Source organism: Microbacterium sp. ACRRU, assembly GCF_022346945.1.
GTDB classification, from domain to species: Bacteria; Actinomycetota; Actinomycetes; order Actinomycetales; family Microbacteriaceae; genus Microbacterium; species Microbacterium mcarthurae.
Map to the genome: position 1 here is coordinate 1 of NZ_JAKRNI010000023.1, position 47,016 is coordinate 47,016.

Consider the following 47,016-nt stretch of genomic DNA (forward strand, 5'->3'; position numbering starts at 1 on the left):
CGCCGCCGACACTCCGCTCTCAACTACCTCAGCCCCGCCGACTACGAAGCCCTTCACACCACCGCCGAAATCGCGGCATGATCAACAAACAGAACCCGTCCGGAAAAGCGGGTCAAGCTCCTCAGCGCCTCCGCAGATCGTACCGCCTACGGGGTGCTCGCAGGTTTCAGGACGAAGTCGATATAGGGGCGGTTTCCTGACTCTTTCGACTGGATGTTCGTCACGAGCTGAGGCGTACTGTCCTGCGTCACTCCCAACGACAAGGAACGCTGCCCGGAATCGATCTGGGAACGCACGTACTGCGTCAGATCGGCAGCACGATACCCCGCCGTACGATCCACGTTCATCGACGCCACCGTCGAACCGAACGCCGGTCTGTTATTGAACGTGATCCCGCTCTCCGACCACGACCCGGACACCGACTTCACATCCAACCGCACAGTCGAATCCGACGACTCCGTCACACCGGCACTCATCGACAGCACCGCCGACTCGACCTGCCCCTTCACCCCCGACAAGTCAAACGAGAAATACCCCAACCTTGCATACGCCGGATCCGCAGACCCCTTCACCAACACATTCGTCAAAGACCCAAAATTCGACCCCGCAGACCCCCCGCCCTGCACATACGAGTCCGCCGAAGCAAACACACGCAAACGCGTCGGATCCGACACCGACACCGACACGGTGTCACTAACGACGGTGCCGTTGAACGTCGCTGTGACCGTGACATTCGCTGTGCCGACTTTCAAAGCCGAAACCACGCCATTGGTGTCCACCGAAGCAATCGAAGCGTCGCTCGAACGGAACGAATAAGAAACTTGATCATTAGATATCTTCGCATCCGTCGTCGAGTATGCCGTCACGGACAATGTGGCACTCTCACCCAAATTCAGACCGGGCACAGCCGCGACGTCGATGTTTCGCAACACCCCCGGCGGCACAGCGGGAGCCTCGCGCGTAACGTCGTAGTTGTAGAACTCGACATCCCTAATCGTTGTGGTCGGATCACCCGGATCTCCATGAACGACCAGTCGCACATACTTCCCGGACGGAGCCGCAGACAACACCACCGTCTGCCACCCCGAGCCCCCCGCATAGGCACCGTCGTACTGCGTCGTCCATGACCCACCGTCAACGGAAGTCTGCACCTCAAACTTTGTGTTCTTGCGGCTGTTGGCCACCCAATTAATCTTCGCCGACTTCACCGGCTTCGCCGCGGACAACGTCCACGTGATCGATTGATCACCCGACGTACTCCAAATCGTCTCTGGATTCCCATCGAACGTCGCCGACGGTGACCCCGACACCGTCCGTGTCGCCACCGCGCTAGCAACACCCAACGCGGCAGGTTTCAGGACGAAGTCGATATAGGGGCGGTTTCCTGACTCTTTCGACTGGATGTTCGTCACGAGCTGAGGCGTACTGTCCTGCGTCACTCCCAACGACAAGGAACGCTGCCCGGAATCGATCTGGGAACGCACGTACTGCGTCAGATCGGCAGCACGATACCCCGCCGTACGATCCACGTTCATCGACGCCACCGTCGAACCGAACGCCGGTCTGTTATTGAACGTGATCCCGCTCTCCGACCACGACCCGGACACCGACTTCACATCCAACCGCACAGTCGAATCCGACGACTCCGTCACACCGGCACTCATCGACAGCACCGCCGACTCGACCTGCCCCTTCACCCCCGACAAGTCAAACGAGAAATACCCCAACCTTGCATACGCCGGATCCGCAGACCCCTTCACCAACACATTCGTCAAAGACCCAAAATTCGACCCCGCAGACCCCCCGCCCTGCACATACGAGTCCGCCGAAGCAAACACACGCAAACGCGTCGGATCCGACACCGACACGGTACGTGAACGCACGAAAGTAGCGACCCGGTCAGCCGTCACCACGGCACCGATCGTGGCCGTTCCAACACCCACCGCGACCAAACCGCCAGCCGAGTCGACCGAGGCCACCGCTTCATCGCTGGATACAACACGCGCATCGAAGGCGTCATTGGGCAAAGCGCTACCGTCGCTCCGCCTCGCCGCAACTGAAACAGTGGCAGTCTCATCCCGCGTCATCGAGGCGGGTACTCCTGACACGGTGGCACTATCCACGATATTCGCTGCTGGAGGGGAAGCGCTCGATGCTCGCTTGTAGGCAAGAATCCGGATTTCGTTGATCGCGGTCCAAGGGTCGGCATCTCCGGCACCGCGTCCGATCAACCGGACGAACCGTGCCGACGGTCCTTCGTTCAGATCCACCCACTGTGTCCCGGATGGCCCCCTGTAGGCGCCTTCATATCGCGTTGTCCAGGCGACCCCATCCGCAGAGCTCTGAATGGTGAAGTATGTGAGCTGCCGCGAGTTCGCTCTCCAGTCAATGTCAGCGCCCTTGATGTCGCGATTGCCCTCCAGCTGCCAGGTGATGGAGTTTTCGGTCCAAGTTGACCAATATGTGTTCGAATTGCCATCGACCGTACTCATCGGCGTGCCCGCGGTCGTTCGCGTGGCCCACGCCCCGACAACCTCGACTGGGCCGGGATCGAATACGACCGCGTAGCGAGTTACAGTCCCGTCTCCCCCTGTCACCGAAATCTGTGCGCGGCCGGGAACAGAGGTCGGTTGCTCCACCCTGACGGTCATCCCTGCACCAGCTGTCGCCGCCACCTGGGGAAGAGGGGCGCCCGGGTCTGCCAGTGTTCGGTACTCGGACACATCGGCACGGAACCCAGGGAGATCAGCTCCGTTGACGGTGATCTTCGTGAGCGCAGGCGGCGTTGCCGGAACACTCCATTGCTCAAGGGGAACGGCCGCGGCTGCATCACTTTGTTCGTCCGCGGTCGACTCAAGCGGGGTGAATTGGACGGCAATGGTGGCCCCCGTCCGCGGCGTTAGGGAAATACCGAGCTTTCTTACATCCCGATTGACGCTCTGAGTCGGTGCCGGAGAAGTCGGCAAAGGAGCTGCCGGCAGATCACTGAACACCCCATCGGAAGGCGATACGATGCGAGCAAGCACTCGCTTCCCGTTCTCCGAAAGAATTGCCGATCGACCGTCGTCAGCTATGTCCATGGTTGCCCGCGTGTGCATCGACCAAAGCATCTCGCGCGGCGTGGGACTCGTCACCTCGTCTTGGACGAGTACCTGCCGCCGGCTATCGAACAGCCGAACGCCCCGACTCCATGACGTCACCCGACCCGCATACAGCGCGGACAGATCGGCGACGGCGAAAGCCTGATCGGGCGAGGACGCCACTCTCGGTGGAGAGGCAGCGGCTTGAGTATTTGCAGCGTAGGGACTGAATGGGTCAACGACCAACGTGTTCTGACCCTCGGCGCGCGTACGGTAATAGGACCAGCGACCAGTGTCCGTTTGATCGAAATATCCGGGGAGCGTGTAGTCATCGCGCCCAAGCTGCTCCGACCAAGTCTCGCCGATCATGTCGAGCATGAATGACCCGGCATCAATGCTGTTATGCCCCGTCACGACGTTGCCCGTCTTCAGAGCGACATACGTTGCCTTCGAATCAGCCCAAGAGGAGCGAAGAGTCGTCACTCCCGCTGTCTCGAATGTGGCATCCAATGGCGTGCCGCCTGCTGTTGGCGTCGTCCGAGGCGACGCAGAGTCCAGCCACAGTAGCCGCATCGCGGGAAGGCCAGTCGTTGGAGCCGAGACACCTGTGTTACGAATCACTGGGTCGTCGGCCATGTCCGCGAGCGCCAGGTAGTTTGAGGCGGACGCGGATGCCTGATCGGAATCTCCAAAATTGAAGACACGCCCGGTGGGACCGGTCAGATGCAGAGGGAAATTGCCTGACGCTCTCAGTCCTGGCGTGATGAGCCCCTGATCGGAGCCGGTAGCGAGCTGGAGACTCTTCAGTGCAGGTATCAAATTCTGCGTTGCATACCCCCAATACAGCAGACCTTCGGGATAGCCGCCGGACTGACCAAACCCCGAGACACCGATGCGCAGGCTCTCGACAGCTTTCGACAACACGTCGTTAGAAACAGTGGAATTGACGTCGGCCACGGCCAGCGCACCGAGAATCATTCCGGAGTTGCTCACGATGTTCCAGTTGTTGGTCCCAACCGCCCAGTTTCCGCCATAACGATATGGCCCGGACGAGGTCGCCGGCGCGGCATACACCGATAGTGATGGCTTCAGACCCTTGTCCACGATCGCTCGCTCGATCGTGGAGCGGCGGGCGGAAGTCCAGTATGAGTAACCCCAATCCAGAGCTATAGCAGAGGCATGAGTGATCTCAGCCGTGTCAAGAAAGTGATCGGGATTCCAATCGGGGAAGGCCGCGACGTCATTTACGTCCGTCCATAGTCGTTCGATGTAGCGCGTGTCGTCCGTCAACCGCCACGTCAAAGCCAGCGTGTAACTCCGCTCGACAAGAGCTTGGGGCACGCTGGTGAGCCGAATCCCGTCATCCTTCTTGTACGACAGGCGGGGCCCATTGAGTAACTCATCCGCGCGCCGCTTGAGGGCAGCGAACGCGGACGCCGCTTCGCCTGATTTAATCTCCTGCCGGAGAGACTGGAACTTTGACGCTGCCTCGACGAGCCGAGGATGACTCGCCGAGATTTCCCAGGCCGCGGCGGAGGCCGTCGAGGGACTTGTGACCCCGACGGCGACCGAAACGAGTGTCGCGAGCGCAACGGACAATACGCGCAGCACACCGCGACGAGCCTTCGTTCTCAGGCCTGCTGCGCTGGGGGTTGCGTAAGCACTCAATGGCCAGCCCTTCCTTGCCGGGTCCGACGTGACGGCGCAGCGATCACCTCCAGGAGTAGATTGCATCCATGCGAGCATTCGTCCGGGGGGAGGACAGATGGCACACGGCTGGTCATTCTCTTCCGAAGAATGGTTTTCCGAGCTGCCCTTAGATTCTCAGCCATTGAACGCTGCAACGCCACCCCTCAATTTTCCTCGACTCCGGAAAAGGGCTCGGAGCGAAAATCGCTATCAGACGAGGACCGACGTCGCTGCCATCTCGACCTAGGTGCGCCATCTCAGAGCGTCACGACCGGACTGGCTCCGCCGACTGGACGACGTGATTCATGGTTCCCGCGCTCGGGGAGAGGGCATGGGGTGTGAGCATGGTTCGAACGTGAGTGGGTGACGATAAGACCAGGCATCCTCGTGGAGACGCCCGATTCGCTGAATGCAGTGGGCAACCCGGGCAACGAGACGGCCGGCTTGGCGCCTGCAGAGAGCGCCACGGGGCGGCCTCTCTTACCTCAAACGATCGTGGCTAAGGCGATCCGCGGAAGCGCATGCCGACCGGGCCCCACGCGATCAATACGGTTCTCCTGGGATACTCTCGATCCTCACGAGTTCAGCGCAGGAAGCTGGATCTCAACGCCACCCGGATCGCTCGTGTCAGATGAAGGCGAGGGGTCGGGTTCTGGAGTCTGCGGCGGAGAAGTCGATTCGGGCTGTGCCGGCGGATCGGTGGTCGGCGTGGACTGCTCCGGTGTCGCGCGCGGCGAGGTATATCTGGGGGTAACAGGTGACCCGTCGATCGTCTTTTCGCGGTCAAGGAGAACGCGATCGTCCTCGACCGATAGCTCTGCGAGAGCCGCGGCCAGATCGCGTATCTCAGGGATACCGTCCCTGCCGGCTGCCCTCGCGTCCCGCAAACGGGTCATCGCCGCAGACACCGCATCCCTGAATGGGGCGCTGGCCACGGACTCCTCAACTCGAGTCGTGGCCACAGCGCCAAGGCTCTCCGCGACCCTGCCCAGTGCCGCCGTTAAGACGGAGTACGCCGTCGAAATGTCTGACCGAGCATCGCGCACATCCACGATCAAGTCAGTTACTGCGTTCTGCTTCCTCCGTACCCCGTCGATAGCACGGGCCACCTCTTCGACGGAGTTCTCTTCGATTGCGGCGCGACTGTAGTCCGGAATGGTGGTTCGGATCGGCTCGGACGCTACTTGTAGAACGAGATCGCGCGCGGCCTGCGCATCGGCTATCGCTCCAGAATCGACCGTTCCGGGAAGACTAACGAGCACGTCTGCAGCCGCCTGAGCAGACTCGAGAGCCTGGCCACGCATCGACTCGTATAGAGCGGAGGCGGACTCCGCCTGACTCGTCGTCATCTGGAGTTGAGCCTCACGCTCTTGCAAGGTGACCATCGCGTTGTGAGCAGGGTTTGTTGCCGCACGCTCAACGAAGGCGACCCAGCCAACGGCGACCAAGGCCACGACTGCGAGACCAGCCAAGCCCACGCTCAGGAGATCGGCGACGCGCGCTTTCCCGCGAGGGAACGGTGGGCGCTGCCTCGCGTATGTCTGGGCGGGATCAATCCAACTTTCGTCCCCAGATCGTGAGTCGGAGAGCCCGACGAGCGCGATGAGATCAGCTGAATCGTGTGATCGTTCCGTGACAGCCAACGTTTCGTTTCGGTCGGAAGCGGCGCGAGACTCGGTCATCGTGGGCGCCGGCGTGGCGTCGTCGACCAGGATGCGCAGGTCCTCAGCGCGGCGGTGACGACGCGAATTGAACGAATGCGCACCCGCTTCCGTCGAGCGTGCGAGGCCTCGAGCCGAGTCGCGGCCCCTGGGAACATCTGGAGCCCCCTCCAAGCTGGCGAAGAGACGCTCTAGCTCGTTCAAGGCTTCTCCTTGCACCGTATACGGGACGGTTCTGCGAATGTCGTACGCTGATGAAGGTCGCTATGCGAGGCGCGGGTGGGTTGGGAAAAGGATAATCTTCTTCTCGCTATCTCGCGGACGGCTGTGACTGTGGATCGGCGAATGGATGAGGCGTGGAACTGAGCAACTATCTTCGGATCCTGCATCGCGACTGGATTCTCATCGTTGCTCTGACGCTCCTCGGCGGTGCGGGCGCGTACGGGTTCTCGCTCACACAGACGCCAACTTACGAGGCCAACACGCAGTTGTACGTCTCGGTCCGTTCAGACAACTCGGGCGTCAGCGAACTCGCGCAGGGCACCACTTTTGCGCGACAGGCTGTCGTGAGCTTCGTCGATGTGGTGGACAGCGCGGTCGTTCTCGATCGTGTGATCAACGATCTTGACCTGGACACGACCGCGCAGGAGCTCGCCCGCTCGGTGAGTGCTTCGTCTCCCACGAACTCGGTCATCATCTCGATCAGCGTTTCGGACGCAAGCGCAGAGACTGCTGCCTCGATCGCGAACTCCATCGGTACAAATTTTGCCGATGTCGTCGTCAATAGCCTTGAGAAGCCGGAGGGCGATACGGCGAGCCTCGTGCGGATCGAGACCATCGAGCCCGCCCTCGTACCCCTCTCACCGTCTTCTCCCCACACCGTCCTCAATGTGATTCTGGGAGTCGTTGTTGGACTGGGCCTCGGCGTCGCCTTCGCGCTACTGCGATCTATTCTGGACACCCGTATCCATGGGCTACACGACATAGAGGCTGCGACCGACGCGCCAGTGCTCGGCGGCATTGCGCTCGATCCTGACGCCCGGAAGCGCCCGCTCATCGTCCATGCCGATCCGCGAAATCCGCGGGCTGAGTCGTTCCGGAGCCTCCGCACCAACCTCCAGTTCATCGATGTGGACGGATCCTCTCGATCATTCGTCGTCACCAGCGCCGGACCAGGTGAAGGCAAGTCCACCACTACGGCAAACCTCGCTATCGCCTTGGCGGAGACGGGTGCGCGCGTCGCGCTGGTCGATGGAGATCTGCGGCTGCCACGCGTTGCCGACTACATGGGACTGGAGGGTGGCGTTGGGCTGACTGACGTGCTCATCGGTCGCGCAGAACTCGTCGACGTACTGCAGCAGTGGGGTACCGGAAAGCTTTTCGTCCTACCCTCCGGACGGATCCCGCCAAATCCGTCCGAACTCCTCGGCAGCCATGCCATGCAGAGAACATTGGAGGCCCTCGCTGAAGCGTTCGATTACGTCCTCGTGGACGCACCACCACTTCTCCTGGTAACGGATGCGGCAGTAGTGTCCCGGTTCACCAGCGGTGTACTGGTCGTTGCGGCCTCCGGGAGCACGAAGAAGCCACACCTGGCGGCCGCCGTGGAGAAGCTGGATGCGATCGGAAGTCGGCTATTCGGCGTGATCGTGACGATGCTTCCCACGAAGGGACCGGACAGCTACAGCTACGGAGCCTACTCGTATAGCGCCGCAGCGAATGAGGTGCCCGACACCTCCAAGGACGAGCGCCGTTCCCGCCGACAGCGGGATGCGAAATGACTTTCCACATCCTTTCGGTCTGCACCGGTAACGTCTGCCGATCGCCTATCGCGGAACGCCTAATCGCCGAGGCGATGCGATCTGAAGATGTTGCAGTGGAGAGTGCAGGCATCGGCGCGCTCGTAGGCAGCGGCGTTCCAGAGCCCGCGCTGAGGCTGGCCGAGGATCACGGGGTGACGGTCACTCAGCACACAGCGCGGCAAGTCGACATGGACATGCTCCGTCGCGCGGACCTCGTTCTCGGGATGGCCCGCGAACACCGTCGTCATCTGGCCGAGATGATGCCCGCGGTCACAAGACGAGCATTCACGCTGAGGGAATTCGCTCGCTTGACGGACGCGTCGGAAGTCCATTTGCCGAACGCGGTAGCCGAGGCTGGTGCGACGACCGCAACCGCGGCGATGAAGGCCGCTGTGGCTCTAGCGGCATCACTGAGAGGGACGATAGCGCCCCCAGCCGACGTGTCAGAGTTCGACGTCGTAGACCCCTATCGACAGTCTGACGACGTTTATCGCCGGTCGATGAGCGAAATCGTTCCCGCAGCCGACCGCGTAGCGCATTATCTGATCTCTGCGGCGCGTTCCGCGTCGCACTCAGCCCAATAGCTCTCAACGCCACTCGGCTGCGTGACGAACCGGCCCGCATAGCCCCGCTCCGTGAGCCCTCCTGCTAATGCCGGGCCCGCGGGTCGTCGTTTCACCTCGGGTACTGTCGCCTTCGCCCAGGAGCGTCGAGGCATCGTCACAATGTGCACGTCGTCCGTCGCCTCCTGCCGATAGTCAACCGAGGAGGAATGGCACCGTGACGCGGACACGCGACGACAAATCGATCGAGCCTCTGATTTCAATCGATGCGCTCGGCGTCGGGGTTGTTGGCATCTTGACGGAGTCCGCCTCGTGCGCTTCGAGAGTTGCTTCCGTGTGGCGGGATTGCAGCGACGCAGATGACTCATCGGCGTTTGGTCGCTCGGTTACTGTCACCGTTTGCCCTTCAGATCACCTCGAGCGCTCTCTTTCAGACCTGTCCACCCAGGTCACCCTCGCCGCCCTCGACGCCCTCCGCGGCACCCGCCTCCTCCTCCACGCCGCCGGGGTCGCCGCCCCCGACGGACGCGTTCTGGCGCTCGTGGGCCCTTCCGGTCGCGGCAAGACGACGGCGGCCCGTCACCTCGGTCGCCACTACGGATACGTCAGCGACGAGACCGTCGCCGTCGACGCCGACCTCACCGTGTACCCCTACCGCAAGCCCCTCTCCGTCATCGTCGAGGGCAAGCCCTTCAAGGAGCAGATCGCACCGAGCGACCTCGGTCTTCTCCCCCTCCCTGCTGCTCCGTTGCGGCTGGCTGGCATCACGCTTCTCGACCGTGATCCCCATACCGACGAACCGGGCGCCTTCCCCGTTGACCTCATCGACGCGATCTGCGAGATGACCCCGCAGATCAGCTACCTGCCGGAGCTGCCCTCGCCGCTGCAGTATGTCGCTCGCATCATTGCCCAGGTGGGCGCAGTCACGCGCCTGATCTACCGGGATGCCGCTGACTTGCCGGGCCTCGTCGAGGAGATGTTCGCTGCGCCTCCGCCGGGTGCACAGCTCTGGGCCGCCGCTCCAGCGGCCGTCGAGACGGGGCCGTGGCGATCCACCGAGATCGACGACGCCATCCTCGTAGACGGTCGCGCGTGCATCCTGCAAGAAGGGATGGTCACGGCGCTGGATCACCGCGGTTCCCTCGTCTGGACGATGTGTCGTGAGGGAGCCGATACCCACGAGATCACGGAGGCGGCGATCAGCGCGTTGGGAGACCCGGGCCGCGGCGACGCCGGAGCTCTCATCGACCAGACGCTCGGGGAGCTCGCCGACCACGGCCTGCTCACGAGAGTATGACAGCGACGACCGACACGGCACGGCGCCCCACACGGGGGCAACGACTCCGCCGGTCTCCCCTGACCCACCTGGCGCTGGCGCTGGTCACGCTCGCACTCGTCCAGACATTCGTCATCAAGCCGTTTCAGGTTCCGTCCGAGTCGATGTCGCCCACGCTCGAGAACGGCGACCGAATCCTCGCCAGCCGCATCGCGTACGCGGTGTCAGACCCTGGCACGGACGACATCGTCGTCTTCGCGCGACCCGACTCGTGGGGCGTGCCACCCGCACGTAGCCCGCTTCGCATCGCGATCGGTTGGGTCGGCGACATTGTCGGGATCGGGCCGAGCAACCAGGACGCCCTCGTGAAGCGCATCATCGGAGAGCCCGGCTCGACGGTCCAGTGCTGCTCCGCGGACGGTCGAATCGAGGTGGACGGGAAGCCGGTCGCGGAGGGCTATATCGTTTCCGACCTGCCGTTCACCCCCGGGGTGAACGACTGCGGCACCACGCCGGCGTCGGCGCGATGTTTCCCCCTCATCACCGTGCCCGAGGATTCATACCTCGTCATGGGGGACAATCGCGCGAACTCGTCTGATTCTGTGATCGCCTGCCGTGGCGATTCGGGTCTATTCGGCGATTGCGCGCGATTCGTTCCGCGATCCGCGATCATCGCGAAAGTGATGTCGATCGTCTGGCCTTTCAATCGGTTGCGAATGTTCGCCGACGCCGAGTGACATTCCGGCATTCGCAGGTCAGCCCGCCGCTCGATCGCCCGACCGCGCCGGAGCGGACCGGTGAAACACCTGGGCCTCCCACTGCGCGCGAAGACGGCGATCTCGCCAGTGCACCCCCGCCACACAGAATGCCCCGAGAATGACACCGGCCCAGCCGCCCAGCGTGTTCGCCACGACGTCGGTAAAGGACGCTACCCGCTGGGGATGCGCGACGGCTTGAGTCACCTCGATGGCCGCCGAAAGAAGGGGGATGCCGGCGAAGGCGACCCACCTCCATCGGCCGACAAGCAGCAGAGCAGCGAAGAATCCTAAGGGCGCGAACATCGCCGCGTTGGCGGACATCTCGATAGCGGAATAGCCGACCCACTTCGGGATGCCGTTGCGATGCAGCGCGGCCAGGAGGCGAACGATTGCGCCGCGATAGTCACGATCGATCGGTACGGGCCCGAGCGTCGCCATGAAGACGACGACAACGAACGTCGTCAGACCGGCGATGGCGAGACCAACCCTCACGGCGCTTCCTTCCCCATCAGTCGGTCACTGCCCCGCCCGCAGCGCGACGTCCCGTCAGCCTGCGGCCGCGAACAACCCGTCGCACGAAGCGTCAATGGTGACGGGGGTGTCCGACGCGGTGGGCGTGTGACGCAGCTCCAGCGGACCCAGCGGACCCTCGGGCAATTGCACCGTCGATGACACCGTCCGCGTCTCCCCCTGCGGAACGACCACGAGACGGCTCAGGGCGGTGTTGTTGTCTTGCGTCCCCGACCGATCGAAACCCGGCTCCTCGCTGCGAGCGGGATCCGTGGAAAGGACCTGACCACCGGGAGGAGCGAAGAAGAGCACGTCGAGCATCATCGACGTGCGGGGCAGTCCGTAGTTGCCGTTACGGAAGCCGAGCGTGTATTTGCTCTGAATGCTGTTCGGAATGGAGTTCGTCAGGGTCGTGGTCGTCGTGATCGTGCGGGCACCGACATCACACGTCGCCGCCACCGACTGACTCAGGTGATACTCGAGCTTCCCGACCGAGTAGTCGTTCAGATACGTCCCCACCTGCGTGTGCGCGGTGTTGTCCATCTGCAGGGCACCGTCGAGTTCGAGCTCACGCGACAACTGCTGCGCCTGTTCGTCGGTGAACGACAGCAGCAGCCGCTGCTCCTCCGCCGATTTTGCGAGAGCATCGAGCATCTCCGCCGGATCCCATTTGCCCGCAGTCAGATGGCTGAACACCGCGCGCGAGACCTCCGAGAAGAAGACATCCGAATCCCGACCGTTCGGGAACCGTTCGTACGCATCGCTGAGCAGGAGCTTCACCGCGTTGTCGCTGGAGATCTGCTCCCCCCCGACGTCCACGGGCCCGGCCACCGCGAGCATGTGCGACAGGACGACGGGATCGATCGAGATGACGCCGTCGAACCGCTCACCGTTGGTGCGCTGCCACAGGTCCTGGAAGAGCTGCACCGTCGTGGGGAAGTCCGGGGTCATCGTGTAGTCCTGCGAGTAGCGCGCGAACGACGACGGGTACAGCGCGAGGGTCTCGGCGGGGATGTCGCTGAACTGCTCCCCCGCCGTGCCCTCTTCGTAGAACGTCCGTGAACTCGCCTGGTCGAGCAGCTCGAACTTGCCCTGGTCGACCTTCATGATGATGCTCGCGGCCGGGTTGCCCCCGGTCGCGCGGATCTCGGCGTTGTTCTGGAAGACGATCAAGTATGTCTTCCCGCCGTCCGCGCCGGCCATGCTCAGCAGGGTGGGCAGGTAGCGGTTGACGACGTCGAGGGTGGGTGCCGTGCGGTCGATGACGTCGCGGATCTCGGCCACCGGCCCCGACACGGCATCCATCAGTTGATCCGACTGGATGCCATCGGTCTCGGCCTTCGCCGCGGTGAACGCCTGCGACACCACCGGGATCGACGCCTGCGCCTGCTTGAGCGGCTCCAGGTTGAAACCGCCGCCCTCCAGGGCCAGCTTCTTGATGTCGAGGTCGGCGATCATCTGCATCCCCGGCGGCAGCGCATCGCGCACCAGGATGTCGACCGCGCGAGTGACGCGCGAGACGGCGTCGATATTGGCACCCACGACAGGAACGTCGGATGCCATCTGCCACAGCGGCCCCTGCACCGTCTCTGCCGCGCGGGCCGTGCGGACGCTGACGTCCTCGGCCGCGGCCTGCAGACCCGCCTCGTCACGCGCCTCGACGAGGGAACCGAGGCGCCCGAGTGTGGACTTCGCCGCGAGCAGGTCATCGCGGACCTCGACGGCCTGCACGGTCAGCGTCGCGCCGAGGATCCCGGCGACAGCTGCGGTGCCGCCCAGGACCCCGAGAACGCCGCCCACGACCCACGGCCACGCGCGCGCTCGGCGCGGAGCCTCGCCGTCCGTCTCCGCCGTGGCCACGTCCGTGGCATTCCCCGCGGGTCGACCGTCGTCGTCACGGCGTCGGTTGCGGCGGCGGAGGTTGTCACCCATGTCGGCATCCTAAGTCACCCCCTCTGAGCGACCCCTGGCAGGGGCCGCCACGCGGGGCCCCTCAGACGAACAGGGGTGCCACCGCAAAGCCGAGCGCTACGAACGCCGAGCTCAGCCCACCGATCACGGGGAGAGCCGTGGTGCCGACACGGCGACCCACGAGGAACCCGGCGACACCGGCGACAATGCCCGCTGCCGCCACCGCAAGCCCGATCACCGCCGACCTCTCAATAAGACCCGGGGCATCCGCCCGCAGAAGAAGCACCGCACCCAGCGCGGGCACACCCACGGCGGCGATCGCGAGCAGAAGCGAGACGACACCGAGGATGCGAGAGAGCGGCTTCACCCCAGCGACTCTACCGGCGGGGCAGCCGGCGCTCCGGCCGGCCCCGCACCAACGACGAAGGGCCGGGCCCGAAGGCCCGGCCCTTGCCGGTCAGTCCGAAAGGGACTTACTTGAGGATCTTGGTGACGGTACCGGCACCAACGGTGCGGCCACCCTCACGGATCGCGTAGCCGAGGCCCTCTTCCATGGCGATCGGCTGGATGAGCTCGACCGACATCTCGGTGGTGTCACCGGGCATGACCATCTCGGTGCCCTCGGGCAGCGTGATGACGCCGGTCACGTCCGTGGTACGGAAGTAGAACTGCGGGCGGTAGTTCGTGAAGAACGGGTTGTGACGGCCGCCCTCCTCCTTGGACAGGATGTACGCCGTGCCCTCGAAGTTGGTGTGCGGGGTGACCGAACCGGGCTTCACGACGACCTGGCCGCGCTCGACGTCGTCACGCTTGGTGCCGCGCAGGAGCAGACCACAGTTCTCGCCGGCCCAGGCCTCGTCGAGCTGCTTGTGGAACATCTCGATACCCGTGACCGTGGTCTTCTGCGTCGGACGGATGCCGACGATCTCGACCTCGGAGTTGATCGCGAGGGTACCGCGCTCGGCGCGGCCCGTGACGACCGTGCCACGACCGGTGATGGTGAAGACGTCCTCGATCGGCATGAGGAACGGCTTGTCCTTGTCACGCACGGGGTCGGGGATGGACGAATCGACGGCCTCCATGAGCTCGACGATCGAGTTCACCCACTGCTCGTCGCCCTCGAGAGCCTTGAGGCCCGAGACGCGAACGACGGGGGCGTTGTCGCCATCGAAGTCCTGCGAGGAGAGGAGCTCGCGCACCTCGAGCTCGACGAGCTCCAGGATCTCCTCGTCGTCGACCATGTCGGCCTTGTTCAGCGCGACGAGCAGGTAGGGGACGCCGACCTGCTTGGCGAGCAGAACGTGCTCACGCGTCTGGGCCATCGGGCCGTCGGTCGCCGCGACCACGAGGATCGCGCCGTCCATCTGAGCGGCACCGGTGATCATGTTCTTGATGTAGTCAGCGTGACCCGGGGCGTCGACGTGAGCGTAGTGACGCTTGGGGGTCTCGTACTCGACGTGCGAGATGTTGATGGTGATACCGCGCTGGCGCTCTTCCGGCGCCGAGTCGATCGACGCGAAGTCACGCTGGACGTTGGTGGCCGACGGGTACTTGTCGGCGAGCACCTTCGAGATGGCAGCGGTGAGCGTGGTCTTGCCGTGGTCGACGTGACCGATCGTTCCGATGTTCACGTGCGGCTTGGTCCGCTCGAACTTGGCCTTAGCCACTGGGTCCTCCTCAGGACGGTCGTGCAGAGTCTCGGGCGCTGGATTGCGACCGGTTCTCTACGGGGATGGTTCTCAGGTTACTAGAGAGTCGGTATTGAGTTTGAGCGGATGCCGGGAGCCCGGCCGGGGCGTGGGCTCCCGGCATCCACGAGAGCGGTGTTACTCGCCCTTGTTCTTCTGGATGATCTCGTCGGCCACGGCCTTCGGCACGTCGGCGTAGCTGTCGAACTCCATGGAGTAGACGGCGCGACCCGAGGTCTTCGAGCGGAGGTCACCGATGTAGCCGAACATCTCGGACAGCGGGACGTTGGCACGCACGACCTTGACGCCGGCGGCGTCTTCCATCGACTGGATCTGGCCACGGCGCGAGTTCAGGTCACCGATGACGTCACCCATGTACTCCTCGGGAGTACGGACCTCAACGGCCATGATCGGCTCGAGGATCGTCGGGTTCGCCTTGCGGACGGCCTCCTTGAAGCCCATCGAACCGGCGATCTTGAACGCCATTTCGGACGAGTCGACATCGTGCGAAGCACCGTCGAGCAGGATCGCCTTCACGCCCACCATGGGGTAGCCGGCGAGCACGCCGACGTTCATGGCGTCCTGGAAGCCCTGGTCGGTCGGCGAGATGTACTCGCGCGGGATACGACCACCGGTGACCTTGTTCTCGAACTCGTACGTCTTGTCGGCCGTGACCTCGAGGGGCTCGAGCGCGAACTGGATCTTCGCGAACTGGCCCGAACCACCGGTCTGCTTCTTGTGCGTGTAGTCGTGCCGATCGACCGACTTGCGGATCGTCTCGCGGTAGGCCACCTGGGGCTTTCCGACGTTGGCCTCGACCTTGAACTCGCGCTTCATGCGGTCGACCAGGATGTCGAGGTGGAGCTCGCCCATGCCCTTGATGACGGTCTGACCGGTCTCGGCGTTCTGCTCGACGCGGAACGTCGGGTCTTCTTCGGCGAGCTTCTGGATGGCGACACCCAGCTTCTCCTGGTCGGCCTTGGTCTTGGGCTCGATCGCGACCTCGATGACCGGCTCGGGGAACGTCATCGACTCGAGGACGACCTGCGCGTTGGGGTCGCACAGGGTGTCACCGGTCGTGGTGTCCTTGAGGCCGATGACCGCGTAGATGTGGCCAGCGGTGACCGAGTCGACGGGCATCTCCTTGTTGGCGTGCATCTGGAAGATCTTCCCGATGCGCTCCTTCTTGCCCTTGGTGGCGTTGACGACCTGCGCGCCGGAGTCGAGGTGACCCGAGTAGACGCGGATGTAGGTCAGACGACCGAAGAAGGGGTGCGTCACGATCTTGAACGCGAGGGCCGCGAACGGCTCGTCGCGGTCGGCGTGGCGCTCGATGACGACCTCTTCGTCCTTGGGGTCGTGCGCCTCGATGGCGGGCACGTCCAGGGGCGACGGGAGGTAGTCGACCACGGCGTCGAGCATGGGCTGCACACCGCGGTTCTTGAACGCCGAACCGCACAGCACGGGGTAGACCTCGCTGGCGATCGTCATCTTGCGGATGGCGCCCTTGATCTCTTCGTGCGTCAGCTCTTCGCCGCCGAAGTACTTCTCGAGCAGCGCGTCGTCGGACTCGGCGACGGTCTCGAGGAGCTTCTCGCGGTACTCGTTCGCCTTCTCGACGAGGTCGGCCGGGATCTCCTGGATCTCGTACTTGGCGCCCATGGTGACATCACCCTTGGCGTCGCCGGGCCACACCAGGGCACGCATGTAGACGAGGTCGACGACACCGACGAAGTCGTTCTCGGCACCGATGGGGAGCTGGATGACCAGCGGCTTGGCCTTCAGGCGGTTGACGATGGTGTCGACCGTGAAGTAGAAGTCGGCGCCCAGCTTGTCCATCTTGTTGACGAAGCAGATGCGGGGGACGTCGTACTTGTCGGCCTGGCGCCACACCGTCTCGGACTGGGGCTCGACGCCCTCCTTGCCGTCGAAGACGGCGACGGCACCGTCGAGCACGCGGAGCGAGCGCTCGACCTCGACCGTGAAGTCGACGTGACCGGGGGTGTCGATGATGTTGATCTGGTTCTTTTCCCAGAAGCAGGTGACAGCGGCGGAGGTGATCGTGATGCCACGCTCCTGCTCCTGCTCCATCCAGTCGGTGGTCGCCGCACCATCGTGCGTCTCACCGATCTTGTGGTTGACGCCCGTGTAGAACAGGATGCGCTCGGTCGTCGTCGTCTTTCCGGCATCGATGTGCGCCATGATGCCGATGTTGCGGACCTTGTGGAGGTCGGTGAGCACGTCTTGTGCCACGGGTGTCTTCCTTACCTGTTGGGAGGTTGATGCCGGGCCCATCGGGGGGCCCGCGACCGGGGTGCGGTCACGGGCCCTCCGCGGGTGTTACCAGCGGTAGTGCGCGAAGGCGCGGTTCGACTCGGCCATCTTGTGGGTGTCCTCGCGGCGCTTGACCGCGGCACCGAGGCCGTTCGAGGCGTCGAGGATCTCGTTCTGCAGGCGCTCGGTCATCGTCTTCTCACGACGGCCCTTGGCGTAGCTCACGAGCCAGCGCAGCGCGAGGGTGTTCGCGCGGTGCGGCTTGACCTCGACCGGAACCTGGTAGGTCGAGCCACCGACGCGGCGGCTCTTGACCTCGAGGGTGGGGCGCACGTTGTCGAGCGCCTTCTTGAGGGTGGCGACGGCGTCCTGACCGTTCTTCGACTCGACGCCGCGGAGGGCGTCGTAGACGATCGACTCGGCCAGCGACTTCTTGCCGTCGACGAGGATCTTGTTGACCAGCTGCGTGACGACGGGAGCGCCGTACACCGGGTCGTTGACGACGGGACGCTTCGGGGCGGGACCCTTACGAGGCATGGTTCTCAGCCCTTCTTCGCGCCGTAGCGGCTGCGAGCCTGCTTACGGTTCTTGACAGCCTGGGTGTCGAGCGCACCGCGGACGATCTTGTAGCGGACACCGGGGAGGTCCTTCACACGACCGCCACGGACCAGCACGAGCGAGTGCTCCTGCAGGTTGTGACCCTCGCCGGGGATGTAGGCGGTGACCTCGGTGCCGTTACGGAGCTTCACACGAGCGACCTTGCGCATCGCCGAGTTCGGCTTCTTCGGGGTGGTGGTGTACACGCGGGTGCACACGCCGGCCTGCTGGGGGTTCGACTTCAGCGCCGGAGCCTTGGTCTTCGAGACCTTCGGCGAGCGGCCCTTGCGAACCAACTGCTGAATGGTTGGCACGTTCTCTCCTTGTTTGTGCTGCACGGTGACAGCGTCGTGTCTCCCCCGACCCCTCGCGCATCTTGCGATTCGTGACGTGTCGGGCTCACGTGTGATCCACCGCGCGACAGAATGATCGGGCGCGATTGTGGTGGATATGCCGTGGGGGTGGCCTGTTCGCAGGCCATTCCCTGAGATGGTGCGAGCGTTGTTCCGTGCCGCAGCCCGAAGGCATAACGCACGGCGCGCGTGAACGCACACCCGCTCAATGATACGCGCCCGGGAGGGTGTGGGCAAACGTGCGGCGGGCGACGCTCAGCCCATCAGCAGGAACAGCGTGATCGCCGCACCCACGACGATGAGGACCACGGCGACGGCCAGCGCCACACCGCGACCGCGGCCCCGTCGCGGGGCACGCGGATGCACCGCGGCGGCATCCGGAGCATCCTCGGCCCGAGCCGGCGGTGCGCTGCGGGCGACGCGGACCGCCTCGTCGGCGCGCGGGCGATACAGCTCGTGGTCCGCCGCCGACGGTACCCGCGCCTCGCGGGCGGAGGGCACCGGGTCGCCGGAGGGGAGACCGGCGGTGGAGACCCGCGGACGCGACCGCGCACGACGCTCCCCCGCGGCGGTGTCGCCGGTCGACGTCGTATCGGTGGGCGGGATGCCGGGCCCGGCCACCTCGGGCTTGCTGCGGCGCCGACCGGGGGCGGTCTCGTCGGAGGGAAGGATGCCGGGCTCAGGCTCCGAAGGATCGCTCGGGCGACGGCGGGGGGCGGTCTCGTCATCGACCTCGGGAAAAGCCGACACCGCCGGGTCATCGACAGGGGTCGCTCGTGCCGACACCACCGTGTCGTCTGCCGGGGCAGGCGGGGCCGAGATCACCGTGTCATCCGCCGGAGCAGGCCGCGCGGAGATCACCGTGTCGTCGACCAGGTCCGCTCGATCGACGCGCACCGTGTCATCGGCCGGAGCGGGCCGCGGGGAGACGATGGTGTCGTCGTCGACCTCGTCGTCGCCCTCGACATCGCTCCGGGGCGGGGTGGGCCAGGCACGCAAACGCCCCGCCCACAGCGTGACGTCGTCGGGATCGTCGGCGCGGTCGTAGGGACCGCTCACGACTCCCTCCGCGCGAGGCGTACCTCCGCATCGCCGAGGAAGAACCGCTCCCCCGCCTCGATCTCCTCGCCCGGAGGCGCCTCGACCTCGGTGCCCATGAGCGTGGCGAACAGCACACCGTTGGTGGAGTCCAGGTCGGTGACGTACCACGTCTCGCCCTTGAGCTGCAGACGCGCGTGGGTCTTCGACACCGTGCGGGTCTCGTCGGCGATCGCCACCAGCTGGGCGTCGGGATGAGCGGCATCCGGAGCCGGCCGGCGGCCCACGATCACCACATCGGACGTGAGATCGACCGGCGTCCCGTGGGGCGGGACCAGCGCCCACGGGATGCGACGACGCCGCGTGACGACGGTGCGATCCAACGCGTCGAAATCATCGGCGGCGGGATCAGCGGGGAACTCCGGCTGCGTGTACAGCGCCGACACGGACGTGCGCGCCGACCGCGGAGCGCCGGCCTTCGGGGCCTCGGGGACGGCCGACACGGCCTCCGACATCTCGGGGAACTCGTCGTCGGTCTCGCCCGTGCCGAGCGGGGGCGCGGGCGTCTCGGGAGCCGGTCGCGTGAGCGGGGCGTCAGCAGCGGGGGCGTCGGCATCCGTCCGCGGGGTCAGACCTCGCCACGGCGCGAGGTCCAGCGGCTCCGACTCCTGGCCGGAAGCAGCCCCCGGCTCAGCCGGAGCGACGGAGGCAACGGGCCGGTCGGACGCCGAATCCCCGCGATCGCGGTGCGGGCTCGCCGGCACGAGGGGTGTCCCCGCGTCGCGAGTCGTCTCGTCCGCCGGTGGTGCCGTGGAAGCGTCGCGCGTCGGCGCGGGCGCACGCAGGGCCGCCAGCACGTCGGCGAGCGAGTCGCCGAGGTCGACGGTGTCGCGGACGCCGTCGGGAGCGGGCGCAGCCGGCGAGGCGGGGGGCGTCGGCGCGGACGAGGCGCTCGCGTCAGGAGCGGGCGCGGCCCAGGAGTCCGGTGCCGGAGCGGGCGCGTCGTCCGCGCGGGAAACGGGCGGCGCCCATCCCGACGGAGACGGCACCGCGTCCGACAGCGACGGCGACGGAGCGGCGAACGGGAGTGCGATCGGTGCGGACACCGGCTCGGACGAGACCGCGACGTCATCGGTGTCGGCCGGGCGCACCGGCTCGGGCGTCCACCCGCCGACGAGGGGCACGTACGGACCGGCGAAGTCCTGGCCCCGTCGGATCGGCGCGGAATTCTCGTCGACGGTGCCCGAGCGGCGAACGCCGGGAGCCTCTTCCTCCCACCGGGCCTCACCGAAACCGAGGACGCTCGCCCAGACGACCGGGATGAACGTCCCGAGGACGGTCATGCCGACGCCGCGATCGAAGCCCTGGCTCACCCGATGGACGGCGATGATCCGGACGACGGTGTAGGCGATGGTGCCGAAGATCGGAATGAGGTTGAGCAGCACGAGCCAGGGCGAGAAGCCGCCGAGCTTGAGGACCGTCGCGACGTTGACGACGGGCACCCACGCCTTCCACGTCGGCTCGCCGGTCTTGGAGAACATCGCCGCCAGCGCGAGGGCGTACCAGACGTAGACGATCACGAAGAGGAGCAGCGTGAGCGCCCCCAGGATCACAGCCGTGGAATCGTTCATGTCGTCGTGCGCCGCCCGGTGGACGTGCGCTTCCCCCTCTCGTCACGGTGCGGCGGCCGACGGCGCGAGGGCCGCGGGGCGAAGAACCGTAGGAACGATCTCAACGATACGGCCGCGCGCACGCGGCGCCACCAGCCGCGCTGGCGCGTCAACGTGCGGCGTTCTGCGTCGACGATGCGCCAGAACGCGGATGCCTCGTCGGCGGTGACCGTGCGCGACGAGAACACGGCCCGGTCGGCGTCGTCGGCCAATCGCAGACCCGCGGGAGTGTCGAACGCCTCGGCCAGCTCGCGGCGCGTCGATGAGGGGCGCAGTTCGCGTCCGGCATCCACCCCCGCATCGACGTACTCGTCCCACCCCCCGGCGATGGCGGCACGAGGGTCGGGATCGCGGCGCCGTCCGCGGCGGCGGAGGCCCTTGGCGACGAGGATCGCCAGGAACGGGCCGAACAGGATCAGCACGATCAGAAGTGAGATCCCGACCACCCGAAGGATCGGCCAGAGCCACGCCAGGTCGAGGCCGTCGTCGGTCGACTCGTCGTCGTCGAGAGCGTTGTCCTCCTGCACCGGGTCGGGCGGGACGACTTCGTCGACGGTGTCGGGGCGGACCTCGGTGACGTTCTCGGGGTCGCGCTGCTGAGTGACCTCGAGGCTCGGCGACAGCTCCCACTGGGGAGTGACGTCGATCGGCGCCCAGCGTCCGTCGTCGCCCTGCACCTCGGTCCAGGCGCTGAGGTCGCGCGCGCGGCACTCGCCGTCGTCGCACGTCGCCACCCCCGGGTCGCTCGACGACACCCGCGCACCCACCACGACGCGCGCCGGGAACCCCAGCTCGCGCGCGATCAGGGCGGTGGCCACGGCGAACTGCTCGTCGTCGCCCACGGCGGCGACGAAGTTGCCCGAGGCTTCCGCGCGCGGGTCGTCCTCCCGTTCCAGCAGGCGCTGGAACATCGTGTCGATGCGCGCGAGGGAGTGACCCGACGCGCTGGGCTGCAGCTGATAGCCGGGGAGATCGGCGGTCCACGCGGGGGCCGGTGCCCCCTCGGCGCGGGCGAGTCCGTGGCTGAGGTAGCCGCGCTCGCGCAGCAGGCGCACGAGGGCCATCAGGTCGGCCCCGGAGCGTCCCGTCGCGTGCTCCTCGACCCAGCGACGCAGATTGTCGCCGCCGGCGACGCCCTCGTCGATGCCGGGCGGGGACAGCGTCGTGGCATCCGCATCGACCGGCTCCACCGCGTCGATACGGTACCGGTCACCGGGCGCGAGGCCTCCGTCGGCGATCTGCACACCGGCCTGGGCGTCGACGCTGTAGTAGAAGCGATCCGCCAGCAGCCCCTCCCGCTCGCCCTGGAACGCCGCCCGCACGAGCCGCCCGGCCGTCGGCATCCAGATCCCCCCGAGGTCGCCGATCTCGATATCGGCCTCCACGGCACGCCCGTCCGTTCGGGGCAAGGTGGACGGCACCCGCACGAACGCACCCGCACGCGCCCCGGAGGAGCGGAAGACCTCGCCGTCGTACGCGTCCAGCGTCGCCACGCGGATGCGCTCGGGAGCGGTCCCCGCCGTGTCCACCCGGAACAGGACGTCGTCGGCGCGGGCGTCCGAGAACATCGCGCGGTACTCCGACAGCGGGCTCACCGCCTCGGCGATCTCGCGCTCGGGGCCCGCCGCCGAACGCAGCACACGCCGGTCGGCATCCGCGGCCACGGACGGTACGACGGCGACCGCCGCGACGACGGCCACCACGAGCATGCCGGCGCCCAGAGCGGCGCGGCGGCGGTCGGTGCGCGACCGGCGGCGCGGCACACTCACCGCTCCCCTCTCGCTCGCCCGGCGCAGGGCACGCACGCGCTCGTCGCGTGTACGCCACGCCAGCCACAGCACCGACGACAGCACCGCCGCGACACCGATCGCGGTCTCGACCGGCGCCGCGAGCGAGAGCGGCCCGACGACGACGGGGGCACTCGTGGAGGTCCGCCCGAAGAACAGACCGAACCCGCTCATCGCCAGACCGCTCACGACCGCGAACGGTGCGAGCCGATCCGCGCGAACGGCGAGCGCGAGCGTCGCGGCCGTCCCGGCGAGGAAGACCACGAGCGCAGGGACGAGGAGGTTGCGATAGTCGCCGACGGGGAGGTCGACCGTGACCAGGTCTTTCCACGCGAGCACGACGCCGGCGAACGCCTCGCCGAGACCCCGGACGAGATCGAGCGGTCCACCCAGGCGCGACGGCACGGCCAGAGGTACCGCCAGCACCGCGAAGGCGCCCGCGACGAGGGCTGCCGTGACCCATCCGCCCCAGCGCCGCCGCCACACGCTCAGCGCGACGATTCCCGCGGCGACCGGAACCGCCACCGCCACCAGCACCACGAACGCGGACCCCGCGTACACGGGCCACGCGGCGACCACCGCCAGCACCGCACACACGGCGGTGTACAGCGCCCCCGCCACGACGCGGGACCGTCGCCCCGCCTCGGCGGCGCTCACGACGTCGCCCCCCGCACGAGCAGACCGGCCAGGTCATCGAGCGTGCCGATCGTCAGCACCGTGAGACCGGCGACGCTCTGCATCCGCGGGTGCGCGCGCTCGTCGCACACGACCGCGGCGACCGCGGTGTCGGCGGGGAACGCCAGAGCCGCCTGACGCAGGCGCGCCAGCGGCACCGCCGACCCGACGACCACGAACGCGATCGACAATCTCTCGTTCGCCTCGGATGCCAGCCGGCACACGTCCTCGACGGGCATCGTGTTCTCGTGCGTGGCGAGGGCGCTGAAGCCGTCCAGCATCGCGCGGGGCGAGACGGTGGGGACGTGACGGATCGCCCGCAGACGCCCCCGCACCACCCGCGGAATCTCGGATCCGGTCACGATGTCGATGTCGCGCGCATCGCGGACCGCGCGCAGGCCCAGCGAGGCGGCGGCCGAGACGGCGAGCTCGTACTCGTCGGCATCCGTGTACTCCTGCGTCGCCGCGGCGAGCACGACCGCCATGCGCGAGCGGCGGGACTCCTCGTACTGACGGACCATGAGCCGCCCCGTCTTCGCCGTCGACTTCCAGTGGACCTGGCGGCGCGAATCGCCCGGGACGTACTCGCGGATGGCGTGGAAGGACATGTCGGCATCCACCAGCCGCCGCGTGGCGTTGCCCTCGAGATCGCGCACGAGACCCGCGCTCGTGGAGGGCAGGCCGACCGTGCGGGGATGGACGTAGAGGTCGTGCACGTCGTCGAACGCGTGCTCGCGGCGCAACAGGCCGACGGGATCGCTGCGCACGGTCGTCACCGGCCCGATGCGCACGACGCCGCGCGGCAGCGGCGGGATCTCGAGCGGCTCGGTGACCCCGTGACCCGGTCGCAGCAGCGGAACGGCGAACTCGACGAGCCCGCGTCCCACCGGGATGTCGAGGCGCCCGGGCAGGGCCGGTCGTCCGCTGTCGTTGCGCACGACGATCTCGCCCGTGACGCCCTGGCCCGCCACGACGCGTTCATGCGTGAGCGTCAGGTCCACGTCGTACGCGCGCGCGCCGAACAGGAACGGCACGCTCATGACGAGCAGCAGCACTGCCACGGCACCCGCGACCATCCACTCGACCCACCCGAAGACGACACCGAGCGCGAGCCCCGCCGTCGCGGCCACCGCCACGACCGTCCCCGCCGGTCGCACCGTGCGCCCGGCCCAGCGCACCGAGGCGTCCACGGCGTCCACGATCGTGCTCCACACCGCGGCCGCGCGCACCGCGGCGCGCACCAGGCGCCGCGTCCGTCGCGTCGAGGTCGACGTGACCGACGTGCGCGACCCGGTGCCGATGGTGCCGGCGGAGGTGCGAGTCAGCCGCGATTCGGTGAGGTTCACGTCGGGCACGACGTCGCCCCTCGCGTGAGAGAGATCGGGGGGAGGTGCACGGCTCAGGCGCTCTCGCGCTGCGTGGGCGGAACCGTGTCGAGCAGCACCTGGCCCACGACGGCCTCCTGGGTCACGCCGTCGAACTCCGCCTCGGGATGCAGGATCAGCCGGTGCGACAGCACCGCCACCGCGAGCGCCTTGACGTCGTCCGGTGTCGCGTAGGTGCGTCCCTGGGCCGCGGCCCGCGCACGCGTCGCCCGGGTGAGGGCGAGCGCGCCACGGATGCTGACCCCGAGGCGGACCTCGTCGGCCGAGCGGGTGGCATCCACGAGCCGTGCGATGTAGTCGAGCACGAGGGCGTCGACGTAGACGCTCGCGGCGAGATCGGCCATGCCGACCAGCGCCTGCGGCGTGATGATCGGCCGCAGATCGGCCGTGGCCACGGGCGCACCGTCGAGGATGCGGACCGTGGCGGCGTGGTCGGGGTACCCGAGCGACGTGCGCAGGAGGAACCGGTCCAGCTGCGCCTCCGGCAGCCGGTAGGTGCCGGCCTGCTCGACCGGGTTCTGCGTCGCGAGCACCAGGAACGGGACACCGACCTCGCGCGAGACCCCGTCGATGGTGACGCGGCCCTCTTCCATGACCTCGAGCAGTGCGGACTGCGTCTTCGGGCTCGCGCGGTTGATCTCGTCGGCGAGGACGATGTTGGCGAAGATCGGCCCGGCGTGGAACTCGAACGCCCCGGTCTTCTGGTCGTACACCGTGATGCCGGTGATGTCGCCCGGGAGCAGGTCGGGCGTGAACTGAATACGCGTGTTGGTTCCCTGGACCGACTGCGCGATCGCGCGAGCGAGCGAGGTCTTGCCCGTGCCCGGGACGTCCTCGAGCAGCACGTGTCCGTCGCTGAGCATCGCCGTGAGCACCAGCTCGACGACGTGCCGCTTACCGAGGACCGCGCGCTCGACGTTGTCCGCGATCTGCGCGAAGGTCTGGGCGTACCAGGTCGCCTGCTCCTGGGTGATCGTCATGGGGATGCGTCTCTTTCGTGGGGGATCAGGAGTTGTCGTCCGGGTTCGTCGGCTCTTCCTCGGCCGGGGTGCCGGGCTGGCATCGCGCCTCGGTCTGCAGCACCGCGGAGTCCAGGCCCCAGCCGCGCGCGGACCAGTCGACGGTGACGCGCACGTTCGCGACGCGCACCGCGCCGATCGGCACCAGGCGCGAGCCCGCGGTCGTGGGAAGCGCCGCGCCGTTCTCGTCGAAGTACCGCACGGCATCCCAGTCGACGGTGAGGTTCGCCTGGTCGTTGCTCGCGCTGCGCGAGACGTCGAGGTTCTCTCCCCCAACACAGGATGCCACCCGCGCGCTCGCCTGCACCTGGTACGGCGCGCTTCCCGAGGCGGGGGCGACACGACCGGTCTCGGACGTGGTGCCCCAGAAACGGTGCTGGAAGTAGACGCCGATGTTCGGGTCGGAGCCGAACACGGACGAGCGCTCGCCGTCGAAGTTGGTGTACTTCACGTCGTTGAAGCGGGGCGGGTCGCTGCCCTCGTCCACGCCGGAGATCCGCCAGCGCGCGACGGGCCGACCGTCTTCGACGCCGACCTCGGCCCGGCTGCCGACGCGGAAGGTGTAGCCGCGCGGAGCCGCGGTGTCCTGCGCCACGCGGAACTCCTGCGTCACGCTGCGCGTACCGTACGACCGGCCGTCGAAGCTCGACTCGACGCAGAACGTGAAGGTGTACGCGACGCCGTCCTCCTTGCCGGGGAACTCGCGGCGCGACCCGTCGTCGCCCGGGCGGCAGAACGAGCCCTCGACGATGCCGTAACGCAGCTGCGAGTCGGTGCCGTTCTGACGCGCCGTGCCCTCGACGGTGACGGTGGAGACGCCGTCGCCCGTGGAGCGCGACGTGATCGTCATGGCGGGATCGAGCGGGGCGCCCACACCGTGGGCCGAGAACACCAGGGCGCCGCCCTGAGCGGCACCGCCGAGCCCCGCGGGGATCTCGAACCGCGACGTCGGGGTCACCGTGATCTCGGTGCGGGAGTTGCTGCCGACGCGGAAGCCGTCGACGCGCACCTCGTCCTGGTTGCGGCCGACGCTGATCGTGCGCGTCTCGCCCGCGGCGCTGCGCACCTCGAGCTGCCCCGTCTCGGCGGACTCGATGCCGCGGATCACGAGGTCGGCGACGTTGCCCTCGCCGTCGCGCGTGACCACCGGCGTGAAGTCGGCCGAGCCCGGCCGGGCCGGCGGGTCGTACGCCCACCCCAGGGTGCGGACGGAACCGCGGGACTCGCCCACGCCGTTCACCGCGGTGACCACGTACTCGCGCTGCTCGCCGTTGGGCGCACTGATCGGGGGGCAGGTGCCGTCGGCGCCGCACCGGGCGACGACCTCTCCGCCTGTACGGACGGCGAACCCCGAGATCGACGGGTAGGCGCGCCGCGCCTCGCCCGGGTCGACGCGGAGGGTGAGCGAGCCGTCGGCGTACGCGGTCTGCCGCACGCTCGCCGGAGCGCGCGGGAAGCCCTGCAGATCGAGCACGATCCGCGCGTCGCGCGTGGACGCGGTGGAGCGCCCCTGCGCGTCGCGCAGCGTTACGCTGGCCGCGCACGTGGCGCCGGGGGCGTCGGACGTCCACGACGCGCGGACGCTCCGCTCGGACGCGACATCGAAGCTGACGCCCGTGCAGGCGCTGGTGGGGCTCACGCGCACGACCTCGAGCGGGGTGCGCGGCAGCGGGTTGACCTCGCCCGGCAGCCCGACGGCGTCGATCGTGCAGCTCGAGCCGGACGCCTGCGAGCACTGCAGCGTCGTGGTGCCGCCCTGCGGGAGCGTCGACGGCGCGGCCCCGACACGCAGCAGGAGGCGCGCGGGCGAGACGGCCTGGTGGCTCGTGACCGACACGATCGCCGCGTTCTCGCTCCCCGGCACCGCGCGATCCGCGCCCGTCACCGTCACCACGGAGCCCTCGAGCGTGACCGACGAGAACGCCGACCCGGAGTAATCGAGGGCGTAGCGGATGCCGGCCCAGTCCTCGCGGCCCAGCTGCCAGCTCGTCATGTTGCGCAGGTCGAAGGTCGCGGTCTCCCCCGGGCCGACGGTCAGCGAGCCGGGTCGCAGTTCGGGCTGGGGTTCGCGCGCGACGACGCCGATCGGAACCGCCAGCAGGGTCCAGTCCTCGGTGCCCGCGACACGGACCGGGACCTGACAGGCATCGGTCCACGGTGACCCGGTGCCGGCGTCGTACCGCACGACGGTTCCCGTGACCGTGCACCGTCCCTCGGCGCGCACCCCGGTGGTGGTGACGTCCGGTCCGACCTCGAGGGTTGCGCGGCGGGGCACGGCGACGAGGGATGCCATGTCGAACTCGACCGAAGCGAGCTCGTCGACCCGCTGGGCCGCCCCGGGCCGGAGCGCGAGGGTCACATCGTCGTCGCCGGGCACACGGACGAACGCGTACGTCGTGACCTCCTGGTCGCCCACGGTCCCCGTCACGACGAACGGGATGATCCGCCGGGTCGCGGGCAGCTCGCCCGCGATGCGACGCCCGTCGATGCGGACACCGGCCGGCTCGCCCCACAGCGACACCCGCAGGTCGGCCACGTCACCCCCGGACCAGGTCGCGCGCCCGTCGAGGACGTCGACGCCCGAGACGAACTGGTCGCGATCCTCCAGGGTGAGCACGGTGTCGGTGACCACGGGGAAGTCGGGAACGCTCTCGCGCACGACCTTGACGACGACGAGACCACGCCCGGTGTTGCCCGAGTCGGATTCGACGTCGTAGAGGAACGACATCGTCGCGGGAGCCTCCCCCGCGCGGAGCACGACGCCCGTGTCGGTCACGCTCTCGATCAGCGAGTCCAGCCGCGCGTACTCGGGGTTGTCGCTCCCGTCGACCAGGGTGCGCGGCAGATCGGGACGGACCTCCGTCAGCGTCAGCCGGCCCTGCGTCGGGTCGATGTCGTTGGCGAGCGGGCTCACCCGGATGCGGCTGTCGGATCCGGCCTGCACCTGGACGTAGTCGGTGAACGTGATGGGGCTGGGGTTGGCCTCGGCATCCAGGACTCCGACACGCACCGTCCCCTCGCCCTCGGCGCCGGCCGAGTCGACGACGCGGTAGCGGAACGTCACCTGACCGCGGTCGCCCGGCACCGACGCGTACACGATCGACGCGCCGTCCGCCGAGATCGAGGCGGTTCCGCGGTCGGGCTGACTCACGATGCGGTCGAGGGTCACCGCGTCGCCGTCGGGGTCGGTTCCGAAGCCACGGAACGGGATCGTCGTGGTTCCGCCGCTGAGGACGCGACCCTGCAGCGTGTCCGGCAGCGGGGCGCGGTTCGCGTCGGTGCCGAGCACCGTGATGCGCACCGTCGCCTCGTCCCACAGCGAGGGCGTTCCGGTCGTGTAGACGCGGTAGGTGACCTCGTAAGTGCCGGGGGTCGTCGGGGCGAGGTAGCGCAAGACACCCCCGGAGGCGAAGGCGAGACCGTCGTCGGAAGGCGTCGCCTGCACGGAGGCCGGGTCGAGCGTCGGACGTCCGCCGGCCGGCGACACGTCGTTGTCGAGCACCGGGATGTCGGCCTGCACGCCGGCGCGCACCGTCACGGTGTCGTCGACGGCGATGGGCGCGATCTCGGGCGCCGGCGGAAGCAGATACACCGTGGCTTCGCCACTGACCGTCGCGCCCTCGTCGTCGGTGCCGTCGCTCACGGTGTAGGCGACCGTACCCAGGAGTCCCGCGCCGCCCTCGGCCGTGGTGCCGGAGACGCGCAAATCGTTCTGCCCCACCGTGTCGACGGTGAGCGAAGCGCCCTCCTCGGCGGTCGCGACCACATCACTCAGCAGGAGCACCCGGCCGGTCGGATTCGACACGGCGGCGAACACGTCGAGCGTGGCATCCTCTTGCGGTCGGACGAACGCCACGACGGGCGCGGTCGACAGCTGCGCGGGAGCGTCGGCGGGAAGCAGCGTGATGCGGGCGGTCCCGGTGGCGTCACGCCCGGCACCGGAGACGGTGAAGTCCACGCGATACACGCCCGGTTGAGCGGCGGTGAAGTCGAACGTCGTGCTCCCGCCGACGACCGTGGCCGTCGCCGCCGCGTCGTCGAGCACGCGCACCGAGCCGAGCGTCACGTCGCCGGCGGTGCCGGTGACGTGGGGCCCGACGTCGATGGTCAGGGCAGACCCGGCCGTGTCGACCACCGCGAACGACTGCACCGCGAGCGCCGGATCGGGCGCCACCCGGATGAGCAGCGGCTTCGTCGCCGTCGCGCCGGAGGTGTCGGCCACGGTCACGTCGAGCTGGATTGTCTGCTCCGCCCCGGACCCGTCGTCGGCGTGCTGGTAGACGACCTCGCCGGCGGGGGTGGATGCCACGCTGCCCACGCCGCTCGGGTTGGCGGCGGACAACAGCAGGAGCGGGTCGCCGTCGGGATCGACCCAGCCGGGGAGCACGGGGACGGTGATGGTGCCGCCGCGCGCCACTTCGGGTGTGGGCCACGGCTGCAGGCAGCCCGGCACCCCGCACCACACGGGCGCGGCGTTGGCGTCGTCGGGCGTGACCGTCAGCGTGACCGTGGTCGGCGCCGACGTCAGCCCGTCCGCGGTGGTGCCGTCCGTCACGGCGTACGAGAACGTCGCCGTGCCGGTCGCCCCCGGCGCGACGCGCACCGCGAGGCGCTGACCGGAATCGGTCACCGACAGGCTGCCGAAACCGGGGTCGAGCCCCGTCACGCTCTCGCCGACGATGCTCAGCACGTCCTCGTTGGGATCGTGGTCGTTCAGCAGCACGGGCAAGGTCACCAGACGCCCCGCGCGCACACCGAAGGCGTCGGGCTCGGCGATCGGCGGCTTGGGGTCGAGCACGACGCTCAGCTGTTCCTCGCTCTGCACCGAGGCCTCCTCGGTGCGGTCGTCGAGGGTCCAGCTCTGGCTCGACGGCACGAGCGCGCCGTCGGGGACCGTCCACACCCACCCTGTGCGCGTCTCGTTCAGGATCACCGCGTGGTCGGTCGCGACGAAGACCGGACGCCGCTGGTCGGGCATGGTCGCCCCGCCGTAGTCGAGGTCGGTCTCACCGGCATCCGAACGCCACAGCGTTCCCCGCGCGTCGCCGGGCAGCAGCCATGCCGCGTACGTCACGCCGTCGTGCGCGAGGGGCGTGGCCGGCTGCCCGAGCACGTTGCCCCCCGCGCCCACTTCGCGCCGCGGCTCGGCCCCGTCGACGGGGACGCTCCACAACGACTGTTCATCGGCGAGGTAGACGGCGCGGCCGCGGGGATCGGGTTCGCCGACGACGAGCTGATCCGCGGTGTCGAGGTCGACGGGATCCTGGTCGCGCACCCACACGCGGCCCGCCTCGGCGTCGACGAGGACCCACTGGTCGCCCGCGGCAGAGAGCACCGGGGTGGCCGCGTCGGCGTCGATCGCGTCACGCCCCCGCAGCTCATCGGCCTCGATGTCGTAACGGATCACCGAGCCGTCGACCGAGGAGTAGGCGAACAGCATGCCCCGCTCGTCGACCGTCACGGCATCCGCGGTGTAGGTCTGCGCGTCGTCGTCGCCGGCGGTTCCGAACGGGTCGAGCTCGCTGACAGACTGCCCCGCGCGGCTCAGCCGGCTCGCGAAGACTGCGCCGGTGTCGGTGCGGTACACGACGTAGTCGCCGGCCGTCGCGACCGACGTCGTGCCCGCGGGCGTCTCGGGCGCGGCCTCGAGCTGCTCGTCCTGCAGGTCGATCGGCTGGGCCTCGTCGATCCGGGTGAGCTTGCTGTAGCTGTCGGTGAAGAGATAGGCCCCGTCCGGGCCCTGCGCGACCTGGCTCGGGTTTCCGGCGGCGCGGACGGTGTCGAGCTCGCCCACGGTGGTGTTGACGCGGGCGTACCGCTGCCCCTCGCCGGTCTGAAGTGCCCACACCGACGTGTCGACCTCGGGGGTCTCCTGCGCGTCGAGTCCCGGCCAGACGATGCTGGCCGTAACGACGAGCGCCGCGGCCACGAGCGTCGAGGTCACGCCCGCGATCGTGCGACGCCTCATCGGAGGATCCCGGTGGCCAGGAGCGCCGCGATGACGACCGCCGCCGCGGTGACGAGGGAGGCCGCGGCGAGCGCCCACGGCAGAAGCCGATGCGCGGGACGGGCGGGCGCCGAGATGTCGGTGTCTTCGTCTCGGGCGAGCCCCGCCATACCGGAGGGGCCGCGGAGCTTGCGCACGCCCTCACGCTCGATCCGGGAACGCGCCGGACCGCGCAGCGTTCCGTCGGCGAAGTCGATCGCGCGCGCCGTCGGCGCCCACTCGGCCGCGGGCACCTCGAGCGGGGTCGCGGGGAGTCCGAGCTCGGACTGCACCCTCTGCAACGCCTCGCCCACCTCGCGGGCACTGGCGAACCGGTCGGTGGGGTTGCGCGACATGGCGCGGGCGAGCACCGCCTGCAGCGACGGGGGCACGTCCGTGCGGGCGATGTCGGTGTAGGAGGCGCGCGCGATGCGGCGGCGCAACTGCTCGCGGGAGTTCTGGCCGCGCTCGCGACGCTCGAACGGGCTGTGCCCGGCCAGCAGCGAGTACACAGTCGCGCCGAGGCTCCACACCTCGCTCGACACGGTGCCCGCGGTCTGCTCGGCGATCACTTCGGGAGCGCTCCACGGCACGCTCATGGCGAGCATCTCGTCGGCGCCCTGCCGGACGAGGGACGAGGAGATGCCGAAGTCCGCGAGCACCGGCGCCCCGAACGTCGTCACGAGGATGTTGCTGGGCTTGACGTCGCGGTGCACGAGACCGGCGTGGTGAGCCGACTCCAGCGCCCCCGCCATGCGCACCCCGATCGAGAGGACCTCGGCCACCGGCATCCGTTCCACCCGGTAGCGCTGCGCGAGGGAACCCGGGCAGTACTCCATCACGATGTACGGACGCCCGTCAGCCGAAATCCCGGCCTGGTAGACGGTGACGATCGACGGATGCGCCGACAGATGTGCCAGCACGTCGGCCTCGGCGTTGAACATGCGCAGCAGATCGGCGTCGCGCACATCGCTCGGCAGCACCTTCACGGCCACGTCACGGCGCGGCATGTCTTGCCCGTACAGGAAGACATCGGCGAAACCGCCCGAACCGAGCGGCCGGATGTAGGCGAGCCCCGGGAGGATCGGGGGCGTCGAGGGCAGGCGCTGCGGCATGGCGCCCCCTCCCCAGAACACGCGCCCGCACCGGAGCGGGCGGACAACCCGGCAATGCTAACAAAGCCCCGCACCGGCGAGCCGTGCCGCCGTCCACAGGCTCAGGGTGCCAGGGGCCCGGGGTCGCGCGGATCGAACGGCGCGTCCAACGAACGGGACAGGTCGTCGAGCATCGCCGCGACCTGCGGTTCGACGTACTCGGCGACGGCGGCCTGGATCCGCAGACGGTGGTGCAGCAACAGCGCGCACACCTCGCGCCCGATCATGTTCGCGTAATCGTCGGCGAGCCCGACCTCTTGGCGGAGCGCCGCCTTCGCGGCATCCGACAGCGGCGGCAGCGCGGGGATCGCGGCGTCCTCCTCGGCGGCCAACCCGGTGAGCGTGAAAAGGAAGGGAGCGCCCGGCTCGGGTTCGGGATCGAGCGGCATACCCTCGAACTCGGGCTCGAGCCCCTCGGCGGGGCGGTACGAGCGTCGGCGGTTGCGCGCGGCCTGCTGATCGAGCTCGGTCTGCAGCATCGGGAGGTTCCGTGAGGTGTACTCGGCCACCGCGTGATCGACGATCGTCTTCACCCGCGTGGACAGCCCGTGCTGCACACCGTGCGGGACGTCGGAGCCGAGCCCGGCGGCCGACAGGACCGGCGATCCGAAGCACCGCCGGCACGGGGCGATGCGGCCACGGTGGTTCGCGGGCTCCCACCGGGGCAGCCACGCGAGCCAGGCGTCCACCGCCTGGCCGACCTGGGTCTCGAGCGACCGCTCCACACCCTTACGCTAGCCCGACAGGTCGTCCGGCGGGCGGATGCCACGGCCGCGGATCAGCGATCGTCCTCGCTCTCACGCTCCCACCGCCATCGCGGACCCTCGCCGCGGCTGCGCACGAGCAGCACACCGAACGCTCCCGCGGCCAGACCCGCGACCGCGATGACGCCGCCCGGCCACCCCAGAGCCACCGACCCGGCCGCCGCGAGGCCCCGAGCGCTGTCACCTCCGGTGACCGCCGTCCCGATCGCGATGCCCAGGACCTCGCCCACATAGGCGCCCACCGCGCACGGCACCGCGGTGAGGTACCCGGGCGGCTCGGCACGCAGCCCCCACAGCAGGATTCCCGCGAACAGTCCCAGGGCCAGCAGCATGCCCGCGACTCCGGGAAGCGGACCGAGCCCGCGCACGGGGATGACGTCGGCGTCGAGCGCGAGACTCGCCACGCCCAGGCCCCCGATCGCGAGCGCGAGGAAAGTGACGGTCGCGAAAACGACAGCGACCGGCGGGGTCACCCCCGCCGGTCGCGGCGCGTCTGTCATGGCATCCGGTTCTCAGCGCTGAGCGAACTGAGGACCGGCCTCGAGGGTGCGCTCGTACTCGCGCTGCGCCTCGTCGTTGATCTCGGTGACCCGACGGCCCCGCTTGGCCACCCACGCGCCGAACCAGATCGTCAGCTCCCGGCCGAGGACGAACGCCACGATCGCGAGGGGAGCGAGCAGGCTCTGCTCGAGCAGGTCGACGCCCTGGCGGGCGGTGAGCATCCAGAACGGAGCGGCGAAGAGCGCACCGAGCAGGTATCCGCCCCACGAGATGACGCCGACCAGGAGCCCCCAAATCACCCAGTGACCCCAGCCACCGCGGTTGATGATGGCACCGAGGAACCAGAAACCCACGAAGAACGCCACGGTGGGCACCCACAGGGTCCACGTGGTGAGCGCGGTCAGAGCGGCCTCGGCGAGATCGGATGCCGGGAACGTGCCGAGCAGCAGACCGAGCGCGAGAGTGGCGCCGAGATACAGCACGGCGAAGACGACGGTCGCCAGCAGCCCGATGAGGCCCGCGGCTCCGCGATTGCCGCGGGGGCGGGGCGCCTCGGGCGCCTGCACGAAGATCGGCTGCGCGCCCCCGACGGGGTAGACCGCCGTGGCATCCGACGACGGCGTGGTCGCGGCCGACGTCGCCGCGGCAGCCCCCGCCGCGCCCGCTGCTGCTCCCGCGGCAGGGGCGGCGTCGGAACGGTGGTCGTCGCGCGCGGCGCGGGCGGCGGGCTCGGCGTGCGCATCGGTCTCCGGCTCAGCCGACGCGGCGTACGCGGCCCAGCGCGAGTCCTCGTCGTCGAGGTCGACGGAGCGGTGCGACGCGGGAGCGGAGACGGGCGTCTGGCTGTGCGGCTCGACCGGCGAGGCGTCGTGCACGGTCGTCGCCGGGGCGGCGGAGCTCGCGCCGGCATCGGCGGCGGACTCGCGCTCCTTCCACGCGGCGTCGGCGGCCTCGGGGTCGACCGCGTCGCGGCGAGCGGCCTCGGCATCGGCGAGACCCTCGTGGGCACGCCCGACGACGTCGTGCGCCTCGTCCTTGGGCTCGTCGACGGGGTCGCCGTACGACTGGGGGTCGCTCATCGGGGTCTCCTCACGCGCGCAGATATGGTGCGCTGTCAGGCTAACCCCCGGCTCGCCCCGCATCGGGGAGGCGTGCCGTCGTGTGTCGGTCTCGACCGTGTCGGCGGGTGCCCCTAGGGTGGCTGCATGTCCGGTCGACGCTCGGTTGCGGCCCTCACCGCGCTCGTGACGATCGCGGCCGCGCTCGCGCTCAGCGCCTGCGCCCCCGACCAGGGCGGCACCCCCGCACCGACGGCGCCCTCCCCGATCGAGTCACGCACCCCCGACGGCACCCCGATCCCGACGATCACGCCCACGGCGGCCGCCGCAGCGTTGCCCACCGACTGCCGGGCGATCCTGTCGACCGACGTCCAGGCGCAGCTCGGAGCCACCCCGCTGAACGATCCGGCCCTCGGCCCGTCCGGCGTTCAGCCCGACGGTTCCCTCATCTGTATCTGGCGCGACCCCGCCGCCGACACCACCGGACTCGTCACCCACATCTCCCGCATGGACCGCGGGCCCGCGCTCGACATGCTGAACGATCTCGTGACCACGCAGGGCTTCAGCTGCTACACCCCCGACGAGGGCACGCGCTGCGAAAAGACGTGGATCAACGACACCTACCCCGTCAACGACGGCCGCACGCTGTTCTGGCGCGACGACGTCCTCATCGACACCCAGTACTCCAACCTCGCTCCGACGGGGTACACCGCGAGCATCATCGCGGCGATCTTCGGCTGACGCCATCTTCGGCTGACGGCCCACCGCACGACGGCCGGCCCGGTGCAGCGCGCTGCCTCGTCATGGCACGCATAAACGCGATCGACGAGCAGAAACGCGCTCTCTCCGCGTTTATGCCCGCGAATCGCGTTTATGCGTGAACCGACGCGTACAGGTGGGCGGGACTACTCGCCGAAGGCGCGGGATGCCACCACGGCGGCGTAGCCGTCCGGCATCCATCCCGAGAAGGTCGAGGACACCCAGCGATCGCCGCGCAGGTCGTGCACCTCGACCACGTCGCCGGACGTGCGCTCGCAATGCTCGGTTGCACCGTCGGCGTCGCACACGAACCCCTGGCCGCTCAGGACAGCGGAAACCGCCTCAGCTCCCGCATCCGACACTGTCGTCACGCTCGTCTCGAGCCATCGGCCGGACCCGCCGCGCCAGTGACACGTGATCACCGGCGTGGGAGCGGCAGCGGCGACGGCCTCGGGCGTCGAGCGCGGTCCGGTGTGCCGCTGGGTGAGCAACGCCTCGGGAGACCACACGAGCTGCGACCACATCGGCTGCGTGTACAGGTCGCGGCACGTCGTCGCCGGCCCCGGGACACGCGGTGCGTCCGTCCACGGTGGCGTAGTGGAACCGGCACGCAGCGTGTCACCCACGAACATCACCGCGCCCGGGAGACCCGGCGCGGCGAGCACGAATAGAGCGGCCACGACACCGGCACACAGCAGTCCCGCCGGCCATGCGATCCAGGCGCTGCGCCCACCGACTCGTGCCATCCGTTCCTCCCCGACAACGGTAGGCGACACCCCCGGTCGCGCCGGTGCCTCGACACGCCGCCCACCCCGACACGTCACCCGTCCGAAACACCGCGGGCACGACGAAGGCCCCCGGCGTGAGCCGGGGGCCTTCGGGGGATCCGGATGCCGCACCGGGGTGCGGCATCCGTCTCACTCAGTTGTACGTGCCGGGCGTGAAGTCGTCCGTCGAGAAGCTGTCGAAATCGACGTAGCTCAGGTCGGCGTCGCTGTATGCGCCGTCCGAGGCGAAGATGCGGTTGGGGTACCGCTCGCTCTTGGCCTCTTCCGTCGCCTCGACGGTGACGTTGCGGTACTTCGCAAGTCCCGTTCCGGCGGGGATGAGCTTTCCGATGATGACGTTCTCCTTGAGGCCGACCAGCGGGTCGCTCTTGCCCTCCATGGCCGCCTGCGTCAGGACGCGGGTGGTCTCCTGGAAGGACGCGGCCGACAGCCACGACTCGGTCGCCAGCGACGCCTTGGTGATACCCATCAGCTCGGGACGACCCGACGCGGGACGCTTGCCCTCGCCGACCGCCTCGCGGTTGATGGTCTGGTAGCGCTTGAAGTCCACCAGCTCACCGGGCAGCAGGTCGGTGTCGCCGTGGTCGACGACGGTGACCTTGCGCAGCATCTGGCGCACGATGACCTCGATGTGCTTGTCGTGGATCGGCACACCCTGCGAGCGGTACACGCCCTGGACGCCGTTGACGAGGTACTTCTGCACCTCGCGGGCACCCTGCACGCGCATGACCTCCTTGGGGTCGAGCGTTCCGACCTGGAGGGGCTCGCCGACCTTGACGTGCTGGCCGTCCTCGACGAGGAGGGTCGCACGCTTCAGGACCGGGTAGACCACCGGCTCGTCGCCGTTGTCGGGCGTGAGGATGACCTTCTTGGCCTTCTCGGTCTCGTCGATCGTGATGCGGCCGTCGGCCTCGGCGATCGGCGAGGCACCCTTCGGGGTGCGCGCCTCGAACAGCTCCTGCACGCGGGGCAGACCCTGCGTGATGTCATCGGCGGACGCGGAACCACCGGTGTGGAAGGTACGCATCGTCAGCTGCGTACCGGGCTCACCGATCGACTGGGCCGCGATGATGCCGACGGCCTCGCCGATGTCGACGATCTTTCCGGTCGCGAGCGAACGGCCGTAGCACTTCGCGCACACGCCGACCGCCGAGTCGCAGGTCAGGACCGAGCGGACCTTGATGGTCTCGACCCCGCCCGCGACCAGCTTGTCGATGAGCACGTCGCCCACGTCGTCGCCGGCCTCGGCGAGGACGGTGCCCTGCGCGTCGACGACCGCCGTGGCGAGCGTACGAGCGAACACCGAGTTCTCGACGTTGGCGTCCTTGACCAGGGTGCCGGTGGAGTCGACCGCGGCGATCGGGAGCTCGAGGCCCTTCGACGTGCCGCAGTCCTCCTCGCGGATGATGACGTCCTGCGAGACGTCCACGAGACGACGCGTGAGGTAACCCGAGTCGGCCGTACGGAGGGCCGTGTCGGCCAGACCCTTACGGGCACCGTGCGTGGCGATGAAGTACTCGGCGACCGACAGACCCTCGCGGTACGAGGAGATGATCGGACGCGGGATGATCTCACCCTTCGGGTTGTTCACCAGACCACGCATACCCGCGATGTTGCGGATCTGCAGCCAGTTACCACGAGCGCCCGACGAGACCATGCGGTTGATGGTGTTGTCGGCCGGGAAGTTGTCGCGCATCGCCTTCTGGACGGCATCCGTGGCCTCGGTCCAGATCTTGATGAGCTCCTGGCGACGCTCGGCGTCGGTGGTCAGACCCTTCTCGTACTGCGCCTGGACCTTCGCGGCCTGCTTCTCGTAGCCCGCGACGATCTCGCCCTTGTTCGGGGGCGTGAGGATGTCGCTCAGCGCGACCGTCACACCCGAACGCGTGGCCCAGTAGAAGCCGGCGTCCTTGATGCGGTCGAGCGATGCGGCGACCTCGACCTTGGGGTACTCCTCGGCCAGCTTGTTGACGATCTGCGACAGCTTGCCCTTGTCGGCCTGCTCGCGGACGAACGGGTAGCCCTTGGGGAGCGTGTCGTTGAAGATCGCCTGACCGAGCGAGGCATCCACGAGACCGTGCTGCTCGTAGCCCTCGGGCGCCTGACCCTCGAGGAAGGTCAGACCCGGGATGCGGATGCGCACCTTGGCCTGCAGGTCGAGGGTTCCCTCGTCCTTGGCCAGGATGGCCTCGCCGACCGAACCGAACACGCGGCCTTCGCCCGCCGCACCCTCCTTGAGGGTGGTCAGGTGGTGCAGACCGATGATCATGTCCTGCGAGGGCAGGGTCACCGGGCGACCGTCCGACGGCTTCAGGATGTTGTTCGACGCGAGCATCAGCACGCGGGCCTCGGCCTGCGCCTCGACCGAGAGCGGCAGGTGGACGGCCATCTGGTCACCGTCGAAGTCGGCGTTGAACGCCGCGCAGACGAGCGGGTGCAGCTGGATCGCCTTGCCCTCGACGAGCTGGGGCTCGAACGCCTGGATGCCGAGACGGTGCAGCGTGGGCGCACGGTTCAGCAGCACGGGACGCTCGCGGATGATCTCCTCGAGCACGTCCCAGACCTCGGGACGGTAGCGCTCGACGGCGCGCTTGGCGGCCTTGATGTTCTGCGAGTGACCGAGGTCGATCAGGCGCTTGATCACGAACGGCTTGAACAGCTCGAGCGCCATCTGCTTGGGCAGACCGCACTGGTGCAGCTTCAGCTGGGGTCCGACGATGATGACCGAACGACCCGAGTAGTCCACGCGCTTGCCGAGCAGGTTCTGGCGGAAACGACCCTGCTTTCCCTTGAGCATGTCGCTCAGGGACTTCAGGGCGCGGTTGCCGGTACCCGTGACGGGGCGACCGCGGCGGCCGTTGTCGAACAGCGCGTCGACAGCCTCCTGCAGCATGCGCTTCTCGTTGTTCACGATGATCTCGGGGGCACCGAGGTCGATGAGGCGACGCAGGCGGTTGTTGCGGTTGATCACACGACGGTAGAGGTCGTTCAGGTCGGAGGTGGCGAAACGGCCACCGTCGAGCTGGACCATCGGGCGCAGCTCCGGCGGGATCACCGGAACGACGTCGAGCACCATCGAGGCCGGCGACATGCCGGTCTGCAGGAACGAGTTGACGACCTTCAGACGCTTGATCGCACGGATCTTGCGCTGGCCCTTGCCCTCGGAGATCTGCAGGTGAAGGCTGTCGGCCTCGGCCTGCAGGTCGAAGGTCTCCAGGCGACGCTTGATCGACTCGGCGCCCATGTGGGCCTCGAAGTACTGACCGAAGCGGTCCTGCAGCTCGTGGAAGACGTCGTCCTCGGGCTTGAGGGCGCCGACCTCGAGCGTGCGGAAGTCCTCCCACACGCGCTCGAGCTTGGCGATCTGCTCGTCCGCGTTCTTGCGGATCGAGGTCATGTCCTTCTCGGCGGCGTCCTTGACCTTCTTCTTCTGGTCGGCCTTGGCACCCTCGGCCTCGAGAGCCGCGAGCTCCTCCTCCAGCTTCGCAAGGCGAGCGGCGATGCGCGAGTCGCGACGGTCGCCGAGCGTCTTCAGCTCGAGACGGATGTTGTTCTCCTGCGTCGCGAGGTCGCGGTGACGAGCATCTTCGTCGACCGAGATGACCATGTAGGCGGCGAAGTAGATGACCTTCTCGAGGTCCTTCGGCGCCATGTCGAGCAGGTAGCCCAGACGCGACGGCACACCCTTGAAGTACCAGATGTGGGTCACGGGCGCGGCGAGCTCGATGTGGCCCATGCGCTCACGACGGACCGAGGACTTGGTGACCTCGACGCCGCAGCGCTCGCAGACGATGCCCTTGAAGCGGACGCGCTTGTACTTGCCGCACGCGCACTCCCAGTCGCGGGAGGGCCCGAAGATCTGCTCGCCGAACAGACCGTCCTTCTCGGGCTTCAGCGTGCGGTAGTTGATGGTTTCGGGCTTCTTGACCTCACCGAAGGACCAACGACGGATGTCGTCGGCGGTGGCCAGGCCGATACGAAGCTGATCGAAAGTGGTTGATTCGAGCACTGGTTCTCCTGTGTCGGAATTCTGTTCGTTGCCTGGCCGGGTCAGATCTCGTCGATGGACGAGGACTCGAAGCGGCTGGAGATGTTGATGCCGAGCTCTTCGGCGGCGCGGAAGGCGTCGTCGTCGGTGTCACGGAGGTTGACCGCCGTGCCGTCGGCCGAGAGGACCTCGACGTTCAGGCAGAGCGACTGCATCTCCTTCATGAGCACCTTGAACGACTCGGGGATGCCGGGCTCCTGGATGTTCTCGCCCTTGACGATCGCCTCGTACACCTTGACGCGGCCGAGGATGTCGTCGGACTTGATCGTGAGGAGCTCCTGCAGCGCGTACGCGGCGCCGTAGGCCTCGAGCGCCCACACCTCCATCTCACCGAAGCGCTGGCCACCGAACTGGGCCTTACCGCCGAGCGGCTGCTGGGTGATCATCGAGTAGGGGCCCGTCGAGCGAGCGTGGATCTTGTCGTCGACGAGGTGGTGCAGCTTCAGGATGTACATGTAGCCGACCGAGATGGGCGCCGGGAAGGGCTCGCCGGAGCGGCCGTCGAACAGGCGCGTCTTGCCCGACGAGTCGATCAGGCGCTCGCCGTCGCGCGTGGGGAGCGTCGAGTCGAGCAGACCCGCGATCTCCTGCTCGTAGGCACCGTCGAACACCGGGGTCGCGACCTTGGTGTTCGGGGCGGCCTCGAACGCCTCCTGCGGCAGGCGTGCGGCCCACTCGGGGGTGCCCTCGACCTTCCAGCCCTGCTTGGCGATCCACCCGAGGTGGGTCTCCAGCACCTGACCGAAGTTCATTCGACCGGGGATACCGAGCGGGTTGAGCACGACGTCGACGGGGGTGCCGTCGGCGAGGAAGGGCATGTCCTCGATCGGGAGGATCTTGGCGATGACACCCTTGTTGCCGTGGCGGCCGGCGAGCTTGTCGCCCTCGGTGATCTTGCGCTTCTGGGCGATGTAGACCACGACGCGACGGTTGACGCCCGAGCCGAGCTCGTCGTCGCCGTCCTCGGCGTTGAACTCCTTGACCGCGATGATCGTGCCCTGCTCGCCGTGGGGGACCTTGAGCGAGGTGTCGCGGACTTCGCGGCTCTTCTCGTTGAAGATCGCGCGGAGCAGGCGCTCCTCGGCCGACAGCTCGGTCTCACCCTTGGGCGTGACCTTGCCGACGAGGATGTCGCCAGGACGCACCTCGGCGCCGATGCGGACGATGCCGCGCTCGTCGAGGTCCTTCAGCAGGTCGGGGCTGACGTTGGGGAGGTCACGGGTGATCTCCTCCTTGCCGAGCTTGGTGTCGCGCGCGTCGACCTCGTACTCCTCGATGTGGATCGACGACAGCGTGTCGTCCTTCACGAGGTCCTGGCTGAGGATGATCGCGTCCTCGAAGTTGTGACCCTCCCACGTCATGAACGCCACGAGGAGGTTCTTGCCGAGGGCGAGCTCGCCGTTCTCGGTCGCGGGGCCGTCGGCGATGACCTCGCCGGCCTCGATGCGCTCACCGGCCGAGACGACCACGCGCTGGTTGTACGACGTGCCCTGGTTCGACCGGTCGAACTTGCGCAGGAAGTAGTCCTGCGTGCCGCCCTCGTCGAGCTGGATGGTCACGACATCGGCCGAGACCTCGAGCACCACGCCGGACTTCTCGGCGGTGACGACGTCACCGGCGTCGATCGCGGCGAAGCCCTCCATACCGGTACCCACGACGGGCGACTCGCTGCGCACGAGCGGAACGGCCTGGCGCTGCATGTTCGCACCCATGAGGGCGCGGTTGGCGTCGTCGTGCTCGAGGAAGGGGATGAGCGAGGTCGCCACCGACACCATCTGGCGCGGCGAGACGTCCATGTAGCCGATCTCGTCGACGGGGAACAGGTCGACCTCGCCACCCTGACCGCGACGGGCGAGGATGCGGTCCTCGACGAAGTGGCCGTCGGCCTTGAGGGCGACACCGGCCTGAGCGACGATGTGGTCACTCTCCTCGCTCGCGGTGAGGTAGTCGATCTGGTCGGTCACGCGACCGTCGACGACGCGGCGGTACGGGGTCTCGATGAAACCGAACGCGTTGATGCGTGCGAACGAGGCCAGCGAACCGATCAGACCGATGTTCGGGCCTTCCGGCGTCTCGATCGGGCACATGCGGCCGTAGTGCGAGGGGTGGACGTCACGGACCTCGACGCCGGCACGCTCACGCGACAGACCACCGGGGCCCAGCGCCGACAGGCGGCGCTTGTGGGTCAGGCCCGCGAGCGGGTTGTTCTGGTCCATGAACTGCGACAGCTGCGACGTTCCGAAGAACTCCTTGATCGCGGCCACGACGGGGCGCACGTTGATCAGGGTCTGCGGCGTGATCGCCTCGATGTCCTGCGTGGTCATGCGCTCGCGGACGACGCGCTCCATGCGCGACAGACCGGTGCGGACCTGGTTCTGGATGAGCTCGCCCACGGCGCGGATGCGACGGTTGCCGAAGTTGTCGATGTCGTCGACGTCGAGGCGGATCTCGGCGGCCTGGCCCTGACGGACGCCGTCGAACGAGCTGTCACCGCGGTGCAGACGCACGAGGTACTTGATCGTGGCGACGATGTCGTCGACCGTGAGCACCGAGTCGCTCAGCGGCTTGTCGAGACCGAGCTTCTGGTTGATCTTGTAACGACCCACCTTGGCCAGGTCGTAGCGCTTGGGGTTGAAGTAGAAGTTGTCCAGCAGCGCGCGGGCGGCCTCGGCGGCGACCTGCTCGCCCGGACGGAGCTTGCGGTAGATGTCGCGGAGCGCGTCTTCCTTCGTGAGGATCGTGTCCTTCGACAGCGTCTCCTCGATCGAGTCGAACCCGGCGAACTCGGCCAGGATGTCCTCGCTGGTCAGGCCGAGGGCCTTGAGGAACACGGTGACGGACTGCTTGCGCTTGCGGTCGATGCGCACGCCGACCTGGTCGCGCTTGTCGATCTCGAACTCGAGCCACGCGCCGCGCGAGGGGATGACACGGGCCGAGACGATGTCCTTGTCGGAGGTCTTGTCGGGCGTCTTGTCGAAGTAGACACCGGGCGAGCGCACGAGCTGCGACACCACGACACGCTCGGTGCCGTTGATGATGAACGTGCCCTTGTCGGTCTGGAGCGGGAAGTCGCCCATGAAGACCGTCTGCGTCTTGATCTCACCGGTCTGGTGGTTCATGAACTCGGCCTCGACGTACAGCGGCGCGGCGTAGGTCTTGCCGCGCTCCTTGCACTCTTCGATCGAGTACTTCTCGGGCTCGAGGTAGGGGTTCGTGAACGAGAGCTGCATGGTCTCGCTCAGGTCTTCGATCGGCGAGATCTCCTCGAAGATCTCCTCGAGACCGCTGATCTCGGGCACGTCGGTGCGGCCGGCGGCCTGAGCCTCCGCGACGCGGGCCTTCCAGGCCTCGTTACCGACGAGCCAGTCGAACGACTCGGTCTGCAGGGCCAGCAGATCGGGAACGGTCAGCTTGTCGGAGATCTTCGCGAACGAGAGGCGGGATGCGCCGCGTCCGCTCTTCGGGGTGGTGGTGGTGGATGCGTTGCTCGCAGCAGCCAAGGGAATAACCTCCAGAAGCCCGGGCGAGGGGCTCGTGATTCCTTGTCGTCAGGTGGAGTGCGTTCCTGCCCCAATAACCTGCTCGTCGCACGCCGCGGTGAAGCGGGGACGGGCAGGCTCAGCCGACCACCATATGAGGGCAGGGGGAATCGAGGAGCGCGAAGTCCAAGCATACGCGGGAGGACGCGCCGTGTCCAGTCGAATTCTTGACGACTTTGCGTACCTGCGGTATAACCGCGCACGCCTCGACCGGATTCCCGATCCCGTCCTCAGCGTCCGCGAAATCGCACGCGGTCTCCCGGCCGGAGCTGAGCGAGACGGTCGAGCGCGGCATCCGTCACCACCGCGATCACGGGATACCCGCCCGTGACGGGACCGTCGGCCAACAGGACCACCGGCCGACCGTGCGGAGGCACCTGCAGCGCACCGGGCCGCATCCCCTCGCTGGGCAGCTCGTCCGGCCGGGATCGGTCGAGCGCGGGGCCGTCGAGTCGGATGCCGACGCGGTCGGCGTCGCCGGTCACGGTCCAGGTCGCGTCCCGCAGGACGCGCAGCGCGGCCGGTGTGAACCAGTCCGCACGAGGCCCCGGCGTCACGGGGACGTCGATGGCCGGGGCGGGAACCGACCACGGGAAGACGTCGACGACCGGGACGGGCGCGACGGCCGCACCGGCGCGGGGCACGTCACCGGGCCGCAGCGCCGCGGGGCCGAGCGAGGCCAGCGTGTCGGTCGAGCGCGAGCCGAACGACAGCGGAGCGACGATCCCGCCGCGCACCGCGAGCACGAGCCGCGCGCCCGCGCGGGCGACCCCGACCGACAGCTCGGCACCAGCGGAGAGCAGCAGGGGCGCGTAGGCATCCTGCGCCCAGCCGTCGACGCGGATGTCCGCGAGCGCGCCCGTCACGGCGACCCACACGTCACGTTCGGCGCGAGCGCGGAAACCGCCGAGGACGATCTCGACACCGGCGGCGTCCTCGGCGTTCCCGACGAGCCGGTTCGCGACGCGCAGGGCGCCGCGGTCGAGGGCGCCCGACCGGGACACGCCGAGTCCGGCCCGGCCGGGACGACCGAGGTCCTGGACGGTGGCGCGGGCGCCGGGATCGAGGATGCGAAGCGCCGGCGCGGCGTCCGCCCTCGGGGCGGCATCCGCCCGCGCGGTGCGGCCGAGCTCGTGCCGGGAAGCGGATGCCACGGGCGCGGCGGCCGCGACGGCAGCCCGTTCCGGCACGAACCGCACGCGCGCGCCCGGGGGAAGCAGCACCGGGTCGATGGCATCCGGGGCGAAGAGGGCGGCGTCGGTCGTCCCGATGAGCCGCCAGCCGCCGGGCGTCTCGCGGGGGTACGCCCCGGTGAACTCCCCCGCGAGTCCCACCGAACCGGCCGGCACACGCGTGCGCGGCTGCGCCAGCCGGGGGACCTCGAACGCCCACTCGGCGCTCACCAGGTACGCGAAGCCGGGGGCGAACCCCGTGAACGCCACCCGCCAGCGCGCGGCGGCGTGCCGCGCGATGAGTTCGGGAGAGCGGATGCCGAGCGCCTCGGCGGTGTCGTCGAGATCGGGGCCGTCGTACCGGAGCGGCACCTCGACGAGAGGCCCTGGGGGCGATTCCGCCGCCGGCGACCCCGCGGCGGAGCGGATCCACGCGTGCACCGCGGCGACCGTGATGCGGGCGGGATCGAACGCCACCAGCACGGTGCGCGCCGCGGGGACGAGGTCCTCGATCCCCTCGGGCGGATCCGCGGCGAGCGCCGCGTGCAGCGCGAGGACGCCGGCGAGATCGTCGACCTCGGCCAGGACCGCCCCCTCCCCCATCGACCGCAGGCGCGGCGTCACCACGGGGCGCGAACCTCCACCCCCGCGTCGTCGAGGGCCGCCCGCACGGCACGGGCCATGCTCACCGCGGCCGGGGTGTCGCCGTGCAGGCACAACGACGCCGCGGGGACGGCGATGCGGCCCCCGCCCACCGTGTCGACGGTGCCGTCGCTCAGGAGCCGACGCGCGCGGTCGGCCACCCGTTCGGGATCCTCGACGAGCGCCCCCGGGTGGTCGCGCGGCACGAGACCTCCGGTCGGGGCGTACCCGCGATCGAGGAACGCCTCGTGCACGAACGGGAGCCCCGCGGATGCCGCGGCCTCGCTGATCGCGCCGGGGAGCCCGAGCACGGGCAGGGCCCGGCCGAGTCGGGCGGAGTGGTCGGCGACGGCGGCGACGACCGCGGCGGCCTGTGCGGCGTCGACGGAGACGGCGTGGTAGAGCGCGCCGTGGGGTTTGACGTAGCGCAGGTCGGCGCCGGCGAGCTCGAGCGCGTCGAGCTGGGCGGCGATGCTCGCCCGCAGCTCGCCGGGGGGCGGGTCGCGGCGCACTCGGCCGAAGTTCGCGCGGTCCTCGTACGCCGGGTGCGCGCCGACCGCGACGCCGAACCGTCTCGCCCGCTCGACCGACGCCCGCATCGACTCGGCGTCGCCGGCGTGGGCGCCGCACGCGATGCTGGCGCTGGACACGAGCGAGAACATCGCCTCGTCGTCGGCGGTGGGCACCCCGTCGACGGTCTCGCCGAGGTCGGCGTTGAGATCCACGCGCATGCCCTCACGCTACTGCCGTATCCCCGTGCGCGAGTCGCCAAGATGTGTCGCCTATCCGTGCCCTCAGGCGACACATCTTGGCGACTCACGCGACGTTACGGGGGTGTGACGAAAACGCACGAGGGGTGGGAACGGGGC

Annotated in this window: 29 protein-coding genes; 5 read left to right on the forward strand and 24 right to left on the reverse strand. The window is 68.5% G+C overall.

Annotated elements, in window-relative coordinates:
- Positions 1-146: 146 nt before the first annotated feature.
- Together MHY30_RS11025 and MHY30_RS11030 are read right to left on the reverse strand one after the other, a co-directional pair.
- The gene (locus MHY30_RS11025) at positions 147-4,691 is read right to left on the reverse strand and encodes a DNRLRE domain-containing protein (RefSeq protein ID WP_239276970.1); all 4,545 of its coding nucleotides are present in this window, start codon (positions 4,689-4,691) and stop codon (positions 147-149) included.
- 653 nt (positions 4,692-5,344) lie between these two features.
- The gene (locus tag MHY30_RS11030) at positions 5,345-6,223 is read right to left on the reverse strand and encodes a hypothetical protein (RefSeq protein ID WP_239276971.1); all 879 of its coding nucleotides are present in this window, start codon (positions 6,221-6,223) and stop codon (positions 5,345-5,347) included.
- A gap of 563 nt (positions 6,224-6,786) precedes the next feature.
- On the opposite strand from MHY30_RS11030, the gene MHY30_RS11035 reads away from it, so the two are divergent.
- The 4 genes from MHY30_RS11035 (at position 6,787) to lepB (ending at position 10,808) form a co-directional block, all read left to right on the forward strand.
- Positions 6,787-8,211, forward strand: a complete 1,425-nt coding sequence (locus MHY30_RS11035) for a polysaccharide biosynthesis tyrosine autokinase (protein ID WP_239276972.1) — start codon at positions 6,787-6,789, stop codon at positions 8,209-8,211.
- Positions 8,208-8,816 carry a low molecular weight phosphatase family protein gene (locus tag MHY30_RS11040; protein WP_239276973.1) on the forward strand — a complete coding sequence of 203 codons (609 nt, stop codon included), beginning with the start codon at positions 8,208-8,210 and terminating at the stop codon, positions 8,814-8,816. The genes MHY30_RS11035 and MHY30_RS11040 overlap by 4 nt, the downstream gene beginning before the upstream one ends.
- A gap of 520 nt (positions 8,817-9,336) precedes the next feature.
- The gene (locus tag MHY30_RS11045) at positions 9,337-10,092 is read left to right on the forward strand and encodes a hypothetical protein (RefSeq protein ID WP_239276974.1); all 756 of its coding nucleotides are present in this window, start codon (positions 9,337-9,339) and stop codon (positions 10,090-10,092) included.
- Positions 10,089-10,808, forward strand: coding sequence for a signal peptidase I (gene lepB, locus MHY30_RS11050; RefSeq protein WP_239276975.1), 720 nt, complete (start codon positions 10,089-10,091; stop codon positions 10,806-10,808). The genes MHY30_RS11045 and lepB overlap by 4 nt, the downstream gene beginning before the upstream one ends.
- 18 nt (positions 10,809-10,826) lie before the next feature.
- Here the strand turns inward: lepB and MHY30_RS11055 are convergent, their stop codons facing one another.
- From MHY30_RS11055 to MHY30_RS11135, 17 genes are all read right to left on the reverse strand, one after another.
- A complete protein-coding gene (locus MHY30_RS11055; RefSeq protein ID WP_239276976.1) occupies positions 10,827-11,321 on the reverse strand; it encodes a VanZ family protein in 495 nt (164 codons plus the stop codon).
- 54 nt (positions 11,322-11,375) lie between these two features.
- Entirely contained in the window at positions 11,376-13,271 is a 1,896-nt protein-coding gene (locus MHY30_RS11060) for a DUF4012 domain-containing protein (RefSeq protein ID WP_239276977.1), read from the reverse strand.
- Positions 13,272-13,332: 61 nt separating this feature from the next.
- Complete coding sequence (locus MHY30_RS11065; RefSeq protein WP_239276978.1) at positions 13,333-13,617, reverse strand: hypothetical protein; 285 nt, start codon at positions 13,615-13,617, stop codon at positions 13,333-13,335.
- Positions 13,618-13,723: 106 nt separating this feature from the next.
- Entirely contained in the window at positions 13,724-14,917 is a 1,194-nt protein-coding gene (gene tuf, locus MHY30_RS11070; protein WP_228162638.1) for an elongation factor Tu, read from the reverse strand.
- 159 nt (positions 14,918-15,076) lie between these two features.
- The gene (fusA, locus tag MHY30_RS11075) at positions 15,077-17,191 is read right to left on the reverse strand and encodes an elongation factor G (protein WP_239276979.1); all 2,115 of its coding nucleotides are present in this window, start codon (positions 17,189-17,191) and stop codon (positions 15,077-15,079) included.
- Between the two features lie 87 nt (positions 17,192-17,278).
- Entirely contained in the window at positions 17,279-17,749 is a 471-nt protein-coding gene (rpsG, locus tag MHY30_RS11080) for a 30S ribosomal protein S7 (protein WP_135063307.1), read from the reverse strand.
- A 5-nt stretch (positions 17,750-17,754) separates the two neighbouring features.
- Positions 17,755-18,123: a 30S ribosomal protein S12 gene (gene rpsL / locus MHY30_RS11085; protein ID WP_013584051.1), complete on the reverse strand. Its 369-nt coding sequence runs from the start codon at positions 18,121-18,123 to the stop codon at positions 17,755-17,757.
- Positions 18,124-18,417: 294 nt separating this feature from the next.
- Positions 18,418-19,221, reverse strand: coding sequence for a hypothetical protein (locus MHY30_RS11090; RefSeq protein ID WP_239276980.1), 804 nt, complete (start codon positions 19,219-19,221; stop codon positions 18,418-18,420).
- Positions 19,218-20,831 carry a DUF5684 domain-containing protein gene (locus MHY30_RS11095; protein WP_239276981.1) on the reverse strand — a complete coding sequence of 538 codons (1,614 nt, stop codon included), beginning with the start codon at positions 20,829-20,831 and terminating at the stop codon, positions 19,218-19,220. Before MHY30_RS11095 ends, MHY30_RS11090 begins: the two co-directional genes overlap by 4 nt.
- Positions 20,828-23,314: a transglutaminase domain-containing protein gene (locus MHY30_RS11100; RefSeq protein ID WP_239276982.1), complete on the reverse strand. Its 2,487-nt coding sequence runs from the start codon at positions 23,312-23,314 to the stop codon at positions 20,828-20,830. Before MHY30_RS11100 ends, MHY30_RS11095 begins: the two co-directional genes overlap by 4 nt.
- A complete protein-coding gene (locus MHY30_RS11105) occupies positions 23,311-24,687 on the reverse strand; it encodes a DUF58 domain-containing protein (protein ID WP_239276983.1) in 1,377 nt (458 codons plus the stop codon). Before MHY30_RS11105 ends, MHY30_RS11100 begins: the two co-directional genes overlap by 4 nt.
- 44 nt (positions 24,688-24,731) lie before the next feature.
- Positions 24,732-25,697 carry a MoxR family ATPase gene (locus MHY30_RS11110; protein ID WP_239276984.1) on the reverse strand — a complete coding sequence of 322 codons (966 nt, stop codon included), beginning with the start codon at positions 25,695-25,697 and terminating at the stop codon, positions 24,732-24,734.
- A 25-nt stretch (positions 25,698-25,722) separates the two neighbouring features.
- Positions 25,723-31,680: an Ig-like domain-containing protein gene (locus MHY30_RS11115; RefSeq protein WP_239276985.1), complete on the reverse strand. Its 5,958-nt coding sequence runs from the start codon at positions 31,678-31,680 to the stop codon at positions 25,723-25,725.
- 20 nt (positions 31,681-31,700) lie between these two features.
- Positions 31,701-32,837 (reverse strand): serine/threonine-protein kinase, encoded by a 1,137-nt coding sequence (locus MHY30_RS11120; RefSeq protein ID WP_239276986.1) that lies wholly within the window; start codon positions 32,835-32,837, stop codon positions 31,701-31,703.
- 101 nt (positions 32,838-32,938) lie between these two features.
- On the reverse strand, positions 32,939-33,601 hold the full coding sequence (locus tag MHY30_RS11125; protein ID WP_239276987.1) for a spermidine/putrescine ABC transporter substrate-binding protein: 663 nt from the start codon (positions 33,599-33,601) through the stop codon (positions 32,939-32,941).
- 53 nt (positions 33,602-33,654) lie between these two features.
- Positions 33,655-34,140, reverse strand: coding sequence for a hypothetical protein (locus MHY30_RS11130; RefSeq protein ID WP_239276988.1), 486 nt, complete (start codon positions 34,138-34,140; stop codon positions 33,655-33,657).
- A gap of 12 nt (positions 34,141-34,152) precedes the next feature.
- The gene (locus MHY30_RS11135; RefSeq protein ID WP_239276989.1) at positions 34,153-35,220 is read right to left on the reverse strand and encodes an ABC transporter; all 1,068 of its coding nucleotides are present in this window, start codon (positions 35,218-35,220) and stop codon (positions 34,153-34,155) included.
- Positions 35,221-35,346: 126 nt separating this feature from the next.
- Between MHY30_RS11135 and MHY30_RS11140 the strand changes: the two genes are divergently transcribed.
- On the forward strand, positions 35,347-35,940 hold the full coding sequence (locus MHY30_RS11140) for a hypothetical protein (RefSeq protein WP_239276990.1): 594 nt from the start codon (positions 35,347-35,349) through the stop codon (positions 35,938-35,940).
- Positions 35,941-36,104: 164 nt separating this feature from the next.
- On the opposite strand, the gene MHY30_RS11145 is transcribed toward MHY30_RS11140, so the two are convergent.
- The 5 genes from MHY30_RS11145 to MHY30_RS11165 form a co-directional block, all read right to left on the reverse strand.
- Positions 36,105-36,704 (reverse strand): hypothetical protein, encoded by a 600-nt coding sequence (locus MHY30_RS11145; protein ID WP_239276991.1) that lies wholly within the window; start codon positions 36,702-36,704, stop codon positions 36,105-36,107.
- A gap of 175 nt (positions 36,705-36,879) precedes the next feature.
- Complete coding sequence (gene rpoC, locus MHY30_RS11150; RefSeq protein WP_239276992.1) at positions 36,880-40,755, reverse strand: DNA-directed RNA polymerase subunit beta'; 3,876 nt, start codon at positions 40,753-40,755, stop codon at positions 36,880-36,882.
- Positions 40,756-40,796: 41 nt separating this feature from the next.
- Positions 40,797-44,294 carry a DNA-directed RNA polymerase subunit beta gene (locus tag MHY30_RS11155; protein ID WP_239276993.1) on the reverse strand — a complete coding sequence of 1,166 codons (3,498 nt, stop codon included), beginning with the start codon at positions 44,292-44,294 and terminating at the stop codon, positions 40,797-40,799.
- A 269-nt stretch (positions 44,295-44,563) separates the two neighbouring features.
- Positions 44,564-46,132 carry an urea amidolyase family protein gene (locus MHY30_RS11160; RefSeq protein ID WP_239276994.1) on the reverse strand — a complete coding sequence of 523 codons (1,569 nt, stop codon included), beginning with the start codon at positions 46,130-46,132 and terminating at the stop codon, positions 44,564-44,566.
- Positions 46,126-46,878: a LamB/YcsF family protein gene (locus MHY30_RS11165; protein ID WP_239276995.1), complete on the reverse strand. Its 753-nt coding sequence runs from the start codon at positions 46,876-46,878 to the stop codon at positions 46,126-46,128. Before MHY30_RS11165 ends, MHY30_RS11160 begins: the two co-directional genes overlap by 7 nt.
- Positions 46,879-47,016 lie beyond the last annotated feature (138 nt).

Bases quoted from the DNA above. Each gene is read 5' to 3' on its own strand.
- MHY30_RS11040 (WP_239276973.1), top strand. From the start codon at position 8,208: ATGACTTTCCACATCCTTTCGGTCTGCACCGGTAACGTCTGCCGATCG.
- MHY30_RS11060 (WP_239276977.1), bottom strand. From the start codon at position 13,271: ATGGGTGACAACCTCCGCCGCCGCAACCGACGCCGTGACGACGACGGT.
- lepB (WP_239276975.1), top strand. From the start codon at position 10,089: ATGACAGCGACGACCGACACGGCACGGCGCCCCACACGGGGGCAACGA.
- MHY30_RS11145 (WP_239276991.1), bottom strand. From the start codon at position 36,704: ATGGCACGAGTCGGTGGGCGCAGCGCCTGGATCGCATGGCCGGCGGGA.
- MHY30_RS11110 (WP_239276984.1), bottom strand. From the start codon at position 25,697: ATGACGATCACCCAGGAGCAGGCGACCTGGTACGCCCAGACCTTCGCG.
- rpsG (WP_135063307.1), bottom strand. From the start codon at position 17,749: ATGCCTCGTAAGGGTCCCGCCCCGAAGCGTCCCGTCGTCAACGACCCG.
- MHY30_RS11135 (WP_239276989.1), bottom strand. From the start codon at position 35,220: ATGAGCGACCCCCAGTCGTACGGCGACCCCGTCGACGAGCCCAAGGAC.
- MHY30_RS11120 (WP_239276986.1), bottom strand. From the start codon at position 32,837: ATGCCGCAGCGCCTGCCCTCGACGCCCCCGATCCTCCCGGGGCTCGCC.
- MHY30_RS11130 (WP_239276988.1), bottom strand. From the start codon at position 34,140: ATGACAGACGCGCCGCGACCGGCGGGGGTGACCCCGCCGGTCGCTGTC.
- MHY30_RS11165 (WP_239276995.1), bottom strand. From the start codon at position 46,878: ATGCGCGTGGATCTCAACGCCGACCTCGGCGAGACCGTCGACGGGGTG.
- MHY30_RS11140 (WP_239276990.1), top strand. From the start codon at position 35,347: ATGTCCGGTCGACGCTCGGTTGCGGCCCTCACCGCGCTCGTGACGATC.
- MHY30_RS11095 (WP_239276981.1), bottom strand. From the start codon at position 20,831: ATGAACGATTCCACGGCTGTGATCCTGGGGGCGCTCACGCTGCTCCTC.